The 54,766-nt window shown below is 59.0% G+C and carries 61 protein-coding genes and 6 pseudogenes (1 of these 67 cut by a window edge); 46 read left to right on the top strand and 21 right to left on the bottom strand.

Annotated elements, in window-relative coordinates:
- From J2X71_RS35760 to J2X71_RS35730, 7 genes are all read left to right on the top strand, one after another.
- A protein-coding gene (locus tag J2X71_RS35760) for an aldo/keto reductase (protein ID WP_310389999.1) crosses the window boundary here: on the top strand, nt 1-479 show its 3' portion. Its footprint begins 577 nt before the window's first position; the window shows 479 of its 1,056 coding nt (coding positions 578-1,056); the start codon falls outside the window, past its left edge; it ends in the stop codon at nt 477-479.
- 35 nt (nt 480-514) lie between these two features.
- Nucleotides 515-1,594 (top strand): zinc-binding dehydrogenase, encoded by a 1,080-nt coding sequence (locus J2X71_RS35755; RefSeq protein ID WP_310389997.1) that lies wholly within the window; start codon nt 515-517, stop codon nt 1,592-1,594.
- Nucleotides 1,595-1,642: 48 nt separating this feature from the next.
- Nucleotides 1,643-2,011 carry a hypothetical protein gene (locus J2X71_RS35750; RefSeq protein ID WP_310389993.1) on the top strand — a complete coding sequence of 123 codons (369 nt, stop codon included), beginning with the start codon at nt 1,643-1,645 and terminating at the stop codon, nt 2,009-2,011.
- Nucleotides 2,012-2,075: 64 nt separating this feature from the next.
- The gene (locus J2X71_RS35745; protein WP_310389991.1) at nt 2,076-2,654 is read left to right on the top strand and encodes a TetR/AcrR family transcriptional regulator; all 579 of its coding nucleotides are present in this window, start codon (nt 2,076-2,078) and stop codon (nt 2,652-2,654) included.
- A 73-nt stretch (nt 2,655-2,727) separates the two neighbouring features.
- On the top strand, nt 2,728-3,696 hold the full coding sequence (locus tag J2X71_RS35740; protein ID WP_310390146.1) for a quinone oxidoreductase: 969 nt from the start codon (nt 2,728-2,730) through the stop codon (nt 3,694-3,696).
- A 181-nt stretch (nt 3,697-3,877) separates the two neighbouring features.
- Nucleotides 3,878-4,453: an antitoxin Xre-like helix-turn-helix domain-containing protein gene (locus tag J2X71_RS35735; protein ID WP_310389989.1), complete on the top strand. Its 576-nt coding sequence runs from the start codon at nt 3,878-3,880 to the stop codon at nt 4,451-4,453.
- The gene (locus J2X71_RS35730; protein ID WP_113325648.1) at nt 4,453-4,935 is read left to right on the top strand and encodes an RES family NAD+ phosphorylase; all 483 of its coding nucleotides are present in this window, start codon (nt 4,453-4,455) and stop codon (nt 4,933-4,935) included. Before J2X71_RS35735 ends, J2X71_RS35730 begins: the two co-directional genes overlap by 1 nt.
- A gap of 677 nt (nt 4,936-5,612) precedes the next feature.
- Here the strand turns inward: J2X71_RS35730 and J2X71_RS35720 are convergent.
- Nucleotides 5,613-6,080, bottom strand: a pseudogene (locus J2X71_RS35720) (transcriptional regulator); the annotation flags it as partial.
- On the opposite strand from J2X71_RS35720, the gene J2X71_RS38215 reads away from it, so the two are divergent.
- From J2X71_RS38215 to J2X71_RS35710, 3 genes are all read left to right on the top strand, one after another.
- Nucleotides 6,034-6,210, top strand: coding sequence for a DUF982 domain-containing protein (locus tag J2X71_RS38215; protein WP_405049792.1), 177 nt, complete (start codon nt 6,034-6,036; stop codon nt 6,208-6,210). The pseudogene J2X71_RS35720 and the gene J2X71_RS38215 sit on opposite strands and share 47 nt — an antisense overlap.
- A gap of 122 nt (nt 6,211-6,332) precedes the next feature.
- Complete coding sequence (locus J2X71_RS35715) at nt 6,333-6,686, top strand: cupin domain-containing protein (RefSeq protein ID WP_405049791.1); 354 nt, start codon at nt 6,333-6,335, stop codon at nt 6,684-6,686.
- A gap of 67 nt (nt 6,687-6,753) precedes the next feature.
- Complete coding sequence (locus tag J2X71_RS35710; RefSeq protein ID WP_310389986.1) at nt 6,754-7,731, top strand: magnesium transporter CorA family protein; 978 nt, start codon at nt 6,754-6,756, stop codon at nt 7,729-7,731.
- Between the two features lie 77 nt (nt 7,732-7,808).
- Here the strand turns inward: J2X71_RS35710 and J2X71_RS38210 are convergent, their stop codons facing one another.
- Both J2X71_RS38210 and J2X71_RS35705 read right to left on the bottom strand, forming a co-directional pair.
- Nucleotides 7,809-8,096: a helix-turn-helix domain-containing protein gene (locus J2X71_RS38210; protein WP_405049790.1), complete on the bottom strand. Its 288-nt coding sequence runs from the start codon at nt 8,094-8,096 to the stop codon at nt 7,809-7,811.
- Between the two features lie 32 nt (nt 8,097-8,128).
- Nucleotides 8,129-9,103 (bottom strand): LysR family transcriptional regulator, encoded by a 975-nt coding sequence (locus tag J2X71_RS35705; RefSeq protein WP_310389984.1) that lies wholly within the window; start codon nt 9,101-9,103, stop codon nt 8,129-8,131.
- Here J2X71_RS35705 and J2X71_RS35700 point away from each other — a divergent pair.
- From J2X71_RS35700 to J2X71_RS35685, 5 genes and pseudogenes are all read left to right on the top strand, one after another.
- Complete coding sequence (locus J2X71_RS35700; protein ID WP_310389982.1) at nt 9,102-9,236, top strand: hypothetical protein; 135 nt, start codon at nt 9,102-9,104, stop codon at nt 9,234-9,236. The two genes, J2X71_RS35705 and J2X71_RS35700, sit on opposite strands and share 2 nt — an antisense overlap.
- A gap of 18 nt (nt 9,237-9,254) precedes the next feature.
- Nucleotides 9,255-9,473, top strand: a pseudogene (locus tag J2X71_RS38205) (Gfo/Idh/MocA family protein); the annotation flags it as partial.
- A gap of 6 nt (nt 9,474-9,479) precedes the next feature.
- On the top strand, nt 9,480-10,220 hold the full coding sequence (locus tag J2X71_RS35695) for a Gfo/Idh/MocA family oxidoreductase (protein ID WP_405049793.1): 741 nt from the start codon (nt 9,480-9,482) through the stop codon (nt 10,218-10,220).
- Between the two features lie 68 nt (nt 10,221-10,288).
- Nucleotides 10,289-10,684: a hypothetical protein gene (locus tag J2X71_RS35690; RefSeq protein WP_310389978.1), complete on the top strand. Its 396-nt coding sequence runs from the start codon at nt 10,289-10,291 to the stop codon at nt 10,682-10,684.
- A 49-nt stretch (nt 10,685-10,733) separates the two neighbouring features.
- Nucleotides 10,734-10,883: pseudogene (locus J2X71_RS35685) on the top strand (oxidoreductase); the annotation flags it as partial.
- A gap of 38 nt (nt 10,884-10,921) precedes the next feature.
- Here J2X71_RS35685 and J2X71_RS35680 read toward each other — a convergent pair.
- A pseudogene (locus J2X71_RS35680) lies at nt 10,922-11,152 on the bottom strand (dihydrodipicolinate synthase family protein); the annotation flags it as partial.
- Between J2X71_RS35680 and J2X71_RS35675 the strand changes: the two are divergent.
- On the top strand, nt 11,105-11,893 hold the full coding sequence (locus J2X71_RS35675; protein WP_310389976.1) for an ATP-binding cassette domain-containing protein: 789 nt from the start codon (nt 11,105-11,107) through the stop codon (nt 11,891-11,893). The pseudogene J2X71_RS35680 and the gene J2X71_RS35675 overlap by 48 nt on opposite strands.
- Before the next feature lie 124 nt (nt 11,894-12,017).
- Here the strand turns inward: J2X71_RS35675 and J2X71_RS35670 are convergent, their stop codons facing one another.
- From J2X71_RS35670 to J2X71_RS35660, 3 genes are all read right to left on the bottom strand, one after another.
- Nucleotides 12,018-12,482 (bottom strand): transposase, encoded by a 465-nt coding sequence (locus J2X71_RS35670; protein ID WP_310389974.1) that lies wholly within the window; start codon nt 12,480-12,482, stop codon nt 12,018-12,020.
- 154 nt (nt 12,483-12,636) lie between these two features.
- Entirely contained in the window at nt 12,637-13,020 is a 384-nt protein-coding gene (locus J2X71_RS35665; protein ID WP_310389972.1) for a type II toxin-antitoxin system VapC family toxin, read from the bottom strand.
- Nucleotides 13,017-13,217 carry a type II toxin-antitoxin system VapB family antitoxin gene (locus J2X71_RS35660; RefSeq protein ID WP_016736583.1) on the bottom strand — a complete coding sequence of 67 codons (201 nt, stop codon included), beginning with the start codon at nt 13,215-13,217 and terminating at the stop codon, nt 13,017-13,019. Before J2X71_RS35660 ends, J2X71_RS35665 begins: the two co-directional genes overlap by 4 nt.
- A 285-nt stretch (nt 13,218-13,502) precedes the next feature.
- Between J2X71_RS35660 and J2X71_RS35655 the strand changes: the two genes are divergently transcribed.
- On the top strand, nt 13,503-13,691 hold the full coding sequence (locus tag J2X71_RS35655) for a hypothetical protein (RefSeq protein ID WP_310389957.1): 189 nt from the start codon (nt 13,503-13,505) through the stop codon (nt 13,689-13,691).
- 38 nt (nt 13,692-13,729) lie between these two features.
- A complete protein-coding gene (locus tag J2X71_RS35650) occupies nt 13,730-14,068 on the top strand; it encodes a hypothetical protein (RefSeq protein WP_310390142.1) in 339 nt (112 codons plus the stop codon).
- Nucleotides 14,069-14,548: 480 nt separating this feature from the next.
- Here J2X71_RS35650 and J2X71_RS35645 read toward each other — a convergent pair whose 3' ends face one another.
- Entirely contained in the window at nt 14,549-15,457 is a 909-nt protein-coding gene (locus J2X71_RS35645; RefSeq protein ID WP_310389956.1) for a LysR family transcriptional regulator, read from the bottom strand.
- A gap of 1 nt (nt 15,458) precedes the next feature.
- Between J2X71_RS35645 and J2X71_RS35640 the strand changes: the two genes are divergently transcribed.
- Together J2X71_RS35640 and J2X71_RS35635 are read left to right on the top strand one after the other, a co-directional pair.
- A complete protein-coding gene (locus J2X71_RS35640) occupies nt 15,459-16,331 on the top strand; it encodes a 3-oxoacyl-ACP reductase family protein (protein WP_310389953.1) in 873 nt (290 codons plus the stop codon).
- Nucleotides 16,332-16,397: 66 nt separating this feature from the next.
- Entirely contained in the window at nt 16,398-17,234 is an 837-nt protein-coding gene (locus J2X71_RS35635) for an alpha/beta hydrolase (RefSeq protein ID WP_310389951.1), read from the top strand.
- Between the two features lie 244 nt (nt 17,235-17,478).
- Here the strand turns inward: J2X71_RS35635 and J2X71_RS35630 are convergent, their stop codons facing one another.
- Complete coding sequence (locus tag J2X71_RS35630) at nt 17,479-18,489, bottom strand: LacI family DNA-binding transcriptional regulator (protein WP_310389949.1); 1,011 nt, start codon at nt 18,487-18,489, stop codon at nt 17,479-17,481.
- A gap of 132 nt (nt 18,490-18,621) precedes the next feature.
- Between J2X71_RS35630 and J2X71_RS35625 the strand changes: the two genes are divergently transcribed.
- The 4 genes and pseudogenes from J2X71_RS35625 to J2X71_RS35610 all read left to right on the top strand — a co-directional run bounded on the left by J2X71_RS35625 (nt 18,622) and on the right by J2X71_RS35610 (nt 21,962).
- Nucleotides 18,622-19,545 (top strand): TIM barrel protein, encoded by a 924-nt coding sequence (locus J2X71_RS35625; RefSeq protein ID WP_310389947.1) that lies wholly within the window; start codon nt 18,622-18,624, stop codon nt 19,543-19,545.
- A gap of 19 nt (nt 19,546-19,564) precedes the next feature.
- Nucleotides 19,565-20,737 (top strand): Gfo/Idh/MocA family oxidoreductase, encoded by a 1,173-nt coding sequence (locus J2X71_RS35620; RefSeq protein WP_310389945.1) that lies wholly within the window; start codon nt 19,565-19,567, stop codon nt 20,735-20,737.
- A 108-nt stretch (nt 20,738-20,845) separates the two neighbouring features.
- Nucleotides 20,846-20,956 (top strand): annotated as a pseudogene (locus J2X71_RS35615) (rhizopine-binding protein); the annotation flags it as partial.
- Between the two features lie 103 nt (nt 20,957-21,059).
- Entirely contained in the window at nt 21,060-21,962 is a 903-nt protein-coding gene (locus tag J2X71_RS35610) for a sugar phosphate isomerase/epimerase family protein (RefSeq protein ID WP_113319459.1), read from the top strand.
- Nucleotides 21,963-22,169: 207 nt separating this feature from the next.
- On the opposite strand, the gene J2X71_RS35605 is transcribed toward J2X71_RS35610, so the two are convergent.
- Complete coding sequence (locus J2X71_RS35605) at nt 22,170-23,051, bottom strand: LysR family transcriptional regulator (protein WP_113319460.1); 882 nt, start codon at nt 23,049-23,051, stop codon at nt 22,170-22,172.
- 180 nt (nt 23,052-23,231) lie between these two features.
- On the opposite strand from J2X71_RS35605, the gene J2X71_RS35600 reads away from it, so the two are divergent.
- The 8 genes from J2X71_RS35600 to J2X71_RS35565 all read left to right on the top strand — a co-directional run bounded on the left by J2X71_RS35600 (nt 23,232) and on the right by J2X71_RS35565 (nt 31,465).
- A complete protein-coding gene (locus J2X71_RS35600) occupies nt 23,232-24,224 on the top strand; it encodes a hydroxyacid dehydrogenase (RefSeq protein ID WP_310389941.1) in 993 nt (330 codons plus the stop codon).
- A gap of 34 nt (nt 24,225-24,258) precedes the next feature.
- The gene (locus J2X71_RS35595) at nt 24,259-24,942 is read left to right on the top strand and encodes an RraA family protein (protein WP_310389939.1); all 684 of its coding nucleotides are present in this window, start codon (nt 24,259-24,261) and stop codon (nt 24,940-24,942) included.
- 87 nt (nt 24,943-25,029) lie between these two features.
- Nucleotides 25,030-25,986 carry a tripartite tricarboxylate transporter substrate binding protein gene (locus tag J2X71_RS35590; protein ID WP_310389938.1) on the top strand — a complete coding sequence of 319 codons (957 nt, stop codon included), beginning with the start codon at nt 25,030-25,032 and terminating at the stop codon, nt 25,984-25,986.
- Nucleotides 25,986-26,450, top strand: coding sequence for a tripartite tricarboxylate transporter TctB family protein (locus J2X71_RS35585; protein WP_310389936.1), 465 nt, complete (start codon nt 25,986-25,988; stop codon nt 26,448-26,450). The genes J2X71_RS35590 and J2X71_RS35585 overlap by 1 nt, the downstream gene beginning before the upstream one ends.
- Nucleotides 26,451-26,462: 12 nt before the next feature.
- Entirely contained in the window at nt 26,463-27,971 is a 1,509-nt protein-coding gene (locus J2X71_RS35580) for a tripartite tricarboxylate transporter permease (protein ID WP_113319464.1), read from the top strand.
- A gap of 70 nt (nt 27,972-28,041) precedes the next feature.
- Nucleotides 28,042-29,022 carry a D-2-hydroxyacid dehydrogenase gene (locus J2X71_RS35575; protein WP_113319465.1) on the top strand — a complete coding sequence of 327 codons (981 nt, stop codon included), beginning with the start codon at nt 28,042-28,044 and terminating at the stop codon, nt 29,020-29,022.
- 2 nt (nt 29,023-29,024) lie between these two features.
- Nucleotides 29,025-30,290, top strand: a complete 1,266-nt coding sequence (locus J2X71_RS35570) for a glycerate kinase (RefSeq protein ID WP_113319466.1) — start codon at nt 29,025-29,027, stop codon at nt 30,288-30,290.
- A 5-nt stretch (nt 30,291-30,295) separates the two neighbouring features.
- Nucleotides 30,296-31,465, top strand: coding sequence for an alpha-hydroxy acid oxidase (locus J2X71_RS35565; protein ID WP_310389933.1), 1,170 nt, complete (start codon nt 30,296-30,298; stop codon nt 31,463-31,465).
- An 82-nt stretch (nt 31,466-31,547) separates the two neighbouring features.
- Here the strand turns inward: J2X71_RS35565 and J2X71_RS35560 are convergent, their stop codons facing one another.
- A complete protein-coding gene (locus J2X71_RS35560; RefSeq protein ID WP_113322639.1) occupies nt 31,548-32,108 on the bottom strand; it encodes a TetR family transcriptional regulator in 561 nt (186 codons plus the stop codon).
- Nucleotides 32,109-32,251: 143 nt separating this feature from the next.
- Here J2X71_RS35560 and J2X71_RS35555 point away from each other — a divergent pair, with 143 nt between their 5' ends.
- The 3 genes from J2X71_RS35555 to J2X71_RS35545 all read left to right on the top strand — a co-directional run bounded on the left by J2X71_RS35555 (nt 32,252) and on the right by J2X71_RS35545 (nt 35,006).
- Nucleotides 32,252-32,947, top strand: a complete 696-nt coding sequence (locus J2X71_RS35555) for a glutathione S-transferase N-terminal domain-containing protein (protein ID WP_310389930.1) — start codon at nt 32,252-32,254, stop codon at nt 32,945-32,947.
- A 107-nt stretch (nt 32,948-33,054) separates the two neighbouring features.
- The gene (locus tag J2X71_RS35550; protein ID WP_113322637.1) at nt 33,055-33,432 is read left to right on the top strand and encodes a tautomerase family protein; all 378 of its coding nucleotides are present in this window, start codon (nt 33,055-33,057) and stop codon (nt 33,430-33,432) included.
- Nucleotides 33,433-33,539: 107 nt separating this feature from the next.
- Nucleotides 33,540-35,006 (top strand): NAD-dependent succinate-semialdehyde dehydrogenase, encoded by a 1,467-nt coding sequence (locus J2X71_RS35545; RefSeq protein ID WP_405049789.1) that lies wholly within the window; start codon nt 33,540-33,542, stop codon nt 35,004-35,006.
- A gap of 478 nt (nt 35,007-35,484) precedes the next feature.
- On the opposite strand, the gene J2X71_RS35540 is transcribed toward J2X71_RS35545, so the two are convergent.
- Together J2X71_RS35540 and J2X71_RS35535 are read right to left on the bottom strand one after the other, a co-directional pair.
- Nucleotides 35,485-36,516: an IS110 family transposase gene (locus tag J2X71_RS35540; RefSeq protein WP_310389927.1), complete on the bottom strand. Its 1,032-nt coding sequence runs from the start codon at nt 36,514-36,516 to the stop codon at nt 35,485-35,487.
- Between the two features lie 315 nt (nt 36,517-36,831).
- Entirely contained in the window at nt 36,832-37,722 is an 891-nt protein-coding gene (locus tag J2X71_RS35535) for a LysR family transcriptional regulator (protein WP_310389925.1), read from the bottom strand.
- Nucleotides 37,723-37,955: 233 nt separating this feature from the next.
- Here J2X71_RS35535 and J2X71_RS35530 point away from each other — a divergent pair, with 233 nt between their 5' ends.
- The 4 genes from J2X71_RS35530 (at nt 37,956) to J2X71_RS35515 (ending at nt 40,275) form a co-directional block, all read left to right on the top strand.
- Entirely contained in the window at nt 37,956-38,510 is a 555-nt protein-coding gene (locus J2X71_RS35530) for a nuclear transport factor 2 family protein (protein ID WP_310389923.1), read from the top strand.
- Nucleotides 38,511-38,612: 102 nt separating this feature from the next.
- Nucleotides 38,613-38,942, top strand: coding sequence for an Atu4866 domain-containing protein (locus tag J2X71_RS35525; protein WP_113322633.1), 330 nt, complete (start codon nt 38,613-38,615; stop codon nt 38,940-38,942).
- Between the two features lie 80 nt (nt 38,943-39,022).
- On the top strand, nt 39,023-39,730 hold the full coding sequence (locus J2X71_RS35520) for an SDR family NAD(P)-dependent oxidoreductase (protein WP_310389920.1): 708 nt from the start codon (nt 39,023-39,025) through the stop codon (nt 39,728-39,730).
- Between the two features lie 50 nt (nt 39,731-39,780).
- Nucleotides 39,781-40,275 carry a lipocalin-like domain-containing protein gene (locus J2X71_RS35515; RefSeq protein ID WP_310389918.1) on the top strand — a complete coding sequence of 165 codons (495 nt, stop codon included), beginning with the start codon at nt 39,781-39,783 and terminating at the stop codon, nt 40,273-40,275.
- Nucleotides 40,276-40,500: 225 nt separating this feature from the next.
- On the opposite strand, the gene J2X71_RS35510 is transcribed toward J2X71_RS35515, so the two are convergent.
- Complete coding sequence (locus tag J2X71_RS35510; RefSeq protein WP_310389916.1) at nt 40,501-41,412, bottom strand: NmrA/HSCARG family protein; 912 nt, start codon at nt 41,410-41,412, stop codon at nt 40,501-40,503.
- A 100-nt stretch (nt 41,413-41,512) separates the two neighbouring features.
- Between J2X71_RS35510 and J2X71_RS35505 the strand changes: the two genes are divergently transcribed.
- The gene (locus J2X71_RS35505; RefSeq protein ID WP_374108228.1) at nt 41,513-41,950 is read left to right on the top strand and encodes a winged helix-turn-helix transcriptional regulator; all 438 of its coding nucleotides are present in this window, start codon (nt 41,513-41,515) and stop codon (nt 41,948-41,950) included.
- A gap of 40 nt (nt 41,951-41,990) precedes the next feature.
- Here the strand turns inward: J2X71_RS35505 and J2X71_RS35500 are convergent, their stop codons facing one another.
- The gene (locus J2X71_RS35500; protein WP_310389914.1) at nt 41,991-42,911 is read right to left on the bottom strand and encodes a LysR family transcriptional regulator; all 921 of its coding nucleotides are present in this window, start codon (nt 42,909-42,911) and stop codon (nt 41,991-41,993) included.
- A gap of 167 nt (nt 42,912-43,078) precedes the next feature.
- On the opposite strand from J2X71_RS35500, the gene J2X71_RS35495 reads away from it, so the two are divergent.
- From J2X71_RS35495 to J2X71_RS35485, 3 genes and pseudogenes are all read left to right on the top strand, one after another.
- Entirely contained in the window at nt 43,079-44,071 is a 993-nt protein-coding gene (locus tag J2X71_RS35495) for an MBL fold metallo-hydrolase (RefSeq protein WP_310390136.1), read from the top strand.
- A gap of 25 nt (nt 44,072-44,096) precedes the next feature.
- A pseudogene (locus J2X71_RS35490) lies at nt 44,097-45,179 on the top strand (aldo/keto reductase).
- A gap of 54 nt (nt 45,180-45,233) precedes the next feature.
- Entirely contained in the window at nt 45,234-45,818 is a 585-nt protein-coding gene (locus tag J2X71_RS35485) for an intradiol ring-cleavage dioxygenase (RefSeq protein ID WP_310389910.1), read from the top strand.
- Nucleotides 45,819-45,915: 97 nt separating this feature from the next.
- Here J2X71_RS35485 and J2X71_RS35480 read toward each other — a convergent pair whose 3' ends face one another.
- Nucleotides 45,916-46,656, bottom strand: a complete 741-nt coding sequence (locus J2X71_RS35480) for an SDR family oxidoreductase (protein WP_310390134.1) — start codon at nt 46,654-46,656, stop codon at nt 45,916-45,918.
- 79 nt (nt 46,657-46,735) lie between these two features.
- Between J2X71_RS35480 and J2X71_RS35475 the strand changes: the two genes are divergently transcribed.
- Nucleotides 46,736-47,416, top strand: a complete 681-nt coding sequence (locus J2X71_RS35475; RefSeq protein ID WP_310389908.1) for a TetR/AcrR family transcriptional regulator — start codon at nt 46,736-46,738, stop codon at nt 47,414-47,416.
- A 107-nt stretch (nt 47,417-47,523) separates the two neighbouring features.
- Here the strand turns inward: J2X71_RS35475 and J2X71_RS35470 are convergent, their stop codons facing one another.
- From J2X71_RS35470 to J2X71_RS35450, 5 genes are all read right to left on the bottom strand, one after another.
- Nucleotides 47,524-48,162, bottom strand: a complete 639-nt coding sequence (locus J2X71_RS35470) for a methyltransferase domain-containing protein (protein ID WP_310389907.1) — start codon at nt 48,160-48,162, stop codon at nt 47,524-47,526.
- Nucleotides 48,159-48,797, bottom strand: a complete 639-nt coding sequence (locus tag J2X71_RS35465; RefSeq protein ID WP_310389905.1) for a VTT domain-containing protein — start codon at nt 48,795-48,797, stop codon at nt 48,159-48,161. The genes J2X71_RS35470 and J2X71_RS35465 overlap by 4 nt, the downstream gene beginning before the upstream one ends.
- Nucleotides 48,798-48,800: 3 nt before the next feature.
- A complete protein-coding gene (locus tag J2X71_RS35460) occupies nt 48,801-49,784 on the bottom strand; it encodes an oxidoreductase (RefSeq protein WP_310389903.1) in 984 nt (327 codons plus the stop codon).
- 255 nt (nt 49,785-50,039) lie between these two features.
- Nucleotides 50,040-50,891 (bottom strand): SDR family oxidoreductase, encoded by an 852-nt coding sequence (locus tag J2X71_RS35455; protein ID WP_310389901.1) that lies wholly within the window; start codon nt 50,889-50,891, stop codon nt 50,040-50,042.
- 53 nt (nt 50,892-50,944) lie between these two features.
- Nucleotides 50,945-52,258 carry an MFS transporter gene (locus tag J2X71_RS35450; RefSeq protein ID WP_310389899.1) on the bottom strand — a complete coding sequence of 438 codons (1,314 nt, stop codon included), beginning with the start codon at nt 52,256-52,258 and terminating at the stop codon, nt 50,945-50,947.
- A 163-nt stretch (nt 52,259-52,421) separates the two neighbouring features.
- Between J2X71_RS35450 and J2X71_RS35445 the strand changes: the two genes are divergently transcribed.
- On the top strand, nt 52,422-53,396 hold the full coding sequence (locus J2X71_RS35445) for an AraC family transcriptional regulator (RefSeq protein ID WP_310390132.1): 975 nt from the start codon (nt 52,422-52,424) through the stop codon (nt 53,394-53,396).
- 80 nt (nt 53,397-53,476) lie between these two features.
- Complete coding sequence (locus J2X71_RS35440) at nt 53,477-54,571, top strand: GSU2403 family nucleotidyltransferase fold protein (protein ID WP_310389897.1); 1,095 nt, start codon at nt 53,477-53,479, stop codon at nt 54,569-54,571.
- Nucleotides 54,572-54,766 lie beyond the last annotated feature (195 nt).

Here is a 54,766-nt window from a genome sequence, read left to right as displayed (position 1 = left end):
GTGAACTCGTTCCTGCGGTGACTGATCAGGGGCTTGGATTGCTATGCTGGAGCCCGCTTGCAGGCGGGTTGCTCTCGGGTAAATTCGACCGCAGCGGCACTGAAGACAAGGATTCGCGCCGCGCCAAGCTTCAGTTCCCGCCTGTAGACACCGAGCGGGCGTTTGAAATCGTAGATGTTCTTCGCGACCTTGCTCCCAAGCATGCCGCGACGCCTGCGCAGATCGCGCTGGCCTGGCTGTTGTCCCGCAAAGTGGTGACAAGCGTCATCGTCGGCGTCAAGCGCCTTGACCAGCTCGAAGACAATCTCGGAGCGACTGGCGTCTCTCTCGACGCGGACGACCTGCAACGGCTCGAAGGGGCCAGCCGAATGACGCCGTCCTATCCGGGATGGATACAGACCTATCGTGCGAATTCGCGCGTCCCGCAAGGCCATCCGTTCGCCGGTCCGAGCTGGGGACCGGGCGACGAGCCTGTCTGATTTCTCAACAATACGAACACATCAAGGAGATGATCATGAAAGCCTGGCAGATCGACGGGTTCGGTACCCCGTTTCAACTTCGCGAAGTTCCCATGCCGGAAGTGCGGCCGGGCAGCGTCCTGGTCAAGATCAAGACGTCCTCGCTGATGTCGTATCTGAAGGAGTATGTCGAGGGCAAGCTGCCCACCTACCGGCCGCCCCACGGCGCATTCACGCCCGGCGGCAACGGGTTTGGCACCATTGAGGCGATCGGTCGTGACGTCTGGCACCTGAAGCCCGGCCAGCGGGTTGTGCTTTCCTCTCACCTCGTCACCAGCGAGAATGTAGCCGACAAGACGCAGATTCTGATCGGTGTGACCAACTTCGGCGGCGCTGGCGAAGCCCAGATGGCTGACTGGCCCGACGGCACCCTAGCAGAATATGCGCTGTGGCCTGTCTCGGCCGTGACGCCTGTAGACGGCCTTGATCACATTCCAGCAGAAGAATTCTCGATCTTCAGCCGTTGCGTGGTTCCCTACGGCGGGCTCATTCGCGGCCGCTTGGCTGCAGGTGAGACAGTCATCATCAACGGCATCACCGGCGCTTACGGTACCGCCGCCGCACTTGTTGCGCTTGCCATGGGCGCGGGTAAGATCATCGGCGCTGGACGCAACAAATCGAAGCTCGACGCAATCACGAAAGCAACCGGTGGACGGGTAACAACGGTGGCGATGAGCGGTGATGTCAAAGCTGATGGCGAAGCTCTCCGGGCCGCTTCCGGCGGCGGCGCGGAACTCGCTTTTGATATGGTTGGCCAGGCAAGCGATCCCAGCACGACGCTCTCGGCGTTGGGGAGCCTCCGGCGAAACGGTCGGCTTATCCTCATGGGCAGCATGACGGTGCCGGTACCAGTTAACTACATGCAGATGATGGGCAACAACCTCGAGATCATCGGTCACTTCATGTACGAGGCCGATGCACACCTGAAGCTCCTCAATCTTCTGAGGATCGGCCGTCTCGACATGAGCCCGATCAAGGCGAAGGTCTATCCGATGACTGACCTGCCTAACGCAATGGAAGTCGCCCGATCGGCCGACAGCCTCGAATGTGTAGTCGTTCGAAACGATCTTGGCTGATCTCGGCCGTAAACAGTATCAATTACCCAAATCTGAAAGGAGAACGCGATGAAGGTCGCTGACATGGTCTTTCGTCTTTACGTGGAGACGGACAAGCTTGAAAGCACGATCGCATTCTACGAGACGGCCCAGGCAACCGCCTGCGAGCTGAAATTCGAAAATACCGAAAAGCGCATCAAGGGCGCCAAGATCGGAAAGGTTCTGATCCTCGCCGGCGCCAAGGAGGATCTCGCAGCAGTCAACGATATCTCTGCGATTTTCTATGTCGACTCGCTCGACGCGTTCATTCCCTGGCTGAAGGATAATGGGGCGGTGATCTTGCATGCTCCGGTGACCATCCCCTTCGGCCGGAACATGACTGTCCGTAATCCCGATGGCCTTGTCGTCGAATATTTCGAAGCAAAGGCTGCGCCGTGATCAAGCCGAACTGAAGCGTCAGATTTTATTTGACTGATCGTTCAAGAATTCATAACGTTCCGGTATGGCAAGACCAAAAGTTTTTGATCCCGACGTTGCCCTCGATGTAGCGATCGAGATTTTCTCTCAACATGGATATGAGGGAACCTCTGCAGCGGCGCTGACAGCAGGGATGGGCGTCGGTCGGCAGAGCCTCTATGATACATTTGGCGACAAATGGCAGCTCTATCTCATGGCGTTGCGCCGATACGTCGACAGAAGTGTTGCGAAACAGGTCAAGGAGCTCCGGGCAGCACCCAATGCTCTTGATGGTATCGCAGCCCACTTTTCTGTTCTTATCGATGAAGCCTGCGCATCGATCCGGCCGGCGTGCTTGGGCGTGGGCGCGATTTGCGAATTCGGCCGCGAGAAGCCGGAGGTCACGGAAATCACCGACGCGTCGAACCGGGTTCTGACACAGGCGCTTACAGCACGCATCATGGAGGCCCAGGCGGCAGGCGAGATTGACGCTGAGTTGGATCCAGAAAGCGCGGCAGCGTTCCTGGCCGCTAACCTTGTTGCGATCAAAATGGCGGCCAGGGCAGGGGCTGGACGTCAGAAACTTCAGTCAATTGCAGCGATGGCTGTTCGAAGTCTGCGGTAATTTTTTTGGCTTATTCTGGAATGATCGTTCAATTACGTCGGATGGTCCGCTGCCTAGAAGGAGAATGAATGTGATGAAGGCAATTGTGTTAAGACAGCGCGGAGCTGCCGAAACGCTCGTCCTGGAAGACATCGAAGCACCGGTTGCTCGCGCCAACGAAGCGGTGGTCGACGTCTCTGCGTCCGGCGTCAATTTCATGGATATCGGGGTTCGCAATGGACTACTCTGGAAGGACAAGGCTCTTCCGCTTGTTCCCGGGGTAGAGGGGGCGGGTACCGTCGCCGCAGTCGGCTCTGGCGTCACTGATCTTCGACCCGGGCAAAGAGTTGCCTGGGTTTACGGCCCCGGTAGCTATTCTAAGCAGATCGCACTTCCGGCCGCATCCCTCGTTCCTCTGCCTGACGACATTACGGATGAGACGGCGGCTGCCCTGATGATGCAAGGGATCACGGCAAGCCACTTCGCAACACGGTTCTACGAGACAAAGCCGGGTGACGTGGCGCTTGTGCATGCGGCAGCGGGCGGCGTCGGTTCCCTTGTCAGTCAGATCGTCAAGCTTAGGGGAGGAACCGTGATCGGCCGCGTCTCAAGCGAGGAAAAGATCGGTGCCGCCCGCGCAGCGGGCGCTGACCACATGATCGTCGATAGGGAGGGGAAATTCGCGCAGCAGGTTTTGGATCTGACTGACGGGAGAGGAGCCGATGTCGTCTTCGATGGTTCCGGTGCATCAACGTTTCAGGATTCAATGGGATCTCTGGCGAGACACGGCGTTCTCGCCTACTACGGCCCAGTACTCGGTGCTCCTCCACCGATCAACGTCGCCACATTGCCGCGTAGCATAAAGATCGGCTTCCCAACCTTTGCCGACCATGTTCCTGATCGTGATGCGTTGCTGGAGCAAACCGCGATTTTGTTTGAATGGATCCGAAGTGGCGAGCTCAAGATCGAGGTCGGAAGCCGTTACGCGCTGTCGGACGCGGCTCTGGCTCACGCCGATTTGGAATCGCGCCGCACGACGGGTAAGCTCCTGCTAATTCCCTAATGTCGACCTCTCCCGTAACTGTTTGAAGAAATTCACTTTCACGGGTCGGTGGTTCCAGTCCCTTCAACCCAGCCAGTTGCCAGACCGAACAGTCAGGCGGCGGCAATGGCCCTTGAATATCTAATCATTTGAGTTATATTAATGCTCAAAGGAGCACGGCAAGCGATGTCGTGATATTCATATGGAACCTGCAACAGCAAGAGTTACATCGAAGCGCGAAGTCAAGTCTGATCTCGATCCGATGACCCCGGAGGAAAAGCTTCTGCGGGCGATTTTCGGCGAGCCATCGGAACCCGAGCGTCGCGGTAAGCGGAAGAAGACTGTTTCTGTTTCCGACTTCGAGGAAATCTTTCGAGCACCGGCTTGGCAGCGGATTGAGATGATTCGAGAAGGGATTAGCGCACGAGATGTGAAGCATCTGCAGGAGCGGCTTGGCATACCTCAGAGTGTGCTTCTAGAAAGCCTCAGGATGTCAATCGCCACGTTGAATCGAAAGGTGAGTAGGCAGGAAAACCTATCCCCGGAGGATAGCGAGCGTGTGTTGGGCGTTTCCAAGCTCGTGGGCCAAGTTACCGAAATGGTAAAGCAGTCTGGCGATACAAAAGGATTTGACGCTGCAAGCTGGCTGGCCGGCTGGCTACAGCAATCCGTGCCGGCTCTTGGCGGTGCCCGTCCACTCGATTTCATTGATACGCTCGAAGGGCAGGCAATGGTGTCGCAATTACTCGCCCGGATGCAAAGCGGGGCCTACTCCTGATGCCCGCAGCGTGGCGGATCGCGGCGGACACTCCAGATTACGAAGCGGATGACCTCACAGGAACGGGTGCGAAAGTTACCGGAGGGCGATGGAATGCGCCGGGCTTCGCTTTGCTTTACTGCGCGGAAAACATCTCCCTCGCGGCGATGGAGACGCTCGTGCATTTTGCTGCATCTAGCTTACCTTTAAACCGCTACCTCGTCAGAATCGACATCCCTCAAGCCCTATGGGAGGCAAGCGAGCGGCTGGATGCCAAAACGGCGCCGGTAGGATGGGATGCGCTACCAGCGGGGCGCGCCAGCTTGGCCTATGGCTCGACCTGGCTGGCTGAACGTCGGTCTGCCTGTTTGTTCGTTCCTTCGGTCATTGTACCCGACGAGTTGAACGTGCTCGTCAACCCGCTGCACCCAGACGCTGGTAAAATTTCAGCCATGAAGGTCCGCAGGTGGCTCTACGATTCGCGCCTGAAGTCGAAGGCCTAAATCACCTGCAGCCAACCAAGATCAGGCTTCGCCCCGGCGAGCCAGCACCGAACGGCTTCGCGCCGATGAGGCGCGCTCGCGCCCATCGCCGCGTTGACCGTGCGGCTTACGCTCGGAACCGCCAGAATGGCTTGTAGAACCTGACGTCGGACCCTTCGGTCGAAGTACGCAGTTGCGGATCGCAATGAGACCAGACCTCCGCTTGCATGCCGGCGACATTTTCGCCGAGGTTGCCAGATGCTCCAGTCGCGCGGCGGGATTCACGAACTCTTCGTACACGACTGTTTCGGTCTCTTTGTCATCGAAAAGATGTCGTAGCGGATCGTGCCCGTGTCTTTTTCGCGTGCCAGCCTGATGCTGTCTGCAGCGATGCGCTTGAATTCCTCCAGGCTGCCGACTTGGACGCTTCGAAGGCTAGAGCCATTACGGAAACTGCGCTCCAGCAGAACCCCGATCTCTGTGGCATCATCGACGTCGCGGGATGGACAGGGCATCGGAACCGGTGCTGCGATCAAGCGGGCCTGCAAGCAGGATCAGATTCATTACCTCGGGGGCGGCGCGCAGAGCAGGTGTGATGGTCTGTTGTACGGCACCTATTCGATGGTCATCAACTACGACGTCCCGGGCATGGGCCGCGACGCCTCGTGACGGCAATGTCGCGCTCGGACGCCGCGCCGTCACTCACGGCTCAACGCCGAGCCGATCAGCGATGTGATCTTCTCCGTATCCGCTGGAGTCGCCGGATTGTAGACACACATGCTGAGATCCGTCCGGCCGTCGACCGAGAAGGTCGAATATTCAAAGGCGAGCGGGCCGAGAACCGGATGGCGGATGCGCTTAATGGCCTCGCCATGAATCTCGCGAACATCGTTGTTACGCCACATAGCCCTGAACTCGGGACTGAGTCGGCAGAGCTCATCGACGAGAGGCTCGACCTCCGCCGCGGCCCCGGCACGCGCGGCCTCAACACGGAATGCACCCACGATGTGGCGTGCCACGCTCTCCCAGTCATACTGTAAGGCGCGGGAACGCGGAGCGAGGAAGACTATGCGCAGCACATTGCGCTGGTGCGGCGGCAGCGAGCCATAGTCGCCCAGCATGACGGTGGCGGCCCGGTTCCAGGCGAGCACGTTCCAGATCGCCGTCCCGGCTCAGTTTAGCAAGGCAATGAGTTCCTGCATGGATGCCATGTCGCTACAACAAGACGGCGACAAAGCTCGCGGAGCTTTCGTTGATGCTGCCCACACCGCGGGGATCCGGGTTTTACCCGATTGATTTCGTGGGCCTGGTTTGTCTCTGCGCTCCAACACCACCGCTCAACCATGGACATCTCCTGCAGCTCAGTTGGCGACCGTTGCATCTGCGCTATCTCCAATTGGAAACATGGGAGTCGACAGATGAAGGTCCAAAAATTCAGTGTATCTGACGCAAAGCTAGTCAAGTCGCCTGGACAGAATGCCAATATCTATGTCGGAAATCTGATCGACGAGAAAAACGGCGGCCCTGTCACTATCGGTTACGGCAAATACGCTCCTGGTCAGACGCTCACCGAAAAAATGGCCGTCGATGACACGATGATAGTCTTGGAAGGCCGGCTATCCGTTTCCACGCGCGATGGCACCGTCACGGCAGGTCCAGGCGACATCGTCTACATGCCCAAAGGGGAGGCGGTGACTATCTCGACGGAGGGGGAGGGCGCGCTCACTGCTTTCGTTACGTATCCGCACTGGGCGGAAGCCCATAAGGGATGAGACGTCATAGTTACACAGCTTGGCATTGCCCAAGCATCCGTCCGTCTGGAGTCTCCAGGAGACGCGCTTGCTAAAAATTTACCGCGATACCGATGGCACCGTCATGTCGGGCGGGGCCGATGAAGATTTGCCGAGCCATGTGATCTGGATGGACCTACTCAATCCCGATGAAGAGGAGATCGACTTCGTCAGACGCCGGGCGAAGGTGAGAGTGCCGACGCGCGAGGCTCTGAGCGAGATCGAGGCGTCAAGCAGGCTGTCGAAGGAGGGTAATCGGATTTATCTCAGTGCGCCGGTCGTCGCACACGCGACGCTCGAGCACGCAGAGCTTTCCCCGGCAGGTTTTATCGTCGGCCCCGATTTTCTTATAACGGTTCGTTACGAGAGCCAGCCCGCTTTCGATGCTGTTGCTGAAAGGCTGGCGCAGGACGAAACCCTGGCCAGCGGCATGGGGGTCTTCGTGGCGCTACTCGAGGCGATCGTGGACCGCGGTGCAGACGTTCTGGAACATTTGGCGACTGCCGTCGACGAGGTGTCCAAGACGGTCTTTAAGGGAGACCTCAGGGGCTCGGCATCTCCTCGCAGCGCCAATTTCACACTCCGTCGAGCGTTGTCCAAGGTAGGCGCTCTCGGAGACCGATCCTCAAAGGCCCGAGATGTGCTCCTTGGCGTCGGTAGAATGGCCTCGTTCACGCTGGATGTATGTCACGACATGCTGTCGGATGAATTCCGAGATCAACTCCACGCGGTGGCGAAGGATGTTGCTTCGCTGAGCGACTACGAGACACACCTTTCCGATAAGACGCAGTTCCTCCTGGACGCCGTCCTGGGCTTCATCACCATCGAACAGAACGACATCTTCAAGGTGCTGACAATCGCGTCTGTCGTTGGCGTGCCGCCCACTTTGATGGCCGGAATATGGGGAATGAACTTCAAGTTCATGCCAGAGCTGAATTGGCCTTGGGGATATCCCTTCGCGTGGGCCATCATCATCCTAAGCGCCGTCGCACCATTGCTTTGGTTCTGGCGCAAAGGGTGGTTTTGAGATTGCAGAAATTCGAAAGCCCACGGAGATTGGCTCCACCAGGCACTCTCGGATCCCGGCCTTAATCTGTTGAGACGTCATCCGCTGGAGAGATTTCTACGTCGGGCGTCAGAGGAAACCGATCGGATCAAACTTACAACGCCTTCCTTCCGAACGGCCGTGCTCTTCACGTGCGCGAGGTCGCCCGAGGGAAGGGGGCGTCGGGAACTCTCGAGCTTGGGATTGACTGCTTCCGCGCCCTTGAAGAAGTCGTCCATTGAGATTGACAGCGCTTGTGCGATCTCGAACAGAACGCTGGCACTAACGCGGTTGGTGCCCTTTTCGTATTTCTGAACTCGCTGAAACGTCTCGTCACGGTTTTCCAACGGAGGCTATCCGCACGTGCGAAGAGGAAAGACTATTGGGTCGCCAGGTCCGGATATTCAGCAACAGCGGCCACCACGAAGTCCATGACCGCACGGACCGCAGGAGTTTTGTGAAGGTCACGGTGAACCAAGAGCCATATGTCGCGTGCGAAGTGTGGTACACGCTCGTTGATCCGAACTAGATCGCGATCGCGGTCGCCAATAAAGCAAGGCAAACCTGCCACGCCCACTCCTGCCCGCACGGCGATTAGGTGTTCGCTTGAGTAAGTCAGTTCACAGACGATCGGACGTCGGCCGGCTATGCCGACCAGCCACGATTGTGCCGGCGTATCGGCAAAAGTCTGGTCCCACCCTATGAACTCCCAGCGGTCGGGGGCGGCCAGATGAGCATAGGAACGGTGTGCATAGAGCCCAAAGGCCAATGTCCCGATCTTCCGTGTCACGCTGCTGATCTCCTCCGGCCTGATGAACCGTACAGCGACATCAGCCTCTCGACGGCTCAGCGAAACCCGCTGCGGTTGCGAGGAGAGCGATAGCCGGATGTCGGGATGCTTCTCCCTGAAACGCGTCAACTGGTCGGTTAGAAGATGCGTTACGAGCACGGGTGGAGCGCTCAGCGTGATCCGGCCAAAAAGCGGGGCGTGAGCGGCTTTCGCCAGACGAGCGATGCCATCAGCCGCAGTCTCCATTTCCACGGCCCGGTCGAAAACCTGACTGCCCACGCTGGTGAGACGGCAGGACCGCGGCAGGCGATCCACCAGTTTCACGTCAAGGTCGGCCTCCAGGGCGGCAAGCCGCCTGCTTACAGTCGCGTGATCGACCTTGAGGCTGCGGGCAGCGCCAGACAGCGTGCCGCTCTGAGCAGCTGCGAGGAAATGCCGAACGTCTTCCCAGTCAATCATCTGTGCAGAATCTCCAGGCTTACCGGCATAAATACCGAATTTTCGCAGGGATGCCATCCATGTACTTTGGGCGTCAGAATTTATCATACGGAAGGCGAACATCATGACCGGACAACGCTTCAAGATCGGCATCGTTGGCGTGCAGCCTGGAAGGAGCTGGGCCGCGCGCGCCCATATTCCGGCTTTGCGCTCTCTCTCCGGCACCTTCGAGATCGTCGGGATTGCCAACACCACCTAGGTCAGTGCCCAAGCGGCCGCAGCCGAAATGGGGATATCAAAAGCCTTCGCCGGCGTTGCCGAGTTGATCACATCCCCTGAGGTCGACATTGTCACTGTCGCGGTGAAGGTACCCCCACATTTCGAAATCGTGAAGGCCGCGATCGAAGCGGGCAAACATGTCTATTGCGAATGGCCGCTCGGAAATGGATTGGCGGAAGCCAGCGAGATGGCTGCGCTGGCCAAGGCACGAGGCGTCCTTGGCGTGGTGGGAACCCAAGCGCGTTTCGCGCCGGAGATCGAGTACCTGAGAAATTTGATCCTCGACGGCTTTATCGGCGAGGTGCTGTCGACGACCTTGGTAGCGCGAGGCGGGACTGCACTCGGCGGCGGCACTATTCCTGACGCGAAGACCTACGGATATTTGCTGGACCGCGCCAATGGTGCAAATATGCTGACGATCCCAGTGGGGCATACGCTGGCGGCGCTGAGGCATGTGTTAGGCGACATCGTGGAAGTTTCTGCTGTAGTAACGACACGGAGACCCATGGTGACAGCAATCGATACCGGTGAAACGTTACCTGTATCGGCACCCGACCAGGTGCTTGTGAGCGGGGTTTTGACCAGCGGCGCACCCATTTCTATCCATTACCGCGGCGGCGCGCCGCGGGACGGCGATGGGTTGTTTTGGGAGATTCATGGGAGCGAGGGCGACATCCGGGTCTCTGGTTTGTCGGGCCACGTGCAAATGGTGCCTCTTTCACTGACGGGTGCCCGCGGCAGGGAGACAGCATTCCGTGCGCTTGAGATTCCCGCCACGTACCGGGCTGGTTGGCCGGAGGATGTCGAGCCAGGGAATGTCGCACGCCTCTATGCAAACATGGCCCAGGATTTACGGGAAGGCACTCATACTGCGCCGAGCTTCGAGGACGCAGTCGCAGTGCATCGAGTGATTGACGCGATAGAGAGAGCGGCCGAAAGCGGACATCGCGTTGTGCTATCGTGAGGGATTACGTTTTATGCCGTGTGGCTAACACCGAACGTCTACCGCTTCGTCGGCGCTGCCCGCTTGCCATGAAGCTGGCGCTGGAGATCGCACGTATCCTCGATGTGTCATCAACCGGAGCCGACCACCAGAAACGCAGGATCAGCTTCCGTGTTGGTTTTGGCCGCACTGTTCAAGACGGCGGACGTTCAATCCGGACGCGGCTACGAAAATCAAAACGGAAGCCCGCGTTGCGGCACGGAGACGGTGTCGCCTCGGAAGACATTAAAATCGGCATCGCCATTGCGCCGCTCATGGCTGCCAAGCCTATGAGCACGAACTTCAAAAAGCCGCTCATGACAGCTCCTCCAATCGAACTTCAACCTCAAGCGCTGCGCTTTGTTCCTTTCTCCAATCGGATCGTACGCGGGTATGATGTCCCTATACCCGCGACTGATTTCAGCCACACAACTCGGACGGCATAGTCCCGCCAATCGAAGCGGTGCCAATTATTAGTGCTTAATGGAGGGAATTATGGTTCAAGATCACTTGCCGCTCGCCGGAAAGGTCGCCTTGGTCACGGGTGGTTCGCGCTGCATGGGAGCGGCGATCGTCAGACGGTTGACCAGGGATAGCGCGCACGTTGCCTGCAGTTACTCGTCGTCCAAGGACAGCGCTCTTGCGGCTCGATGGCGTTGCTGACGGCGTCGATGCGCGCAAACCTAGTGAAATAGATCGGGGAGCTCAGACATTGCAATTCTTCGCAATCTCTCGGCTTCCGAAGCATCGATCGATCGGTAGGGAAACCGCAGACGAGTTGCCACGGGTCCCCAATTGCCGATCGCACTCAGCAATTTGTCGAGGGCAGCGTTCGAAAAACCCATGTTTTGGCGGAAAGGGACGATATGATTGTCCATGAATGCGCAGATGCGTCGCTCGAGATCGAGTGCGGCACGCTTCTTGGCCAATATCCGAGCCTGGCTGCCAAGAAGAACAGACGTGCATCGGCCCTATCGGGCGGCGAGCGGCAGCTGCTCTCGCTGGCTCGCGCGCTGATTTCGGAACCGTCGATCCTCTTGCTCGACGAACCCTCGGCCGGCCTTTTCACGCCGGCAAACCTGATGAAAATGTCGGACGAGATCCCCGGCACGGTCGGCCTGCTTCCGGATGTGGCATTCGACGTGATCGGATTCGCCTGCACGTCCGGCTCCCTCGTCATCGGCGAGGAGCGCATCACCGAGCGTGTCCACGAGGTTCTGCCGGGCGTGAAGGTGACCAATCCGGTCACCGCCGCCCGCGCTGCGATGGAAGCGCTTGGCGCCCGGCGCATAGCCCTGCTCACCCCCTATATGCCGGAAATCAACCACTCCCTGCGTGCCTCGCTGATGGCGAGGGGCATGGATATTCCGGTCATGGGCTCGTTTCATGAGCCAGACGACAATCGTGTGGCGCGGATCACACCGGCTTCGATCGAGCGCGCCATTCTCGAGCTGGGAAGCTCGGATGAATGCGATGCTTTGTTTGTCTCCTGCACCAGCATGCGCGTTACGCGCATCGTAGCGCAGGTCGAGGCGAAGCTCCGCAAGCCGGTGACATCCAGCAACCATGCGCTCGCCTGGCATATGCTGCGGCTTGCGGGATATGACCAGCCAATGCGAGGTCTTGGTCGGTTGTTCTCATCGCCAGCGGCCTGACTCGTAAAACAAGCATCGGACCGGGATACTGCAAAATTAGTTGGGTCAGGGGTTCGTATCTATTCAAGGCGACCAACGCTAACACCGTGGCCGCATGAGCAGTTCGTGCGGTTCGAAAAGTTCCTCATATCCTGTGATTAGCATTCGGAAGCGCCAACGTCGTCATCAAACCCGATCGGGCACAACTTTCGACCACCAGATGGACCGGACCTGATGTTTTGGTTCGGAACTTTGTCGACGGCAACGCCAGCCCTTTGCTCCGGCGTGAAAGGGTGGAGAAGTCAGGCACGGCAATATCAAACTCCATCAGCGCCGCGACACTGCGCATCAGACCTTTGGTCTGGCGCAGCGCCAGCCCGTAGACGACGCGCAGGGTCAAGCACAGCGTAATCGCCAGATCCGAGTATTTCGGCTGGCTGCCCCGAGATATCCGGCGCGACGCAGACCACAAGCAAAGCGCCTCATCACTCACCCACACGGTCACATCACCACATTGACGCAGGCTTTCATTATACTGCGCCCAATTCGTCACCTGAAATTTCTGCTTGGCTATCTTGCACCGCCGGTCGGCATTGAACTTATGCGGCATCAAAGGCACCCCGGGAACAAAACGGCCGCCTGATATCAGCAAATCCAGGATCGATGCAACAAAGTCCGTCTTAGGCTAGGAAGATCGCATAATATATCGATAAAACTCTGCGGTCAGGCGGCTCTCGACCAGCATGAGCGCTTCGATAGAGCATTTAGTTTCGCGCATTGGCAGGGGTGTAAAGTGACGCCCCCGCTTTTTCGGCCGCTGCCCGCAGACGCTTGTCTCTGGTCCATAAGGCCGCTCGCTGATCGAGGAGAACCGAGGCCATCAAGTGTGCATCGGTGTAGCCAATGCCCATACTGAAAATGGCGTGGCGATCAATCATCATCATGACTTCGTCGTGCGTCGCGACGAGCGCTTCGCGCTGGGCCGTCAGGAAAGCTATCACGCTGCTGCGATCCCGAAGACTGCCAAGTGCAAGCTCTCCGATTACGGCTGGATGGCATAAAAGACGGTCGTCCTCAATAATCTTACGCAGCTCTGAATCGGCATGCCGGAAATGATCGATCCAGATGGAAGTGTCGGCAAGTATCACTTGGCGGCTGCGCTCCGGCGGCGTGGGGCTGCCTCCGCGTCCGGCATAGTTCCGCCGAGAGCGATGAGGCGTTTTCCCGACTCCACACGGACAAGCGTCTCCAACGCTTGGCGGACCAGAGTGGCGGTTTCTTTCGTGCCGGTTAGGGACCTAGCCCTTTCCATGAGCGTGTCGTCGAGATTGATAGTCGATCGCATTGTTGGTTTCCTGATTATGGTGTTATAGATAGCACCATTTGGTGATGAAATCTACGCCTGATCTCTATTCCAATACGTCCGCAGTCGGATATTCAAATCCACCAATGTAAAATTTCGCGCGGTCGCGGGCGCTCCGAGCTTAAGGCAAGTACGGCCTCGCCAGCGATATACGTCGAGTCGTACCCATAAAATCTAAAAAGCCGCAGGCGCGCCGGTTCGTATCCGTCGACTGCACGACTTCCGCATCGTTTCTCGGCTTTGACCCGGGGCGGTTCTCTGGCAACCGTGCTTGAAGGGATCGATGCTGCGCAGGATGCGGGGCTGGCGATCAAGATCAATGCGGTTGCGCTGCGTGGGAGCACGGAAGACGAGATCTACGACCTGATCTCCTTCGCTCACACGCGCGGCATGAGCCTGACGCTGATTGAGACCATGCCTCTTGGAGAAACGGGTGAGGATCGGCTCGATCAGTAACTGCCGCTGGACCGCTTGCGTCGCCAGATAGAGGCTCGCTGGTCGCTGACCGATATCGGCCTGCGTACCGGGGACCGGCGCGCTATGCAAGGGTCGACGAAACCGGAGGCGTCATCGGTTTCATCACGCCGATGACGCATAATTTCTGCGAGAACTGTAATCGTGTGCGTGTGACTACCGCCGGCGTGCTTCATACCTGTCTCGGCCAGAACGATGCGGCGGATCTGAAGGAGGCCATACGCGCATCTGATAACAACAATGTGTTGCTCGAGACGATCGCACATGCTCTCAAGCACAAGCCGAAGGGGCACGACTTCGTATTGGATCGGGCGCCGGTTCCACAGATTTCGCGCCATATGTCAGCGACCGGTGGCTGACCTTATACGAAAGCTGGAACATGCTCGCGCATCGTCACCCTCGACAGCGCACAGAGTTGGTGAACGCTTAGCGTAATGTGTTCTATGAATTTGGCCAGGTTGTTCCCCCGGAACCACTCATGTCACAAGTAGAGAAACTATCATCGAAGCCGCTGCAGTAGGCCTACCAGAGCGTATCCAGGAAGAGAGCAGCGACCTCTTTACCCGAACAGTGGAAAAGACGTTGTCGACTGATTAAAGAGCAAGTGATTGGCTGGTTTATCGCGGCAAAGTGAGATTGCGCCGCCCTCTTCAGACAATCCCGGGAACCAGCTTCTCGCCCGTGACCTCCACTTCATCAAGCTGGTCGTGGAGGATCGTGAGGTGTGGGCGGTCGTCGGCCCGACGGTCCTTGATTTGCTGCATCAGGCTCTTCTGCTGAGAATATTTGCGCCTTGCACGCCGGCTCGGCGTTGTTTGAACCTTCGTGTTGTCCCCTGCTCATCCCGAAGCCGCCCGTCGCGAGCCGTCCGTATTCGTCATGCACTCAGCCCGGATGAGGTCAGCCACCGTCGCCACCCGCTCGATCCGATCTTGCCGATTGGTGACATGCAGGAACGTCAGGTCGCGCGAGATCGCTTTTGTCCCGGGAAGATTGCAGCGCATGAGTTCGCCGCTTTCCAGCTGGGGCGCGAGGACCCGGAGCGACTCCAGAGCCACGCCGAATCCGGACAGGACTGCGGGTATGATCTGGGACGCCCGATTGAATCTGAGCCAGTTAACATTGACTGTCGCAATCCCGTTAAGTTGCAGCCAGTCTTTCCATGTGACGGCGTTTGTCTCGTTGACGATCAGCGCACAGTCGGCCAGATCGCTTACATTCTCCAGGCGTCCCTTCAGGCTTGGGGCGCAGACGGGGGTAAAAACATCGGGCCCCAATGGCTCAAGATCGTGAATTTTCGCCGCTGGCTCGCCATAGACGATCGCGACATCGAAGTCCCGAAAGCGTTTGAAGTCGGGTGCCTCGTCCGCAACGATCCTGATGTCGCGGATCTTGGAAGCTAGAAGCGATTGCACGACGACGGCTAGGAGTTGGCTTGCAAGGCCTGGCGGGCTGGAGATGGAAATGGGCGTGTCGCGCGCTTCCGTAAGCGTCCGCAACCCGAGACGCATTTCATCGAACCCCTTCGCCACGTGCTTCAGCAGGTTCTCCCCTTCCAGCGTCAGTTGCAGCCTGTTTCCGACACGCAGAAACAATTGGCAAGCCAGGCGCTCTTCCAGTTTTCGAATGGCCTGGCTCACCGCGCTTGTCGAGAGAGCCAAGTGTTCAGCGGCAACGCGGAACGAGCACGTCTGGCCCGCCTCAGCAAAAATCTCAAGGGCGCTCAAGGGTGCGCTCAGACGTGTCATCGTGAAGCTCCGCTTAACGGTTGAGAAACCAGAAGTCGTTTGCTCGCCGTCGATCTCGATCCTAATCATAGTCTCTGAGGAGACAGGGGCTGGTGATGTTATCGCCGCCGGAGGAAGCATGCAACGAGAACTGAACGGCCGCGTCGCGCTGGTAACTGGTGCTGCACGAGGCATAGGCTTTGCCATCGCCGAGCGGCTTGCGCAGCAGGGTGCCCATGTCGTTGTTTCGGACATCGACCTTGCCGCTGCAGAGTTTGGTGTCGCGCGCATCATGCGGAACGGCGGCTCGTCAAGTTTCGTTGCGGTCGATCTCGGTCAGCCAGGCGACGTCCTGCGTATGGCCGAGGAGGTCAGGCAGCGGCATTCGAGCATCGACATTCTGGTGAATAATGCCGGTATCGCGTCGACGGGCCCGATCGAGAACGTGGAATTGGAAGAGTTCCAGCGTCTCATGACCATCGATCTCACTGCAGTTTTCCTTCTCACAAAAGCCTTTCTACCCGCCATGGCCGTTTCCGGTTGGGGGCGCATCATCAATATAGCATCCGTCGCCGGGCAACAGGGCGGCGGCTTGTTTGGTAACAGCTGCTACGCCGCGGCGAAGGGCGCTGTCATTGCATTCAGCAAGGGGATAGCGCGAGAGGCTGGCCGTTCGGGCGTCACATGCAACGCCATCTGCCCCGGTCTAACCGACACGGCGCTGACCTCCAAACTGAGTGTGGCGCAGAGAGAGCAGATCATCTCGACCATACCGGTCGGACGCCCTGGAGAACCGCGGGACATTGCCGGGGCAGTCAGTTTCCTGGCCTCGGACTCGGCCAGCTTTATTACGGGCGTCACATTGAACGTTGATGGTGGCTTCATGCGCTATTGAAGGATGGACAAACAATCGGCAGGTCAGGGAGGCCGGCTGCAAAGTATAAAAAAGGGAGGAGTATACATGCAGAAGAATTTTACAACAACCGACGGCGCAGTCCTGACTTACACGGACGAGGGCCAAGGCCCCGCGCTGATCATGCTACCGGGCTGGTCGCAATCGGCCGCCATGTTCCGGCACCAGATCGGACATTTCTCGCCAACGAACCGTGTGCTGGCCGTCGACTTTCGCGGGCACGGGAAATCGCCGGACGCTGCGCGCGGTTTCCGCATCTTCCGCTTTGCGGCTGACATCATGGAACTGATGAAGCACGAGAAGATCGAAAAGGCCACGTTGCTCGGCTGGTCGATGGGCGCCTCGGTTATCTGGGCGATGATAGACATCTTCGGCACAGTCTTCATCGACAAGCTGATTCTCATAGACGAGCCAGCAACCGTCATGCGGCAGGCCGGCATGAGCAATGAGGATGTCTTGAATTCCGGTGCACTGTTTGACGCAGCCACCATGATCGCCATCGCAGATCAGATCAAGGGCGCCGAAGGCGCCACGGCGCGCGGCGCTTTCCTGGACGGCATGATCACGAAGGGCATTCCGGCAGATCTGAAAGCCTGGCTGCTTCAGGAGAACCTTCGCGTCAACGCCGTTCATATCGCAAATCTCTTCGTCGACCATTGTTCGATCGACTGGCGCGATATCTTCAGTCGCATCGACCGCCCGACACTGGTCATCGGTGGGCGCGTAAGCCACGTCAATCCACGCTCGCAGGAATGGATCCATGGGCAGATCAAGGGGTCTCGCCTTGTGATCTTCGAAGAAGCGGAAGGCGGAGCGCATTTCGCCTTCATCGAGGCACCTGAGCGATTCAACGAGGTTGTCTCAGACTTCCTTGCTGGGCAATAGGCGAGCCTGTCCTTGAGCAGATCGGAAGCAGACGGTTCCCGATACCAGATGCAAGGTTCGAACCACACCGTACCCTGCCTGCAATTCAGCGGGACTTGGAGGCCCAGAACGAAAGGCTTCGCCGCTTAGGTTCTGATACGGCAGCACCTTGCTGATAGTTTCGCTGACAATCCTTTCAAGAGCCTCACAGGGGGCGAACCTGATGCCGAGCCCACCGGAGTTCGTTCGCCTTGTGTCTCAAACGCTACGCATTTTCGGCGAGAAAGATCTGAATATCGGTTGCGATAGAGACTGCTTCTCCCGGCAGTCGGCCGAGAAGTTTTGCAACAGTTTCCACTGCTAGCCGAGCCTCCAGAAGTGGCCGTTGATCGATAACCGCGTTGATCTTTCGGGACTTTAGCAGCATACGCCGGTTAGGAGTGAGTTCGTGGGTAATGACCGCCGTATCTTCGATCCGACCAAGGCGTTGAAGTGTGCTCACGATCGGCACCGCACCGGCGGATAGGTGATATATGCCGCGCAGACCGGGGTCATCCCGGAAAGCAATCTCCACCACTCTCCCTGCTTCCTCTTGGTTTTCCCCCGTCTCAAGAACCGCAGCAAGGCTACACTCCGGATAGCGTTCGGTCAGGACTGCGCGAAAGCCCTCCTCTCTGTCCCGGTGGCCGGCGATGTCGCGCGACCCGGCGATCACGATCACCCGCCCGCCCTCCCGCAGGAAAAGCCCCATCAGGTCTCCGGCTACGCGGCCCGCTTGCCGATCGTCTGGTCCGACATAGGCAGCGCGTCCGCAGTCCGTGAGGTCAGTCGCCAAGGTCACTACAGGTATCTTGTGGGACAGCACCGCTACGGCTTCCCTAACACGAATATCGTCTGGGCTCGTGATGACGAGACCGTCGTATGAGCGACAATCGCGGACGGCTGCGGCAATAGCCGCGGGCTTCCCGGGATCAATGTGGTGGACGAAGAATTGCAGATTCAGCGCTGTGTACATTCTCCCAGCTAGATCAATGCCTTCTCTCAACGCTGCATGAAATGGATTAACCGGAGGCTGCATGAGGACCGCGACGCGCAGGGCACGAGAGGGCGTGCGGTCTAACGCCCGATCAATACCAAGCGCACGCGCCGTGGCCAGTACGAGGTCCTCTTTATCAGCGCGCACCCCTCCGCGATTGTTCAAAACCCTATCGACTGTGGCAGTCGAGACACCGGCTGCTTTCGCGACATCCGTAATGCTCACCTTTCGCGCAACCATCTGCCTCTCCATGCTCATTCTGATGGAATCCCATCAAAATCAAACTTTGTAAACCGTATATCTCAAGCTACATCTCTGCGTCGAGGAGGGTCGCCCACAGAGCGAGCGGCACTAGGGAAGGACCAGAACATCATGAGTATTACAGTGACCACGGCACCGTGCTGCTGGGGCGTCGATGACGTGCGCAATCCGGACCTGCCTCCATGGGAGCTCGTGTTCGATGAGGTCAAGGCGGCCGGGTACGGCGGAATGGAGCTTGGCCCTTATGGCTACGTGCCTTTGGACATCGACCTGGTTTCTTCGGCCCTAACGAGCCGAGGGCTCTATATCGTGGCCGGAACGATCTTCAACGACCTTGTCGCTTTGCAAAACCGCGAGAGCCTTCTGCAACAGACCGACGAGATTTGTTCGTTGATCACCCGCCTGCCAAGGCCGCCCAAATCCGCAGGCCAGCGCTTCTCCGCGCCCTATCTGACCGTGATGGAGTGGGGACACGACGAGCGGGATTATGCGGCGGGTCATTCCGACAGAGCGCCGCGGCTTGATGACGCCGCGTGGGCCGGCATGATGGACAATATACGTGCGATCTCCGATCTTGCCCGCGACAAATATGGCGTTCGCGCCACCATTCACCCGCATGCCGGCGGCTATATTGAATTCGAGGACGAGATTGCCCGTCTCGCCGCCGACATCCCCCAGGACGTCGCCGGCTTCTGCCTCGACACGGGCCACACCTGGTATGCCGGCATGGACCCTGTCGAGACCCTGCGCAAGTACGCCGATCGGGTCGACTACATCCATTTCAAGGACATCGACAAGGCCGTCTTCGACCGCGTGATGGGCGAACACATCCGTTTCTTCGAAGCTTGCGGGCAAGGCGTGATGTGCCCGATTGGAAACGGCTGCATCGATTATCCCGCCATCCGCGCGCTTCTCGATGAGCTTGGCTATGAAGGCTTCGTCACAGTGGAACAAGAGCGTGACCCGCGCAACGCCGGCGGCAGCCTCGCCGATGTGAAACTCAGCCGCGACTATCTCAAGTCGGCCGGCTTCTAATAATCCGGACGGAAAGCTCATGATTTACGGAACTCGTCAGACGAAACGACCGCTACGCTGGGCAATGGTTGGTGGCGGCCGGGGCAGTCAGATCGGCTATATTCACCGCAGTGCCGCGCTTCGCGATCGCTACTTCGATCTCGTCGCGGGCGCCTTCGATATCGATGCAGAACGCGGCCGCGCCTTCGGCATCGAGCTGGGTCTTGAGGCCTCGCGATGCTACGCCGATTGGCGAATGCTCTTCGCGGAGGAAGCAAAGCGTCCGGATGGCATCGAGGCAGTGTCGATCGCCACACCCAACAACACCCATTACGAGATCACGAAGGCAGCGCTCGAAAGCGGGCTGCATGTGGTGTGCGAAAAGCCGCTATGCTTCACGGTGGCCGAGGCCGAGGATCTTCAGCGTATTGCCGCAGAGCGTGGCCGTATTGTCGGTGTGACTTACGGTTACAGCGGCCACCAAGTGATCGAGCACGCCCGCGAACTCGTTGCAGCCGGCGAACTGGGTGAAATCCGTCTGGTAAACCTGCAATTTGCTCATGGCTTTCATAATGAGGCTGTCGAGCTTCAAAATCCGGCGACTCGCTGGCGCGTCGATCCCAAATTCGCCGGCCCAAGTTATGTCCTCGGCGATATTGGTACGCATCCGCTTTATATCTCCGAGGTCATCCTGCCTGATCTTCATATCAAGCGGCTTCTCTGCGCCCGCCAGAGCTTCGTAAAGACACGCGCACCGCTGGAAGACAACGCCATGACCCTGATGGAATATGACAACGGCGCCTTCGGCACCGTGTGGTCGAGCGCCATCAACGCGGGTTCCATGCACGGACAAAAGGTGCGCATCGTCGGGTCGAAGGCATCGATCGAGTGGTGGGACGAGCAGCCGAACCAGCTTCGCTTGGAGGTGCAGGGCGAGCCGGTGCGTATCCTGGAGCGTGGCATGGGCTACTTGCATGCAAGGGCGCTTGCCGACGATCGTATCGGTGCAGGCCATCCGGAAGGCCTTTTCGAGGCTTGGGCCAACCTTTACGACCGCTTCGCCATTGCCATGGAAGCGCGCAACGAAAACGATGCAGGCCGTTTGGCGAGCATCCGTTATCCGGGCATCGAGGCAGGTGTGGAAGGGGTGCGCTGGGTAGAGAATTGCGTGCGGTCTGCCGACCTCGGCGGACTCTGGGTCGACTATCGGTGATTGGGTAACAGGGTACGACGGTCGCACCCTCCCTCAGGTAGAGCTGTTAATCAGGGAGGAGGGCAGCAGGGAATCCAAATTGACTATGACAGCCTATTGGGAGGCCTGATGGCGGGAACCCCACATGCCAAGAACATCGGTGCGTCGATGGCCTTGTTCGACGACAACTTTCTGACCGTTCTATGCAACGGCATGATCGACTACTCCAAGGAGCTTACGCGAAGTAGACGGCCTCTGGTTGCGGGCCACACCTTCCTGGCCCGCAACCGCTAAGACCGCGCCAGAAAGCGCAACCTCGACATATATTCGCCCGGAGGCAGAAATGCGTATCGCAATAGACCCGTTCATGCATCGTCACTTGAGCCTTGAGGAACTGCCGAGCAAGGTGCGCGAGCTTGGCTACGACTGGATCGAGATGAGCCCGCGCGCCGATTTTCTCGAATGGTTCAAGGCGCCGCGAGTGTTCCCGCAGCGCATTAAGGAGTTCAAGAAAGCGCTGGCGGCCGAGAACGTCAAGATCGCTTCGCTTCTCCCAATGTATCGTTGGGCTTCGAATGATGAGACGGAGCGCCAGGCGGCGGTGAAGCACTGGAAGCGTGCTATCGAAATTGCCGTCGAGATGGAAATAGACACGATGAACTCCGAGTTCGGCCGTGGACCGCATCCCGACAAGGGAAGCTGCTATTGCTGCCACACGGGATCGATGATCGAGGCCTGCGAGGACGCCTGGTGGCGCTCGATCGAGGAGCTGGTGCCGGTGTTTGAACGTGAAAACATCCAGCTCAATATCGAGCCGCATCCTGAAGACTGGTGCGAGACACTGCAGCCAGCTCTAGACATCATCCGGACTGTCAACTCGAAGAATGTGAAGTTCCTCTATTGCGCGCCACACACGTTCTACTTCGGCGATGATACCAAGGCGATGCTGCGCGAGGCAAAGGATGTTCTCGCTCACGTGCATGTCGGCGACACGTTCAATCACAAGGCAAGCTCCGGCCTGCGCTACATCCTGAACCCGCCCGGCACGCAGGCTCGTGTGCATCAGCACCTCAATATCGGCCAAGGCGAGGTTCCATGGGACGACTTCTTTGGAACGCTGGCGGAGATCGGTTTTAATGGGATCATGACCGCCTGTGTTTTTGCTTGGGAAGATAAGGCTGATCACTCGGGCAAGCTCATGCTGTCGGAGATGAACCGCTACATCGAAAAATACTGGCCGAAATAATTCTGGATGCGCTTGAGGCGCATCCCAACCGAAGCGGAAGCAGGATCGGTCGACGGAGGTGACCTTTTCGCCCGACAGAAAGCTGGCTATAGAAACCGTCCACCGCTGTGCGGACTTTACGGAGAACCAAATGAAAAGTCTCTCGATCTGATCACAGTCGGACGTTCTTCGGTTAGCCGAATCCAGTCATGGGCGCAAAAGCCTTAATCAACGCGCTACGCCGTATGGCGCGCTGAGCCTACTCAAGTGCTGATGCAGCCGATCGATGATGGCAGTGCGCGTACCAGATCGCCTTTCCAGCAGCCCGATCGGCCGCAATATCTGCGGTTCGCCAAAGGGTACCGAGACGATCGGAGCTGCAATGTCTCTCAACGCGATCCAGGGAACCACGGACACGCCGAGACCGTGAATAACGCAAGAGACCACCGACGCAATCGTGTCGATCTCGGCGATCAAGTTTGGCTCGACGCCGGTTTTTGCAAGCTCGGTCTCGATAATCTGGGCGAGCCTGAATTTACTGTTGAACCTGACATAAGGCAGCGTCGAAAGCATATCGAGGCCAGACATGGGTGGAGTGCCGTCAGGACCGATGACCAGAAGAGGTTCATTGATAAACGGGTGCCACCTTAAGGCTGAAGGAATTCCGGAATATTCGGCGACCATCGCGCAATCCAGACGGCCTGACATGACATCGTTCATCAATTCATCCGTATTGGCGACCTGGAGCTTGATCCTGAGATCAGGATAGTCGGCCTTGAGGGCGACGATTGAGAGAGGCAGGAGCGAAAGAGCACTTGAGCGAACGGAGCCAATCGTGAACGTGCCGCTCACGGCTCTGCCGGAGATAGCGTCAATGATGTTGTCTGCACCACGAACCAGAGTACGTGCTGCTTCGAGCATCTGTAGACCATGGCCGTTAAGCGTGATGGGCCTGGTCGAGCGATCGAACAGCTCTCCGCTGACCTCCAATTCCAGTGCTTGCATCTGCTGACTGACTGCGGATGGAGTTAAACCTACGGCCTCGGCAGCCTTTGCAAAAGTGCCGTGCTCAGCTATCGCGATGAAGGTTTTGAGTTGCCGCGTATCCAAACCGACCTCCCACGTATTAAGTTTTCCTGTCCATGTTGGCCAGAATTATTCGCTTTAATCAAGGCTCTCTTATGTTACGTTCTCTTCAGGAGACGCCAGGAGGAACTTTGGCGTATGGGAGGATGATGAAACGGTGCGAAAGCAGCGCCGCGTCCTCGCGCATTCCAGTTCGAGGTACGCATGGGAAGCCGAAACATCCTGGTCACTGGACCAGCCATCAATGAACAAGCCGTGAGCCTGATTGCCAGCAAGGGCTACCAGGTGTCTTACGTCCCCCCTTACACGAGCGAAGACGATCTGGTCCGCATCGTGACGGAACTTGATCCCGTGGGCGTCGTGGTGCGCATGGGACGGTTCGGTTCTGCGGCGATCGAGGCTGCGCCTTCGCTCCGTGTCCTTTCGAAGCACGGTGTCGGCGTCGACAATATCGATGTGGACGCCGCGTCGCGCCGCGATATACCCGTTGTCGTCGCTGCCGGCGCGAATGCCCTTTCGGTCGCTGAACATGCGATTGCACTGCTCTTTGCCGTGGTAAAGCGGATCGTGCCACTCGACAGCAGCCTGCGCGCCGGACGCTGGGAGAAGCCGGGCTTCTCTGGGAGGGAACTCGCCGGCATGACCATCGGCCTTGTCGGCTTCGGAGCAATCGCTCGCCATACCGCATTCTTTGCCAAGGGGTTAGGCTTAACGGTGCAGGCGTTCGACCCATTTACCGACGAAGCGGCGTTTGCCGAGGCAGGAGTCGCCCGAGCAGCCGATGTCGACGACCTTATCGCGTCCTCCGATATTGTCAGCCTCCATTGCCCCCTTACTCCCGAGACCCGTAACCTGCTGAATGATCACCGCCTTGGTATGATGAAGTCGGGCTCATTTGTCATCAACACCGCTCGGGGCGGCCTGATCGACGAGGAAGCGCTCCTTCGCGCCGTCGAGAGCGGACAGATCGCCGGGGCCGGGCTGGACACGTTCCAGACGGAGCCGCCCGCGGACAACCATCCATTCTGGCAGAACCAGCGGATCGTCGTCACACCGCATATCGGCGGCGTAACCCAAGAGGCCAACGTTCGCGTGGGGGTGGACGCGGTGGAAGGCATCTTCGCCATTGTGGAAGGACGTCCCCTTGGTCGCGAGAGGATCGTTAACCACCGGGCACTGGCCAAGACGCCCGCCTGATACGTCACAAATTCAACAGCATAAGGAGACGACGTTGACCATAGGATTCAGGGTTCGAAATAGGGACAGGGTCATCGATCAGGAATGGATCGACAAGTTCAAGGAGCTTCCAGTCGCTAACATCAGCGACAGCATGCACCGCATGTACGCGGGCGGGGCCCAGCTTCGCCCGATGCACCGCGATGGCAAACTTGTCGGCCGCGCACTGACCGTCAAAGCTCCTCCGGGCGACAACCTCATGCTGCACAAGGCGATGGACATGGCCGTGGACGGCGACGTCATTGTCATGGATGCCGGGGGCGACGTGACACACGCCCTGATGGGCGAGATGATGCTCGACTACGCTCATCGCCGTGGCGTCGTCGGTTTCGTTCTTAACGGTGCGATCCGTGATGCGGACGCCTTCCTCGAGATGAACATCCCCTCGTTCGCAGTAGGCGTCACCCATCGAGGTCCCTACAAAAACGGACCGGGCGAGATCAACACGCCGATCGCCATTGGCGGAATGGTGATCATGCCGGGGGACCTGATCGTTGGCGACGCGGACGGCGTTGTCGTTGTCCCGATCGACGACGCCGCAGAGGTCTACGAAAGGACGGTCGCCAAGCACGCCGCCGAGCAAAAGCAGATCGAGAATATCAAAGCGGGCACGCACAATCCGACATGGTTCAACGACGCCCTCGTCAAGGCCGGATGCGAGCTACCGTCGACGAACTGAACGATGCTGGCCGACGCTCCGGAGGGGAAACGTCGGCCAGTCATGAAGGCACTGGAACATCAATCAACACTATCCTGGGAGGATAAGATGAAGCATCTGATCAGAAACACCGCTTTGGCGATGACGCTGCTCTTCGGCGCTGGCGTAGCACATGCCGACTGGCCTGCCGACCGTCCAATCGAGTTCATCGTGGCGTTCGCTCCGGGCGGTGGCACCGATGTGATGAACCGGACGCTTGCCCCTTTCGTCGAGAAAGAGTTGGGCGGCAAAATCACCATTCTGAACCGCCCGGGTGCCTCCGGTGAGATCGCCTACACTGCGATGACCCAGGCTCGCCCCGATGGCTACACGGTTTCCTCGCTCAACACCCCGGGCTATCTGACGATGCAGATGGATCGCAAGGTCCGTTTCGATCCGAAGAAGCTCTGCGTCGTCGCGCGGATCGTCGAAGACCCCGGCTCCTTCATCGTGCAGGCCAATTCCAAGTTCAACACGCTGAAAGACCTCGTCGCCTATGCGAAGGAGAACCCCGGGGCCGTGACTGTCGGCACGACCGGCCTGGGAACCGATGAGCATCTTGCCATGCTCCAGTTGGAGAAGTCCGCAGGCATCGACCTGACGGCCGTTACGTTCAACGGCGCGAACGAAGCCCGCACTGCTCTTCTTGGTGGCCACGTCGATACGATCGGCATCAACGTCGGGGAGTTCGTGGGCAGCGACCACTCCGCGTTCAAGAATCTCGGTCAGTTCGCGGAAGAGCGGGCCTCCATCGCGCCCGACCTTCCAACCGCAAAAGAACAGGGGTTCGAAGTCCTGATGAGTTCTGAGCGCGGTATCGCGATGGGTTGTGACGTGCCGGAAGAAATCCGGACGAAGTTCTCGGCCGCAGTGAAGAAGGCTCTCGACAATCCAGAATTCCAGGCAAAGGCGAAGCAGATGTCGCTTGCCCTTTCCTACCGCTCATCCGAGGAGTGGAACAAGGAGCTTCCCGTCAGAGCTGAACGTCTGGGCGCGATCTGGAAACTGGCCAAGGAACAGAAGTGATGGCCGCTCCCCGCAAGGCTGGAGGAACCGGTGACCGGCCGGACCTCTTCACCGCCGCGCTCTTCATCGGATTTGGTGCGCTCGGCCTCTGGGCCGGGCGCGACCTGACCATGGGTACGGCATCCGTCATGGGGCCAGGCTACCTTCCGAGAATAGTCTGCTGGCTTTTGATCATCATCGGTGTTGCGATTGGCGGGTTCGGCGCGGTCCGGGCACGGGTCGACATCGATAAACCGAGACTGTGGCCGCTGGTGATCATCCTGGCCGCCGTGGTGGGATTCGCATTTGTCGCTGAGTTCTTGGGTTTCGTCGCGGCTTCCGTCTGGTTGCTTTTGGTCGGCAGCATGGCTGATCGCGATTCAAGGTTCCGCGAAGTCATCTTGCTCACTGCCGGGCTGACAGCGTTTGGCGCTTTGGTCTTCATCGTCGGCCTCGGGGTCCAGATGCCCATCTGGCCGTTCTGAGGGAGGTAAGACATGAACTTCGTCGATCTTCTCATGTTGGGCTTCAGCGAGGCCCTGACGCCGACAAACCTTGGCTTCTGTCTGCTCGGCGCTCTGCTAGGCACGCTGATCGGGGTGCTGCCGGGTATCGGGCCGACGGCGACGATCGCCGTCCTGCTGCCGATCACGTTCTACCTTCCGCCTCTGGCGGGGCTCATTATGCTCGCCGGCATCTATTACGGCGCTCAGTATGGCGGATCAACCACGGCGATCCTTGTCAACCTTCCAGGCGAAGCGTCCTCCGTGGTTACCGCTGTCGACGGCTACAAGATGGCTCAACAAGGAAGAGCTGGCTCGGCGCTTGCTGTCGCAGCACTCGGGTCCTTCTTCGCCGGGACCGTCGCGACATTCGGCATAGCTATTGCCGGACCTACTCTGTCGTCATTCGCGCTCTCATTCGGCCCCGCAGAATACGTGTCACTGATGCTGTTCGGCCTTCTCGCCGCGACAATTCTCGCGCGCGGACCAGTCCTGAAGGCGATCGGCATGATCCTTCTCGGCTTGCTACTCGGCATGGTCGGTATTGACGCCAGCTCCGGCGAGGAGCGCCTCACGTTCACTGCGGTCGAACTCTTCGACGGTATCGACTTTGTGGTCATTGCCATCGGGCTGTTCGGCTTTTCGGAGATCATCGAGAACCTTGAAAATGTCGAAGCTCGTGGCGTGCTGGTCAGCAAGCTGAGCCGCCTTTGGCCGACCCGAGAAGACTTCCGGCGCGCATGGCCTGCCGTGCTGCGGGGAACCGCCGTCGGCACGCTTCTCGGCGTCTTGCCAGGTGGCGGTGCAACGCTCGCATCGTTCTGCGCATACTCCGTGGAAAAGAAGGTGTCCAAGCGTCCTCACGAGTTCGGCGAAGGTGCAGTCGAGGGTGTCGCTGGACCGGAAGCTGCCAACAATGCGGGCGCGCAGTCGTCGTTCATCCCGCTTCTGACCCTCGGCATTCCGTCGAACAATATGATGGCGATGATGCTGAGCGCCTTCATCATCCACGGTATCACGCCGGGGCCGACGGTCCTGGCAACCCAGCCGGAAATCTTCTGGGGTCTTGTTGCCAGCATGTGGATCGGCAACCTGATGCTTGTCGTGATCAACCTGCCGCTGATCGGGGTCTGGGTGAAGCTCCTGACGGTCCCGTATCGTCTGCTGTATCCAGCGATCCTTCTCTTCTGCTGTGTCGGTGTCTACAGCATCAACAACCGCATATTCGACGTGGCACTGGCTGCTGGGTTCGGCCTGCTGGGTTATGCCTTCCGTAAGGCAAAGTGCGAGCCGGGTCCGCTGCTTCTGGGGTTTGTCCTTGGGCCACTGCTGGAAACCAACATCCGTAGGGCTCTGACAATCTCCCACGGCAATCCCAGCGTGTTCGTGGAGCGGCCGATCAGCCTCGTCCTGCTGATCGCGACAGCCGGCGTGCTTCTCCTGATGATCCTGCCGTCGTTCCGCAAAACCCGCGAAGAAGCCTTCCAGGAAGAAGAAGCCTGAGGTTGATCTTAAAAGTGAGCGGCCGCTTCAAAGCGGCCGCTGTTCTCCCTCTGAACTTGGTGTCCTCCCAATGCCTGATGCTACCCGCAATCCTCTTCGCATTGTTCTCCTAGATCGCAAGACCTTGCCCGACGACATTCACTTCCGTGCCTTCTCCTTCGCTCATGAACTCGTTCAGTTCGACCAGACGGCTCCCGACGAGGTGCCGGAGCGCATGAAGGATGCCGACATCGTCATCACGAACAAGGCGCCCGTACGAGGCCCGGCAATCGCCTCCGCCCCGAACCTCAAGCTGGTGGCCGTGGCGGCCACGGGCACCGACGTCGTTGACGTGGCCACTTGCGCGCAGCGTGGAGTAACGGTCTCCAACATTCGCAACTACGCAGTCAACACCGTTCCCGAACACACCTTCGCTCTGATCCTTGCGCTTCGCCGCAGCCTCCTGGCCTATCGCAACTCGGTACAGGCCGGGCGCTGGCAGGAAGCAAACCAGTTCTGCTACTTCGACTTCCCGATCAACGATCTCGCCGGTTCGACGCTCGGCATCATCGGTGACGGTGCTCTTGGGCGCTCGGTGGCCGACATTGGCCGGGCCTTCGGGATGAAGGTACTGTTTTCCGACTACAAGGGAACAAAAGGAATGGGGCCGCTCTATACGCCCTTCGAGAAGGTCCTCGAGGTTAGCGACATCATCACCTTGCACTCCCCATTGATGCCATCGACCCGCAACATGATCTCTACTGCGGAGTTCGCACAGATGGCCAGGCGGCCGCTCCTGATCAACACCGCGCGCGGCGGTCTCGTCGACGAGGCCGCGCTGGAGCACGCGTTGAGAAGCGGCCAAATCAGTGGCGCCGGCTTCGACGTCGTCACCGCAGAGCCGCCTGCAGACGATCATCCGCTGATGCGTCTCCTCGATCTGCCGAACTTCATCCTGACGCCGCACGTGGCGTGGGCTAGCCGCGAGGCGGTCCAGTCGCTGGTCGATCAGCTAATCGACAACGTCGAGGCGTTCGAGCGGGGCACACCGACGAACATCGTGGCCGCTTGATCATGGCGGCCGTATCGGACACCAGAGCTTTTTTGTCCGACCTGTTTCGCGCTGCAGTCGCTGCTGCCGATCCTTACGAAGCGATCAAGGCAAACCTTCCGCAGCAGCCGAAAGGGCGGACCGTCGTCGTGGGAGCAGGCAAGGCATCGGTGGAAATGGCGCGTGCGTTCGACGACCTGTGGAAAGGCTCTCTCGAGGGTGTCGTCGTGACGAAACACGGGACACGGGCGTCCTGCGGTCGGATGGAGGTCATTGAGGCGTCTCATCCGGTTCCAGACGAGGCAAGCCTGAAGGCTTCGAGGCGATTGCTGCATTCCGTTTCCGATCTCACCCAAGACGATCTCGTGGTGGCATTGATCTCTGGAGGCGGATCGTCCTTGCTGGCTTTTCCGTCGGATGGTCTGACGCTGGATGATGAGATCGCAGTTGCAAGGACGCTTCTCTCGTCGGGTGCGCCCATCTCCGCAATGAACACCGTTCGGACACAAGTTTCGAAGATCAAGGGAGGACGCCTGTCGATCGCCGCCTATCCCGCCAAGGTCGTGACGCTGATCGTATCCGACATCCCGGGAGACGATCCCGAGCTGGTTGCCAGCGGCCCGACCGTCCTCTCGCGCTCGACCCCGCAAGATGCCCTTCGCGTCATTGAGCGATATGGCATGGCGTTGCCGGGGCGTGTCATCCGGCATATTCACGAGGAGTCAGCTGGAATCGACCCGGACCACCCATGCTTTGGAAGTAGCGAGATCAAAGTCATCGGATCTGCCCGGACTTCACTGGAAGCTGCCGCAGTACTTGCGCGGCGGCAAGGCATTCCGGCAGTCGTTTTAAGCGACGCCATCGAAGGCGAAGCGAGCGAAATCGCAAAGGTTCATGCCGCGATCGCAAAGGAGGTCGCGCGCAATGACCAGCCGTTTCGGAAACCCGTGGTGATCCTGTCGGGAGGGGAAAGTACGGTCACGCTTCGCGGCAACGGAAAAGGTGGAAGAAACACCGAGTTCCTCCTCTCGCTGGCGATCGAGATCGCCGAACATGGAGACATCACCGCTCTCGCAGCAGACACCGATGGCATAGACGGCTCCGAAGACAATGCCGGAGCCTTTGTCGATGCTGGATCGGTGGCCAGACTTCGAGCTGCGGGCCTCGATCCTTATGACCTGCTCGTCTCGAACGACGCCTGGACAGGGTTCAACGCCACAGGCGATCTGTTCGTGACCGGGCCGACCGGAACCAACGTCAACGATTTCCGGGCGATCCTGATCGGATAAACAAAATGCAGGCAAACACGCGGGCCCTCGACAAATATCTTTGCCTTGATGACTTCGAAAAAGCTGCCAAACGCCATCTGCCGCGACCGCTTTTCGGTTACGTCGCAGGTGCTAGCGAGACCGGGGCATCGCTGCGCTACAACAGGGAAGACCTCGCCAACTATGCGTTCCTGCCTCGCGTGTTGAGGGATGTTTCTCAACGGAGCACAGAGACGACAATTTTTGGCGAGAGCTACAGCGCGCCATTTGGTATCGCACCGATGGGCATCAGTGCCCTCATGGCCTACCGTGGTGATCTTGTTCTCGCCCAAGGGGCCGGCCAAGCGGGAATTCCCATGATCATGAGCGGGTCGTCCCTGATCAGGCTTGAGGACGTGGTTGCCAGTGCGCCGGGCACCTGGTTTCAGGCGTATCTTCCCGCAGAACCCGAACGGATCGACGCCTTGGTGGATCGGGTGGCCGAGGCTGGATTCAAGACACTCGTACTCACCGTCGATACCGCGGCATTGGCAAACCGGGAAAGCAACATCAGGGCAGGCTTTTCTACGCCGCTCAGGCCAAGCCTCGCTCTTGCATGGGAGGGGATCACTCATCCCCGGTGGACAGTTGGCACGTTCCTGCGGACCCTACTCCAGCATGGCATCCCGCATTTCGAGAACTCGTTCGCTACGCGCGGTGCACCGATCGTCTCCTCTCACGTCATGCGAGATTTTGGACGCAAGGACCATCTGAACTGGACACATCTCGAGCGCATCCGCAACCGGTGGACCGGGAAGCTGGTGGTGAAGGGTATCCTGCATCCTGACGATGCTGCCAGATCTCAGGCTGTGGGCGCCGAAGGAGTGATCGCCTCGAACCACGGCGGACGGCAGCTCGATGGCGCCATGTCGCCTCTAGCCGCTCTTCCGGGCATAGTAGATCGTGTGGGCGACCAGATGGCGGTAATGGTGGACGGCGGATTCCGTCGCGGTACCGACATTATGAAAGCACTTGCCCTCGGCGCGCGCTTTGTTTTCGTCGGCCGCCCCTTCATCTACGCCGCGTCGGTTGCCGGGCCGCTTGGTGTGATGAAAGCGGCAGAGATTCTTCATGCGGAACTGCATCGGAACATGGCGCTCCTCGGTATCTCGACAATCGACGAACTCACAAGCGAGTATGTCGCACAATCAGCATGAAATAAGATCATACCTGATGACATAAACTTCGCGCCAAGTGCGTTTGCTTCCGCATGCGAAAAAACCGTAAGCGTGATCGAATTTACGGAATGAGGCCATTGGCGCGATAGGTCGCGATGATCTCCTCGTAAAGGGAAACATCGTTGCGGGTGTGGGCGATCAACTGTGCGCCCTGAACGGCGGCATAGATGGCGCGAGCCTGACGCTCATTCTCCTTGACCCCGCCGGGGTTGCGCAAAGCCAACACACGGGCCAGCCAGCGTTCGTTCATTATCCCGTATTTGACAACCTCGGCCTGGACTTCTTCAGGCAGCTGATTGCGCTCGGCTCCCAACATTCCGGCAAGGCACAGGCGGTTGTCGGCGCGCAGCGTCTCGGCGAAGACGTCGGTGTAGCGCGCCATGCACGTCTCGACGTCAAGACCCTGCGTTAGCAGTTCGTCGAGAACAGCGCCATAATGGGCTGTATAGCGATTGGCGAGAGCCGCACCCAACTCGCCCTTGGTCGCGAAGTAATAGTGAATGCTGGCACTCTTGATGCCGACATCCTTGGCGAGCTCGCGAAAGCTAAGACCGCCATAGCCGAGGTCCTGCAAGGTCAGCGTTGCCGCCTCCATGATCCTATCCTTTGTATCCGCAGTCACTGTCGCTTCCTTTTATCGCATCGATATTTTTATCTACCTGACGACAGATAGTCGTTGACAGAGAAAAAAGCAAGGCGTAGGTGTAGCTCACTAACTACCTGACGACAGGTAGAAAGTCGAACCAACCAAAAGGGAACATCACTATGTCAGACAAACTTCGCCTCTTCACATCGCCCTCCGCTTTCCCAAACCCGCAGCGCCTTCGCCTCTTCATGCACGAGAAGGGCATCGCCTCTCACTTCGAGGAGCAGGTCTACGACATGAGCCCGGTCGGCGAGCAGCGCCAATGGCGGCATGTCAAGATGAACCCGTGGGGCGAAACGCCCACTTTGAAGCTGGCCGACGGCACCTACATCGCCGAGACCGACGCCATCGCCCGTTACCTCGATCAGTCCATGCCGGGTCGTAAGATCATGGGCGAGACGGCACTGGAGCAGGGGCTGGACAATATGTGGGGCAACCGCATCTGGGTGCACATCCTCTACCGCATCGTCACCGCCTTCCACGTTCTCCATCAGGGCCTTGGCCCTAAGCTCGAACTCACCACCAATCACGCCTGGGGCGAACATTGCCGCAAGGAAGCCCTGGCGCATGCCAGCCTGGTCAACCAGCACCTGGCCGACGGACGCGAATGGATGCTGGGCGGCGACGCGCCGACCTTCTCGGACATGACGATGGCCGTTGCCATCGCCTTCTCGAAGCTCCCTATAAACGCAACACCGCTGGATGAACGCTTCGAGCACATTGATGCTTACTGGAAGCGCTGGCAGGCCCGGCCGTCCTTCCAGGCCGCCTATGCCGACCGCAATAGCGGCGTGCCCGAAATCGACGAACGCTAGTCGTCACAGAAAATCGGCAGAGCCAGATTTGCCGATCCCCGAAAACCTTTAACTCAACCCCGTCCAACCCAACCCTGGCACTTCAACCTCAATCAAAGGAGACCATCATGCCCTTCGCCCGTATCGACCTCATCAAGGGAAAGTCCACTGAGTACCGCACCGCCGTCGCTGACATCGTCTACCGGGGCATCGTCGATGTCCTGAAAGCTCCGGATGGCGATCGCTTCATCGTCGTCAGTGAACACACCGCAGAGAACCTGATCTATGATCGCAAGTTCCTCGGCTTCGACCGCTCGCCGGACTTCCTGCTCATCCAGGTCACTAGCACCGTCGGCAACGACAAGCCTTCCAAGCTTGCCTTCTTCCGCTTCATCGCCGACGAATTGAAGGAGAAGCTTTCTGTCCGCCCCGACGATATCATGATCAACATGGTCTATGTCGATCGTTCCGACTGGTCGTTCGGCAACGGCGAACCCTGGAACTGACGGCGCCTTCGTGACACGGTCGCCAAAAGGGCGACCGCCACCAGAAAAACATCCCCGCGTAAATGCTCGACGCAGATCAGTCCAATAGACTTCGGAAAGGCAATTCAATGACAATGTCAATCGAACAACTCAAAGCCGATGGCTGGTTGAAAGAAGCCAACTATATCGCCGGTGAATGGGTCGGCGCCGACGACGGCAAGACATACGCGGTGGTAAATCCAGCGACGGAAGCCCGGATCGGCGATATCCCTTGGACTGGCGCGACCGAAACCCGCAGAGCCATCGACGCAGCTCACTCCGCGTTCGTCAGCTGGTCGAGAACAACGGCGGCCGAGCGCGCCGCGCGGCTGCACCACATGGCGCAGATCGTCCACGACAACCTCGACACGTTTGCCGCCATGCTCACTCTGGAGCAGGGGAAGCCACTGCCCGAAGCCCGCGCGGAAATGAAGCTGGGTGCGGACTATATCCAGTGGTTTGCCGAAGAAGCGCGGCGCATCAACGGCGAGATCGTGCCGTCGCCATGGAAGGATCGTCAGATCTTGGTAACGCGGGAGCCGGTCGGTGTCGTCGGCGCGATCTCGCCGTGGAATTTCCCGTTCTCGATGCTTTCTCGCAAGGTGGCGCCGGCGCTGGCTGCCGGTTGCACCATCGTCATCAAGCCTTCCGAGTTCACGCCGTTCTGCGGCTTGCTCTATGGAATCCTGGCAGAAAAGGCCGGCGTGCCGGCCGGTGTGGTCAATGTCGTGACGGGCGATGGCGCAGCGGTCGGCGGTGAACTCACCAGCAACGCAAAGGTGCGCAAGATCACCTTCACCGGTTCCACGCGCGTCGGCAAGCTGCTCTATAAGCAATCTGCAGACACCATGAAAAAGCTATCCATGGAATTAGGCGGCAATGCGCCGACCATTGTCTTCGACGATGCGGATCTTGATCTTGCCATCGAACAGGCCATCGCCGGCAAGTTCCGGAACAGTGGCCAAACCTGCGTCTGCACCAACCGTTTCTATGTGCAGGACGGTATCTATGACGAATTTGCGCGGCGGCTCACCGAGCGCGTTAAGCTGTTGAAGGTCGGCAACGGCTTCGAGGCCGGTGTCGAGCAAGGGCCGCTGATCAATCAGGCGGCGGTCAATAAAGTCGAAGCGCATGTCGAGGACGCCAAGGCCAAGGGCGGGCGCGTGTTAACGGGCGGCCAGCGGCACGCGCTGGGTGCGACGTTTTTCGAACCGACGGTCATCGCCGACGCCACCCCCGACATGCTCATTGCCCACGAGGAGACATTCGGTCCTGTCGCGGCGCTGTTCCGATTTAAGGACGAACAGGATGGTATAGATGCCGCCAACGACACGGAGTTCGGTTTGGCTGCCTACTTCTTTACCCGCGATCTGGCACGCACCTTCCGCGTCGCTCGTGCGATCGAAAGCGGCATGATCGGCATCAATGCCGGGGTGATCACGACACCGGAAGCCCCATTTGGCGGGGTTAAGGACAGTGGTATCGGTCGTGAAGGCTCCTCCCATGGGATCGAGGACTATCTCAACATCAAATATATGAGCCTCGGTGGGCTCTGATGTCTTCGGTCCGTTTTGGGGCGCAATCGGCACTCAAAACGGACCGTTTAAACCACGCCTTCTACAGTGTATTGCTGCAGAACGTCATAGGCGTATGACTTCGCGTCGAGAGGCAAAGCGGTGATTGCTATCAACGGGCCCATGGTTCGATTCCGTTGTCTAATCGCCTGCATCGGGTCAAGCGGATTTTAAACGAGGTATTTCGTTGCCGTGTTGCTAGCGCGAGATCTTTTTCACATTTCCTTTCGACATCTTGTTATTCCTGCAAATTCGTCCGGTGCTGGGAGCACGGTTGTCTCCGCGGTCGACATGCAGTCGCCGCATGATGGGTTTTCGCAGGGCAGGTCTTCCTATGTTCAAGACGCAGTCTCAACGAGCTGCGACGGAATCGACGGAATGACCCAACCCACGTCCACAGCAGAGACGCCCAGCATCTCAGTCGGATTGAGGTGCTGAGGCAGGTAGGCCGGCGCTTCGGTTAAGCCGCTGCGCCGGCCAATGGATTGAATGCTTCCCCGGTCTTGAGCATCCTATGCATGATGACGGCAAGTTTTCGCGCAACGGCAACCGCGGCACGTTTGAAGCCCAGCCGCTCACGCAGCTTCAGCCCCCAGGTCTTGAGACGGCATTCGGTCCTGGCGGAGGTTCTCGTTAAGAGAACGGTTGCCGCCTCGTAGAGTAATCCCCGCAGCCGACCGTCACCGCGTCGCGAGATATGGCCATCATAATCGATTTCGCCGGACTGATAGCGCCGCGTCGTCAGCCCTAGCCAAGCGCCAACTGAGCGCGAGGTGGGGAAGTTTTCAGGATCTTCGATCGCGGCAATGTACGAGACGGCCGTGACGGCACCAACGCCTGGAATCGTCATCAGGAGCTTCGTAGCCCGGCTCTGTCTGGAAGCTACGAGCAATTGGTGATCAAGATTGGATGCGCGCTTACGTATATCGCGCCATGCCTCGAGCAGGGGCAATATCACAGCTGCCAGGCCGCTATTTCCATTCAGCAGCGCTCTCACATTGGCATCAAATACCCCGCCTTCCCCTTTGGGCACGATGAGACCAAACGTTTTCAGAAGACCACGTATTTGGTTGCTGAGCTGCTTGGAAATGCTTACGAGCTGGCTACGCTCTGCCACCAGTGTGCGCGTCACCATGTTGTCGAAAGTCTTTACTCGCACGACTTTGTAAAATCCGGCTTCAGCCAACTGCGCTAGGCCATCCGCATCATTGGCATCAGTCTTATTGAGGGTTTCATTCAGAACCTTTTGCGCATGACGTGCTTCAATGCAGATCGCGGGAATTCTTTCGGCTTTCAGCGCATGATAGAACCATGTCGACAGTGGACCTGTCTCGAAGACGACTAGCTTTGCGTGCGGAGCATGCTTGCGGATGATTTGCGACAGAACTTTCGGATCAGAAGGGCATTTCCCTCGCCAGATACGCTTCCTATTCTCTCGGATCGAAACCGCAGTATCTTTCAGCGAAACATCAAGCCCGATATATTGGTCCATGGTTGCCTCCCATTTGATGCTGGGCCCGGTTCCAATCGTGAGCCCGTATTTCCATCTTACCGGGGGCAACCACCCATGTCAGATATTGCTGAGGCAATGCCTTTGGGGAAACCGTCCGCGATTACCCCATGTTCAAGGCGTGCGAACGCTTTTTCTCGAAGACAGGTTCGTGGGAGCCGGCGCTCCTGGACAAGCGGGCAATCCAGGCCGTCATCCGCGATGCCGCAACGGCGCTAAGGTAACCATGAGCTTCGGAGCGTTCCGCATCGACCTGCCCGGTAGTGCCTATCACGACAGCGATTTCATGGGCAGGCGCTATCGCCACCGCTTGACATGGTCGACGAGCGCTCGAAGCTTGGGAGCGAGATTGCGCCGGCTGGGGTAATAAAGAAAAAAGCCGGCAAACGGAGGGCGATACTCCTGAAGGAGAGGGACCAACTGACCCGAGTCGACATAGGGTTTGAACGTGTCTTCCATGCCGAAGGTAATGCCGCCGCCGGCACATGCTGTTCGGATCATAAGCCACATGTCATTGGTGGTGATCTGGGGATCGACAGCCACATCGAACTCGCGTCCATGCTGGCCGAACTCCCAACGATAGGGCGCGCTTTGTGGCGCCGGGCGCCAGCCAATACAACGATGCGCGGCGAGCTCCGAAGGATGCTCAGGCTTGCCGAAGCGTTCGATGTAGGATGGGGCGGCGAAGGCGCCCTGACGCTGATCGCCCGAGACCGGAACAGCGATCATGTCCCGATCGATGACTTCGCCCAAACGTACACCCGCATCATAGCCTTCCGCGACAATGTCGAATTCCTCGTCCGTGACAGTCACGTCGACCTGAACAGCGGGAAAGGTGTCCGCAAATCGCGCCAGCAGCGGCCCGGAGATGAACTGCTCGGCGATGGATGACACCGCCAGCCTCAACACTCCGCACGGTGCGCTGTCGCGGTCCGCCGTCGCGTCGAGCGCCAGTCCGACTTCGGAAATGGCCGGCGCCACTCGCTGATACAGTTGTTCGCCGGCCTCCGTGAGACTGACGCTGCGTGTCGTGCGCTGCACGAGCGCCACACCAAGCCGATCTTCGAGACGCCGGATCGTCTGGCTGACCGCTGGCCGCGTGACGCCCAGATTCTCCGCGGCCACGCGAAAGCTCCGCGCTTCGGCGACTGCCAGGAAAACAGAGATGCCATTCAGATCGATCGCCATTGGTTAGAATTAGTTACCATAGTGGTCAACATTGGGCAAATTGTTCGCTCTCCTTGGCGCGTCTATCTTGGATCTCGCAATCAGGAGACAGCGATATGACGCTTGATCAATATAAACTTCTTGGACGCTCGGGCTTGCGAGTTTCCCCGTTGAGGCCTGTCGACGGTGCGCTCAGCTTCAGTGTCGGTCGACAGGTCCCATCAAGCCCTCAGCAACAGGAAAGGACCGATACCATGACCATTCTCCCGACATACAACCGGATTGCCGGCGCAAGCCGAACGGCTCTGATCACACTGGCATTGCTGTCGCCCGCCCTGCCGGGCCCAGCCATTGCCAACACCGCAGCAACGCAGATGCAGGCTCCGCACAGTGCCGCAATGGAGCAACGGAACAAGGCTATCGTCGAAGCCGCCTTCGAAAAATGGCGCGGGGGTACCTATGTCTTCGCGGAACTTCTCGCTCCCGACGTCGTCTGGACGATCCACGGCTCCGGACCGGTTGCCGGCACCTATCGCAACCAGAAGGATTTTATCGAACAGGCATCGCGCCCTCTGACAAGTCGCCTTGCGTCGCCGGTCGTGCCCGAGGTGCACGACATCTTTGCCGACGGCGACATCATCATTATCCGCTTCGACGGGACGGCGACCACGACGTCGGGCGCACCTTATCGCAACCAGTTTGTCTGGATCTTCAAGATGAAGGATGGCCTCGTCGTCAATGCGGAAGCCTTCCTGGACCTCGTTGCCTATCAGCAGGTCGTCGACAACAACGCCCCACGTTCCCAATGACCGACGCCTGCGGTTTCGGCAGAACTGAGTGTCTGCCGAACCGACACCGCGCACCCACGCGCGATCCAAACTGAGAACGGTAACGCTTAACGGAGCCCGACCATGCGACAGCCATTTGCAGCACTCATCACAGCGGCCACACTTTCGTTTCAACCCGCAGAAGCACAGGAGACAAATTTGCAGCCGAACCACCCCTACGTTGGCATGTGGGTCACCGACGACAACCGTGTTCGCCATGAACTTCTGCCAAGCGGACGCTATGTCGAGGCCCGCGGTCAGCGTGAGCGAGCCTATGAGGGCCGCTATGAAGTCGAGGGAACGCATATCGAGTACTGGGATGACACGGGCTTCACTGCCGACGGCGATTTCGTCGATGCCAACACGTTGCACCATGGCGGCATGATCTTGCGGCGCAAGCCATCGACGCCCTGACATACCAGGCGAGCATCCGCAATGCGAAAGGGCTAAAAGCGATGGGTGCCGCGGGTCTACCACATCATCTGAGGGGGCGGATGCCATTTACCGTCGTCCCCTCATCGTGTTCTGTCCACCTCTCGCAAGAGGTCGATGAAGGCCCGAAGCGGGGATGGGACGTGCCGGCTACGCGGGTAATAGAGGGCCAGACCAGGCGTCGGCGGGCACCAGTCATCAAGTACCGTCACCAGCTGACCGGACCCGAAGAGATCGACCGGCACATAGCCACCAACCTTGCTGGATCCATCCATCTGATCCGCGCAGCACTTCCCTTTCTTCGAAGGCAAGGCGGCGGGCGGATCGTCCAGGTCTCGTCCGAAGGAGGGCAGATCGCCTATCCGGGCTTCAGCCTCTATCATGCAACCAAGTGGGGCATCGAGGACTTTGTCGAGGCCGTGGCACAGGAAGCGGCGCCTTTCGGTATCGACTTCATTATCGCCGAGCCGGGACCGACCGGCACGAATTTCGGAGCCAATCTCGTCCGCGCAACACCGATGGATGCCTACAATGAGACCCCTGCCGGCGCCGTTCGCCGGGCGATCGCTGAGGGCAGCTTCGAGATCAGGGGAGATGCGGCGCGCACCGTAGCCGCAATCCTGTCGGCCGCCGAGAGCGAAACACCGCCACTGCGGCTGGCGCTGGGTAGCACGGCTTATTCCTCTATTTCACAGGCGCTTTCCGCGCGCTTGCATGCTCTTGAGGCACAGCGAGAAGCGGCGAATTCCGCCGACCGACAGGGCCTGTGAACCGCAGCAGCGGCACGGGGACACCGACCTCGAACACGAAAGGAAACAAAATGTCCGTTCGATCAGCTATATTGGTTCTCGCCTTAATCATTTCGTCCTCTGCCTTCGCGCAGACCGCTACAGAAAACCAGGTCGTAGGCACCTGGCGCATGATGTCGGCGACGATCGATCCCGGCGGGCAAAATATCGCCGCCTATGGAGAAAACCCCAACGGTCTTCTCGTCTTCACTCCCGACATGCACTTCGTCGAAGTCCTTACCGACGCTGACGTCCCGCGGTTTGTTTCCAATGCTCGCGGTGAGGGGACAGATGATGAAAATCGCATGGCGATGTCACGCAGTATCGGTTTTTTCGGAACCTACACCGTTGATGAGAGGGGAGAATTCAGCGGCAACCGTGTCGAAGGGGCGACGTTTCCGAACTGGGTTGGCAGCGTGCGAACACGCAATGATCTAAGGCTGATTGTTGAAGATGATCGTATGACGGAGCAATTCCGCAGGCCGGAAGGCACTGAAATCAGAATCGAATGGCAGCGCGTCAAATGAGGTACCGGAGGCCGGGCCTCAAGCAAAGTCCCGATCTTGTGAGCGTAGCCCTTCCAACCGCCTGAGGGCGAAGTCGATCCTGAGCAGGAATGTCATGCTCTTCCATCGTCGTTCCATGTCCAAGGCAGGGGCCGCCGTAACTGCGCTGGTTCTTTCAACGCCTCAAATCATGACATGCGCAGCTTTCGCTGCCGGAGGGATCGATCCCTCCGGCTGTTTCATGCGTCATCGCAGTCCGATACTTGACGGTTCCGCGCTGAGTGCGTTTTCAAACAACGTTTTTCCTGGACCGGCAAGCCACTGTTCCAATCTCAACATGGGTCCGAACTCGCGTTCGAGGGCAGCGATGTCTGCGATCCCCGCGACCACGCCGTTGTCTACGAGAGCAGTCAGCCGTTTCAGAAAGTCGTTCTCGCTCAACAATTCCTCGGAAAACCGCTGGTAGCGAGTAGGACGTCCTGCGGCATGCGAGAATGCGTCTTGTAGATCCTTTCCTGTGATGTCTTGTCCAGATAGCTCGATGACCTGGCCGGCATAAATATCAGGTTCGCACAGTATCTGCGCGTTGATGCGACCAAGGTCATGGAGTGCTATCATCTGCATCGACTGATCCGGCCGCATGAAGTAGGTAAAAACGCCGGTGTTCAAACCCATTCCCGGGAGCATCATCATCTCCATGAAGCTGGCGGGGCGGGTGATCGTCGTGGCGATTGGCAAGCTGCGAACGTAGTCCTCGATGCGAGACTTGCTGTCGAAATGACCCATACCGGTGTGGCCCTTCCCGGCAGCTCCGGTCGAGGAGTAAACAAGATGAGCAACGCCATTGGACACCGCGCTGTCAGCGACAGACTTGCCCTGCTCGACTTCCTGTTCATCCGTAAGCAATCCCGACGGGGAGCTCGTCTGCACGCTGAAAACGCCACGGATTCCTTTCATCGCGAGGTCGATCGATGCGCGATCGAACAAGTCACCCACCGCTAGGCTGACACCGTCCGCGGCAAGAGACTTGGCCTTTTCGCTGTATGGGTCGCGAACGAAGGCGCGAACTCCGCGGCCTGCTTCGAGCAGTGCCCGAGTCACCGCTCCCCCTTGCTGGCCTGTCGCTCCGAACACGAGAAACTCCGGCGTATTTGACATGTTAGTTCTCCTTGGTAACTTACGTAGTTACCATGTGGAACAATTGGAAAATGCGCGCAAGACGGCACAATTTTGGTCCTCGGGCACACGAAGATAACCAATGGAAATGTCTGACGGAGGTTTAATGCCACGCGAGATAAACGGCCGACCTGTGATCGAAACGCCGCAAGGGCCGGTTCTGACCCCTTGCGCCCCCGGCAGCGTGCTGGCTCGCCTGGGAGACAAATGGACGATTCTTGTCGTATCGATGCTATCGCTTTCCCCCGATGCGCCCATGCGGTTCGGCGCCCTTCGACGCGGCATTCCCGATATCTCGCAGCGTATGCTGACGCTCACTCTTCGCAATCTTGAGAGGGATGGGCTGGTCGCGCGGCATTATTACACCGAACTGCCGCCGCGAGTGGAATACGAGTTGACCGATCGCGGAAAATCGATGCTCAAGCCGCTCGCCGGATTCACCGACTGGATCCGCGACACATGGCAAGACATCGAAGCCGCCCGTAGAGAGTTCGATGCGGCCGAACAACGCCGGATTTAGAAGAAGCTCCGATTTTGTCTCTACGCAAGCTGCGGCCAAATCACCACGGGGCGAGGGCGTCCTTCGCCTTCCAGTCGTAGCTCCTCATGTAGTCGAGAAATGCACGCATGGCTGCGCTCGGGAGGCGGCGGCTGGGGTAGTATAAGAACCAGTGTGGCAAGGTGGGACTCCAGTCGGACAGAAGCTCCACCAGCCGGCCGCTCTGGATATACGGTTTGGCGTAGTCGTCGAAGACATGGGCGATGCCTCTGCCCGCAAGTGCCGCTTGCAGTTCATTGTGCGCAGAGCTGACCGTCAGGCGGCCCGTCGGCGTAACTTCGATATCTTCGCCGCCCTCGTTGAACCGCCAGGTGACGAGCGTGCCACCCGGGAAACGACGCCGTACACAATCGTGGGCGCCGAGTTCATGCGGCGTCTGCGGCCGTCCGCACCTCGCGATATAGTCAGGTGAAGCGACGATTGCATAACGAAGCGCGGGTCCAAGCGGCAGCGCAATCATGTCCTGCGCCAGCTGCTTACCGAACCTGACACCGGCGTCGAATCCCTGTTCCACGATATCGATGACGGCCGCATCGCTGATGATCTCGATCCTCACCTCGCGATAGGCATCCATGAAGTCCAATACGAGCGGGCAGAGAAAATGATCGACGGCCGGTGCGGGAGCGTTGATCCTGAGAGTCCCGGACGGACTGTCCCGTAAATCGTCGACCTCCGCTATGGCGAGCCTGATGTCGCTCAACGCAGGTGCCAGACGCTCAAGAAGGCGCTGTCCTGCCTCCGTCGGGAACACGCTCCTCGTCGTTCGATTGAGGAGCCGGATACCAAGAGCCTCTTCCAGGGCGTTCATCGTTTGGCTCAAGGCCGATGACGAGACCCCTCGCTCGAGTGCTGCGGCGCGGAACCCGCCACAGCGCACGATGGCGACGAAGACGTCGAAACTGTCTAGACGAATAGGGTCCATTGAGAAGTATTTCTAATCAAGCTGATAAACTTAACGCAGGTTATCAGATCAATCGTCCCATGTCATGGTTGTGCGGATTAAGTTCGCGTTCTGGCAAATTCCTTTTGCCGGTCATGTCCGATCCAGGAAAACGAAGCGGAGCGCACCCAATGAAGAAGGGGAAACCGATGAATGCCTTCACTCTCAACCGACGAGCCATCATGCTGTCCGCCGTCGCAGGCGCATCAAGCGTGCTCATCCCAAGCCTGGGTGGCTCTGGCAGGGCCAACGCGCAGGCCGCGTCTTCGGTGAGCAGCAATGCTGGTCACTACCGTTTCCGCGTTGGCGACATCAGCGCGACTGTTTTGAGCGATGGTGTGATTGGTGGCCCGCCCCGCGTCTATGCAAGCAACGCGCCGGAAGCCGAGCTTCAGGAGGTCCTGCGGCAAGCATTTCTGCCGACCGACCACATGACGCTCAATCTCAACACGCTGCTGATCGAGACCGGCGGCCGGCGGATTCTGATCGAGGCTGGCGCGGGCAAGACCATGGGCCCGAATGGCGGGCGCATCTTCGATAACCTCGCGGCGATCGGCCTCAGTCCTTCGGACGTTGACGCGATCGTCATCTCCCACACCCATCCCGACCATGTCGGCAATCTGAGAACCGCAGACGGCAGCAAGGCCTTTCCCCGCGCCACTGTATTCGTTCCGAAGGCAGACTGGGACTTCTTCGTCCGAACCGATCCGGACCTCTCCTACATGCCGGTCCCGGAAGAATTCCGCCTGCGCTTCGCAGCGAACATCAAGAACAGCCTCCAGCCGTTCATGGACGATGTCGAGCTCTATGAAGCCGGCGCCGAGATCGTGCCGGGTCTGACGACGATCGCCGCCTTCGGGCATACGCCGGGCATGGCGACCTTCCTCGTCCATTCAGGGAGCGACCAGTTGCTGCTGACGGCAGACCTTGCCTATCACCCTGTCGTCAATGTCGACAATCCCTGGCTTCCCGGCCCGGACCGCGACAAGGAGACGGCTCTTTCCTCCCGTCGGCGCATCTTCGACAGGGCGGCTGCCGAGCGCATGCCCGTGCTTGGCTTCCACTATCCATTCCCTGGTCTTGGCCGGATGCTGAAGACCGATGGCGGCTACGCCTGGGTTCCCGCCAACTGGCAGTTCTGACGGTTAACGAAACAGGAGAGATCCCATGGACCAGTCGAATATCAATAGGCGCGGCTTCCTCGGCACGATGGGTGCGGCTGCAACAGGGCTGGCACTCGCCGCTCACGCCACGGCGCAAGCCCAGGAAACGAATGTTGCGTCGCCGACCACGGGATCAAACCCGGACGTGCTGACCCGCACCTTGCCGCGTACCGGCGAGCGTGTCACGGCCCTCGGCCTCGGCACCTTCCTGACCTTCGACCTCTAGCCCGGGGATCGCCGCGAGGCTCTTCGGCAGGTCTTCGAACGGTACGTCGCCGCGGGCGGTCGCGTGGTCGACACATCGCCGCTCTACGGCTCGGCCGAAGTCAGCGTCGGCCAGTTTATGGGAGAGTTTGAAGGCTCAGACGAGATGTTCCTCGCCAACAAGGTCTGGTCGACAGGGGAATATCTCGGCGACGAAAGCCACGCCGTCGAAAGCTTTCGGCAATCGCGCATGCGGACCTGGCGCGCCGCGATCAATCTCATGCAATGCCATAGCATCACCAATGCGCCAGTCGTCATCCCGCTGATGAAGGCCTGGAAGAAGGAGGGCCTCATCCGCCATGTCGGCGTGACCCATCACGAGTCGGTGGCACAGGACCAGTTATTGGCGATTGTCCAGCGCGACGAGGTCGACTTCATTCAGACGAACTACTCGATCTTCAACCGCGATGCCGAGCGCCGCCTGCTCCCGGCCGCCGCCGACAAGGGCGTTGGCGTCCTGATCAATCTGCCGCTCGAAAAGGCCCGCCTGATGAAGGTGGTCGAGGGGCAGCCGCTCCCCGGCTTTGCGCAGGAGTTCGGGGCGACCAGCTGGGCGCAGTTCTTCCTGAAGTGGGTCATGGCGCATCCCGCGGTCAGCACCGTGCTGTGCGGCACGTCCAACCCCGACCACATGAGCGACAATGTCCAGGCGATGACGGGACCGCTACCTGACGAGCGCATGCGCGCCCGCATGGTCGCACATATGGAAACGATTCCCGGCTTCGGCTCCATCGCCACGATGCCGTGGTATCCCGGCAAGGAGAATATGTATTCCGGCCTGATCCGTGAGGCGCAGGCGAATGCCGCGCAACGCCTACGGTAAGGCCGCCTGGACCAATTCGCCATCATCCTAGAACAAATCACTTGGAGGCCAGCCTTGCCTTCCACCAGACGTTCGCTTCTGACTGCCTTTCTGACGCTCCCTCTTATTGACGTAGCGAGAATGGACGCGTTTGCGCAGGCCCCTCCCGAACTGCCGCTCACCCCTGCATGTGACAATGAAGACGAGCTGACGCTCGAACGGGAAGCCGGTCCCTTCTTCAAGCCGAACTCACCGGTCAATCGGGATCTCTATCCGGATGCGCCCGGAGGGGAGCGAATAACCGTCGCGGGTTTCGTGCTCGACAATCGCTGCCGGCCGCTCGGCGGCAGTCTCGTCGAAATCTGGCACGCGGACGAAAACGGCGACTATGACAGCGTGGGTTTCCGTCTGCGCGGACACCAGTTCACCGATTCCCAAGGGCGCTGGTGGTTCAACACTATCGTGCCCGCGCTTTATCCCGGCCGTACGCGGCATTTCCATTTCAAGGTTCAACGCCCCGGTGGGCGCGTCCTCACCACTCAACTCTATTTTCCCGGAGAGGCCAGAAATGCGGGAGATAGGCTGTTTGACGAAGCGCTGCTCCTCGAAATCAAGCAAACCGGTGACGGAAGCTTCGGGCGGTATGACTTCGTGACCTGACAGAAGACAGCCGCCGGAGAGGATAGGGTTCAGTTGCGATACGAGCTGAAAGCCGGATGCCGTAAGACACGACGTCCGGACAACGCGAGGCCCAAGATCAGGCGTTGAAGCCTGCATCTACACTGAGAACTGCACCCGTAATCAGATTTGCACCTGGACCTGCCAGAAACGCGACGGCGCTGGCGACTTCGCGGGGCTCGCCAAACCGGCCGAGCGATGTGAGGCTCCGCTGATAATCGGCATTCTCGCCATTGGCCGGGTTCATGTCCGTGTCCGTTGAACCGGGGAGAACAAGATTGACGGTGATGCCGTGAGGCCCGAGTTCGCGCGAAAGGCCTCGCGTGAAGGACAGTAGCGCCGACTTCGACATGGCATAGGTCGTCACGCCCGGGAAAGGCACGCGCTCCGCCAGAGAGGAGCCGATCGAGATGATCCGGCCTCCGGATGACAAATGTGGGATCGCCGCCTGAGCGAAGAGGACGGGCGCGCGAACGTTGACGTCAAGCATGGCCTGCAGGTCGGCGAGTGCCAGATCCGCGGTCATGCCGCCGGTTCCGATGCCGGCACTGTTGACGAGAATATCGAGCCCTCCAAGGGTGTCCACCGTCTCGCTCACGGCGCGACGGATGGCGTCCGGGTCGGCGCTGTCGGCCTGAATGGCAAGCCCGCGCCGGCCTTTTTCCACGATCGTCTGAGCCACTGATGCAGCCCTGTCTGCCGAGCGTTGATAGGTGAACGCGACATCTGCGCCCTTCTCGGCGAGCGCAATCGCGATCGCGGCACCTATACCCCGGGAACCACCATTCACCAGGGCACGCTTTCCAAGCAATTCCATCATCATTTCCTTTATGCAGTGATCGATGCATAAATAGGTAGCGGCATTGCAAATGGTCGTCAACTGATTTATGCAGTGGTCGATGCACAATGATGTTTCAATCTACCCCAACCGCTCAGAGCCGACCCGCCGCTCACGCGGGCGCCCGCGGGAATTCGACCGCCAAGCCGCGCTTGCAGCGGCGACACGGCTGTTCTGGATCAAGGGTTATGAGGCGACCTCGATTGCGGACCTGACGGAAACAATGGGGATCGGGACCAAGAGCCTTTATGCGGCCTTCGGCTCGAAGGATGCGCTCTATGCGGAGGCGCTCAAATATTACTACACAACGTACGAAGGGTTGGTCTGGACCCGCTTCAGGGCTGCTTCGACAGCGAGGCAGGCCGCACTGCTCTTTCTCCAGGATTCGGCGATCGCCATGACCGGTGGAGATCTCGATCTACCCCATGGGTGCATGGCGACGCTCGCGACCGTGGGCAGCGAAGGACATGCCGAACTGGACGAACTCATGCGCGCGACCCGCGCCGGCGGCTTCGACCTCCTCAAGGCCCGCTTCGACAGGGCGAAGAGCGACGGTGACCTCAAGGCCACGGCAGACACGACCAAACTGGCGAGATTCGTGCAAACGGTGCAAAGTGGGATGGCGATCCGCGCCCGCGACGGAGCGGATCGCGATGAACTCCATGCTGTGGCGGAAATTGCGCTTTCTGGCTGGGACCATATCACCGGCACCATCGATCACCGGATGCAGGGCAAGGCGTAATCCCATTGACTGAGTGCTGAAGGAATGCTTCAGGCTGTACTGGAATGTCCGGTGCTCGCCGGATTCAGCCGGAACAGGAATAGCAATGCAGGTGGAGCTGCTGCTCGCTAGGATGGAGCTTTCTGGCCATCGAACATTAGATCCTGATGCGCCGGTTCGAATGTCCTCCGCGGTCGTCTTCGGCTAATACGATAGACGGCGGCGGGTGGAATATTGGCGAGGGTGCAGCCGACATACGTCGCCTTCAGGCCGAGACGGTCGAGCAAAGGTCTGGCGATCGGGCATTTCGGCCCGTAAGTGAATTGGTAGAATGCTCCACCCGGGCGAAGATGCGAAAATGCCCCCTCCAGGATAGCATGCACTTTGCGCAATGGCATCGATAGAAGAGGAAGTCCGCTGACGACAGCACCCACAGGGGCAAAGGCATGAAGCGGCAACTTGCGCAACTGTGTAGCATCCATCTGGACGGTTTTTGCGGTTGGGAAGCGATCGCTAAGTTGGTTGGCAAACTCAGCACCATACTCGACCAGCACGAGATTTTCTTCAGCGACACCTCGATTCAGCAATGCTTCCGTAAAAACGCCTGTTCCCGGACCCAGCTCAATGACTGTGCCTGTGTCCGCAGAAATTTCGGTCGTCATGAGTGAAGACAACGCGCGTCCTGATGGCGTAACCGAGGCGACGCGAAGGGGAGCGGAAAGCCACGCCCGAAAAAACAAAAAGGCATCAGCAGTCCCGTTCGTCATCGCTCGCTGGCTCCCGGAGTAACGCGCACCGCATATCGTCGCTGAAGCCGCCATACCAAGGCCACAAGTCCCTCTGCGACAACAAGCAGGATCAGTATCTTCAGTGCGAGCGCGGATGAATTGATACCCGGAATGACCAAAACAGCCAGATAACCTGCGGCGATGAACAAGCCGTTCCACAAGACTATGCCGACTGCTACGCCAGCGACAAACCGCAGCGTACTTGTGCCCAAAAGCCCCGCCGCGACCGGCGCGATCAGCCGCACAGTGGGAATGAGTTGCAACAGGATCGTCAGCGCTTGTTCCCGGTCGCGCAGGGAGGACAATGTCCAATTGATACGCGGCCGCGACATACCCATCCATCCGCTCACCGAGTAAAGAAGCGCTTTAGACCGCTTTTGGCCGACTGCTCGTACGAGAAGATAGAGACCGAGCGCTCCAATGGAACTTCCGACCGTCGTCCCGATGACGGCAGTTTGAAGCGACCAGACCTCGTCGTCGGCCGCGATACCGATGGCGACGAGAACGCCATAGGAGGGCAGGGCAGGCAAGAAACGCTCCGCCAGACCGATCGCGAAGAGACCGAATATGCCGTATATCGCAATCCAGTCGACAAGATTTCCGAGCGGGTCCATCTCTTACCCCTCCCGCGCGATCGTTGTCGCGCCTGGGCCAGAGAGCTCTGGAGTGGGAGCCTGGGCATTGAACGAAATGCCCGTGAGTTTTTCCGAGATTTCCCACAGCTTTTGCGCCACATGCTTTTCCATCGCCTGGCGCGGAATTTGTGCTTCCGTTGGATGTCCACGGGTCTCGCTGAGCCTGTCGGGACCGTAATAGCCGCCGCCTCGGGCCTCTGGGGATGTGGCTGCAAACAACGTCGGCAGCGCACCCTGTGCAACGGGCTGGAATAAAAACCACAAGAACGTCCTGAGGAGGCCTTGAGCACTGTGGCGCCCAGGGGCATTGTGAAGCAGATCGGTGCGCGACACGCCTGGGTGGGCAGCGATACTGGTGACACCCCAGCCTGCCTCTTCACTTCGCCGTTGCAATTCGAAAGCAAACATCAAGCAAGCCAGCTTCGACTGACCGTAGGCAAGCATCGGCTTATAGTGCCGCTCCCATTGCAGATCGTCGAAGTTGATTGCGGCGCTTGCGCTTCTAACAGCAACGCTGGAAAGCGTGACGACGCGTGGGGCTTGTCCAAGCTTGAGCAGCGGCAGCAGGTGGCCCGTCAGGGCAAAGTGGCCGAGATAGTTGGTGCCGAATTGCAGTTCGAAACCATCCTTCGTCGTCTGACGCGTCGGCGGCGTCATCACGCCGGCGTTGTTGATGAGCACATCGATGTGGTCGCGGGTTTCTTTCAGCCTCCTCGCAAGCGCCTCGATCGAAGCGAGGTTGCCGAGATCAACAATCTCCAGAGTGACCGATGCTTGGGGCGCCTGTTCCTTGATGCGACGGATCGCCTCGGCACCCTTCGTCGGATTGCGTCCTGCGATGATAACGTCGGCGCCAGATCGAGCCAGCGCAAGCGCGTCTTCGAAGCCCAGACCTCCGGTGCCGGTGATCAGGATCGTCCGGCCCTTTTGAGACGGCATATCGTCAAGTGTCCACGGCTGTGACATCAGCAAATCCTTCTGTTTCTGGTGGGACAAGATCGCCCGCCGAAGACGCATTGTTCAGGCGCGCGTCTTCGGCGGACAGGAGGCCGCCATGGGGTGAGGCGACCTTTCGCGCATCCGGACCGGGACGGTTCCGGGTCCGAGCCTATTCGATCGCGTTATAGGCTTGCCGCGACCTCACCCGTTCGCTGCATCCACGGCGAATATTCGGGTGCGATCCTGCTGGCTGCGAGGCAAGTTCGCCGCAGCGGTCATCCGTCATGCGATACCGCCGTTTGCAAAGACGTTTTGGCCATCGATCCACGCCCCGTCCTGCGAGCAGAGGAGCCCTATGACATTGGCGATATCTTCGGGCTGGCCCAGCCGACGAAGCGGCGTTGCTTCGGGTATGCCGCGAAGCGCTTCCTCCCCGTGCTGGCGCAGGAGTTGGGTATCGACAGCGCCTGGTGATATTGCATTGACCGAGATGTTACGGCCGCCCAGTTCCTTGGCGAGAACGTTTGAGTAGATCTCCTGCGCCGCCTTGGTTGCGGCATAAGCTGCCGTTCCGGGAGGGCTCATTTTGATGATGCTTGAGCTCAGGCTGATGATCCGGCCACCATCGCGAACCCGTCGCGACGCCTCGCGCAGGACATTGAAGCTTCCCTTGACGTTGGTGGCCATCATCCGGTCAAAGGCCGCGTCGGTCATTTCAGCGAACGGACCGACATTCATGATGCCGGCATTGTTGACCACCACGTCCACGCCGCCGAACGCCTCGTCATTGGCGTCGAATAGCGCCTTGACCGCGGCCGGGTCTGCAACGTCCCCCTGACGAACGATGGCACGACCGCCAGCCGCCTCGATGTCACGAACGACCGCTTCGGCAAGATCCCGGTTCGTCAGATAGTTCACCGTCACAGCATACCCGTCCCGCGCCAAGCGTCGTGCGGTCGCGGCGCCAATGCCGCGGGAAGAGCCAGTGACGATCGCACCACGCTTGTCACTTGGTTGAGCGATAGCGCCAGTATCTGACGATTGGGCCGATGCAATGCCGCTCATGGCGATGGCGGATGGCACGGCCGCCGCCAGCGCGAGGAACGTGCGCCGGGAATTGTCTGTGTTGGCCATTGGAATATCTCCTAAGAAGTTTCGAGTGTTCAGCCGGCAGCGGCGGTTTGCGGTCAGGGTTGGCGAAGGAAGGCGCCAACCCTTTGGTTTGCGATGAGGAGAGTGATGCCTGCCAGCATGGTCGACAAAGGCACGATCAACAAGCCAAGGCCGAGGCCGTTTGAAATATCGGCTGCGCTGGCAGCATCGCTGACAATGCCAACGATCAGAGGGCCAAGTGCAGGCCCGAGGAGGCCGCTTCCGATCATGACGAGGCTGGTCGCCTGCGCCTGACGTCCAGAACCGGCGATCAGATGCGCGGCGCCGAAGCCCCAGGGCAACATGAATGAAAATGACAGCATTCCAGGCACGAAGAGTGCAATGGCCATCCAGCCGGTCGGTGCAAACAGCGCCGCAGTTGTCGTTACGCTGGCGATCAAGAACAGAATTGCCGGCGGGCCGAGCACCTTGCCGGTGCCTGAGCGAACCGCGAAATCAAACCAGCGTCCGCCGCCCAAAGTCCCGATAATGCCCATCAACCCTTGCAACATGCCGAACGAAACGCCGACCTCCGTCGCGGTAAAACCATGGGTGCGGATCAGAAACGGTATGGAGAAGGCATAGAAAGGCGCGCCTGCGAAGCCCAGGAAAATAGTGCCCGCGAACAACCAGCGGAACGCCGGGGATGATAACAGGTCAAGGCTGGTTTGCAGAAAGGGTTCATTGCGAGAGGCGGTTGTCGGAAGTGGAGGGGTGGGGCCGGCAACAACGATGGTCACCAGCCCGATCAGGATTCCAATAGCTCCAGCACCGATCAAAACGACGCGCCAGCCGAAAACATCTGCGATCGCGCCGCCGGCGGCAAAGCCCACCATGGTGCCCAACGGGATGCCCATTGCGAACAGGCCGATTGCCAGACCGCGTCGCTCCGGGCCAATTTTGCGGACGATGAGAGCGTGACCTGCCGGCACTGCGCCAGCCTCCCCGAACGCAACGCCGAAACGTGTGAGGGCGAGGAACATGAAACTGGCGGCAAAACCGCCGAGTGTCGTCATGACACTCCAGATCAGGACGCAGGACACCAATACGAGCCGGGGAGACCCCCGATCTGCCGCTCGGGCGAGCGGCAATGAGAGGAGTGCGTAGCAGACGGCAAACGCAAGGCCGGTGAGCAGGCCCATCTCCGTGTCGGTCAGTTCCAGATCCGCTTTGATCTTTTCCGCCAGGATGAACGGCAATATTCGATCGATCTGGGAGAACGCGTTGATCAGCAAAAGCACAATGCATACGGCGGCCATCCGCAGGCCTGTTACGTATTCCCTGTTGGACGCAATGGGCGGCGCTCGTGTCTCTAAGGGATCTATTGACCGGGCGACGATTTCTGTCATCTTGAGGTTCACTCCTCGCTTGGTTGCACCCTTAAGCTAGATGGAGTGTCCAATGACCAGAATGCCCGAACCTTCAAGAAACTTGCCTATTCCTGCAGGAGAGGCGATGATGCCGGCGAGGACCCACGTCTTACCGTGGCCTCTGAAACAGCCGGAGCCCCGTTTGAATTCTCCATTGCTATCAGCCGTAACGGCCTACATTGAAGACCAAGGTGGCGGGCAGGGCCTGTTTCCGACGGCCATAGAAGGCTTCAATATCGTCCGCTCGTTTCAGTCGATGATGCCCATGCGCAACATCTATCGGCCGTCGCTTTGCGTCGTCGTTGAGGGCGGCAAAGAGCTGCAGCTTGGAGAGAAGCTGCTGCGCTATGGAACGATGGAGTGCCTCGTCGTCAGTGTGGGAGTACCAGCAACCGGTCAGATCGTCGAGGCGAGTGAGGAGACACCATACGTTGGTGTGATGATTGACTTTGATGTGGCGGCCGTAAGGGAACTCCTCGAACAATTAGAAGCGCTCCCTCTGCAGTCGGACGCATCAGGTCCATGCGCCTTCGTCGCGAAGGTCGATCAGCCTTTGGAAGATTGCATCCTTCGTCTCGTTCGGTTGCTGGCGACACCGAAAGCGATTCCTGTTTTGGCACCTTCGATCGTCCGGGAGATCTGCTACTGGTTGTTGAGCGGGCCGCATGGCGGCGAAATCTGCAAGCTGGCCTTGCCGGAGTCGAACATTGAGCGCGTCGTCAGAGCTGTATCAGTCCTGCATACCAATTTTGCAGAAACGCTTCGGGTGGAAGAACTGGCTGAAATTGCGCGGATGAGTCCGTCATCGTTTCATCAACATTTTAAGGCGCTGACAGCTATGACACCTCTCCAGTTTCAGAAACAACTTCGCCTACTGGAGGCGCGCCGACTCATGGCAACCCAAGCTGCGAGTGTCGCCGAGGCCGCCTACAAAGTCGGATATGAGAGCGCTTCTCAGTTCAGTCGAGAATATTCGCGAGCCTTCGGTGTCGCACCCAAACAAGATGCCTTGAAACAACAACAACTCCAGGACCTATATGCTAGCCGTACCGTGCGTTCAGCGGAGTGCATTAGCGGAGCCGCCGATATAGCGGTTCGGGTTGGTTCAAGGCGATAGGGCTAGCATCCTATCTTGCGGCCTATTCTCTCGACCGTTATACTGTTTTTGAAAAACGGTATAACGCCGGAGCCAAGCCTATGAAGCCCATCGACCTCATGTATCAGACGATGCTCGCCGAGCTAGGTCAGCGCTCGCTCGACGCCGCTTGGACGGCCGATTTCCCTCCGGAAGGTCGGTTCACCCCGGCGAACATCAAAGGGCGCAAGTACTGGTACTTCGACATCCCAGATGGACATGGTGGCACGAAACGTCGTTACGTCGGTTCTGCTGATGATCCGGATATCGCGCAGCGCGTAGCTGATCATAAGCGGGACAAGGACGATCTACGCGCTCGCAGGCGCTTGGTAAATACCCTCACCCGCGAAGGCGGGATGATTGCCCCTGACGCCATGTCGGGCGACATCGTCGAGGCTCTTGCCGATGGCGGTCTTTTCCGGCTCCGGGGTGTTCTCATCGGCACGGTAGCCTTTCAGTGCTATTCGGGACTGCTGGGGGTCCGGCTTCCCATGGCTGCAATCCTGACGGGCGATGCGGACATCGCCCAGGACTATGCCATCAGTCGGGAGGTTGAAGACAGCCTACCCCCGATCGTTGAGCTGCTGCAGGGCGTCGACGCCAGCTTCCGGCCAGTTCCGCATCGATCGGGGTCCGCGGCCTCGTCGGCGTTTCAGAATGCGGACGGCTACCGGGTCGAATTCCTGACGTCTAACCGCGGTTCGGATGACTACATCGACCAGCCGGCGAAGATTCCCGCCCTTGGTGGCGCCAGCGCGGATCCATTGCGCTTTCTCGACTTCCTCATAAGGGAACCTGTCAGGACAATGCTGCTCCACCGAAGTGGTGTCCCAGTTGTCGTCCCTGATCCGTCCCGCTATGCGGTCCACAAGCTCATCGTCGCCAGTCGCCGACACACTGACGGGCAGGGGCCGGCAAAGCAAGAGAAGGACATTCGTCAAGCTGCGTTGCTCTTTGAAGCCCTGCAGCAGACAAGGCGATCTGCTGACTTGGCGTTCGTCTACAACGAAGCATGGGAACGCGGGCCCGCGTGGCAAGAAAGTATTCGAACCGGGGCGGGAATGCTGCCGGCACAAGATGCCGAGCGGTTCAGCGCGGTCCTGATCGAGGGCGCAAAAAAAATCCGCGAAGAAATTGAACTTCCGTTTGGGGAATAGTCCGTCCTCGGCTTCGAAAGCCAAGCAGTTGATTTCATTCGAAGTGGAGACAAATCTGGTGCCGAGAGTTCGAGTCCGCTCAAGAGCAGCGATCTGAATATGTCCATACCGAAGACATAGGTAACAGAACGTACCTAACACATGGGTGACAACCTCGTGCCGAGCGGGTTGTCGATGGTTTGCAAAGTCCTCTGT

The sequence above is a fragment of the Rhizobium sp. 1399 genome (assembly GCF_031455475.1).
Taxonomy (GTDB): domain Bacteria; phylum Pseudomonadota; class Alphaproteobacteria; order Rhizobiales; family Rhizobiaceae; genus Rhizobium.
The sequence above is the reverse complement of the archived record's forward strand: the minus strand, read 5'-3'. Positions and strand labels throughout refer to the sequence as shown.

Coding starts and splice junctions, on each gene's coding strand:
- J2X71_RS35755 (WP_310389997.1), top strand. CDS start 515: ATGAAAGCCTGGCAGATCGACGGGTTCGGTACCCCGTTTCAACTTCGC.
- J2X71_RS35750 (WP_310389993.1), top strand. CDS start 1,643: ATGAAGGTCGCTGACATGGTCTTTCGTCTTTACGTGGAGACGGACAAG.
- J2X71_RS35745 (WP_310389991.1), top strand. CDS start 2,076: ATGGCAAGACCAAAAGTTTTTGATCCCGACGTTGCCCTCGATGTAGCG.
- J2X71_RS35740 (WP_310390146.1), top strand. CDS start 2,728: ATGAAGGCAATTGTGTTAAGACAGCGCGGAGCTGCCGAAACGCTCGTC.
- J2X71_RS35735 (WP_310389989.1), top strand. CDS start 3,878: ATGGAACCTGCAACAGCAAGAGTTACATCGAAGCGCGAAGTCAAGTCT.
- J2X71_RS35730 (WP_113325648.1), top strand. CDS start 4,453: ATGCCCGCAGCGTGGCGGATCGCGGCGGACACTCCAGATTACGAAGCG.
- J2X71_RS38215 (WP_405049792.1), top strand. CDS start 6,034: ATGACGGTGGCGGCCCGGTTCCAGGCGAGCACGTTCCAGATCGCCGTC.
- J2X71_RS35715 (WP_405049791.1), top strand. CDS start 6,333: ATGAAGGTCCAAAAATTCAGTGTATCTGACGCAAAGCTAGTCAAGTCG.
- J2X71_RS35700 (WP_310389982.1), top strand. CDS start 9,102: ATGACCGGACAACGCTTCAAGATCGGCATCGTTGGCGTGCAGCCTGGA.
- J2X71_RS35705 (WP_310389984.1), bottom strand. CDS start 9,103: ATGATGTTCGCCTTCCGTATGATAAATTCTGACGCCCAAAGTACATGG.
- J2X71_RS35690 (WP_310389978.1), top strand. CDS start 10,289: ATGAAGCTGGCGCTGGAGATCGCACGTATCCTCGATGTGTCATCAACC.
- J2X71_RS35675 (WP_310389976.1), top strand. CDS start 11,105: ATGATTGTCCATGAATGCGCAGATGCGTCGCTCGAGATCGAGTGCGGC.
- J2X71_RS35670 (WP_310389974.1), bottom strand. CDS start 12,482: ATGCCGCATAAGTTCAATGCCGACCGGCGGTGCAAGATAGCCAAGCAG.
- J2X71_RS35660 (WP_016736583.1), bottom strand. CDS start 13,217: ATGCGATCGACTATCAATCTCGACGACACGCTCATGGAAAGGGCTAGG.
- J2X71_RS35645 (WP_310389956.1), bottom strand. CDS start 15,457: ATGACACGTCTGAGCGCACCCTTGAGCGCCCTTGAGATTTTTGCTGAG.
- J2X71_RS35635 (WP_310389951.1), top strand. CDS start 16,398: ATGCAGAAGAATTTTACAACAACCGACGGCGCAGTCCTGACTTACACG.
- J2X71_RS35630 (WP_310389949.1), bottom strand. CDS start 18,489: ATGGTTGCGCGAAAGGTGAGCATTACGGATGTCGCGAAAGCAGCCGGT.
- J2X71_RS35625 (WP_310389947.1), top strand. CDS start 18,622: ATGAGTATTACAGTGACCACGGCACCGTGCTGCTGGGGCGTCGATGAC.
- J2X71_RS35620 (WP_310389945.1), top strand. CDS start 19,565: ATGATTTACGGAACTCGTCAGACGAAACGACCGCTACGCTGGGCAATG.
- J2X71_RS35610 (WP_113319459.1), top strand. CDS start 21,060: ATGCGTATCGCAATAGACCCGTTCATGCATCGTCACTTGAGCCTTGAG.
- J2X71_RS35600 (WP_310389941.1), top strand. CDS start 23,232: ATGGGAAGCCGAAACATCCTGGTCACTGGACCAGCCATCAATGAACAA.
- J2X71_RS35590 (WP_310389938.1), top strand. CDS start 25,030: ATGAAGCATCTGATCAGAAACACCGCTTTGGCGATGACGCTGCTCTTC.
- J2X71_RS35585 (WP_310389936.1), top strand. CDS start 25,986: ATGGCCGCTCCCCGCAAGGCTGGAGGAACCGGTGACCGGCCGGACCTC.
- J2X71_RS35580 (WP_113319464.1), top strand. CDS start 26,463: ATGAACTTCGTCGATCTTCTCATGTTGGGCTTCAGCGAGGCCCTGACG.
- J2X71_RS35575 (WP_113319465.1), top strand. CDS start 28,042: ATGCCTGATGCTACCCGCAATCCTCTTCGCATTGTTCTCCTAGATCGC.
- J2X71_RS35570 (WP_113319466.1), top strand. CDS start 29,025: ATGGCGGCCGTATCGGACACCAGAGCTTTTTTGTCCGACCTGTTTCGC.
- J2X71_RS35565 (WP_310389933.1), top strand. CDS start 30,296: ATGCAGGCAAACACGCGGGCCCTCGACAAATATCTTTGCCTTGATGAC.
- J2X71_RS35555 (WP_310389930.1), top strand. CDS start 32,252: ATGTCAGACAAACTTCGCCTCTTCACATCGCCCTCCGCTTTCCCAAAC.
- J2X71_RS35550 (WP_113322637.1), top strand. CDS start 33,055: ATGCCCTTCGCCCGTATCGACCTCATCAAGGGAAAGTCCACTGAGTAC.
- J2X71_RS35545 (WP_405049789.1), top strand. CDS start 33,540: ATGACAATGTCAATCGAACAACTCAAAGCCGATGGCTGGTTGAAAGAA.
- J2X71_RS35540 (WP_310389927.1), bottom strand. CDS start 36,516: ATGGACCAATATATCGGGCTTGATGTTTCGCTGAAAGATACTGCGGTT.
- J2X71_RS35535 (WP_310389925.1), bottom strand. CDS start 37,722: ATGGCGATCGATCTGAATGGCATCTCTGTTTTCCTGGCAGTCGCCGAA.
- J2X71_RS35530 (WP_310389923.1), top strand. CDS start 37,956: ATGACCATTCTCCCGACATACAACCGGATTGCCGGCGCAAGCCGAACG.
- J2X71_RS35525 (WP_113322633.1), top strand. CDS start 38,613: ATGCGACAGCCATTTGCAGCACTCATCACAGCGGCCACACTTTCGTTT.
- J2X71_RS35520 (WP_310389920.1), top strand. CDS start 39,023: ATGCCATTTACCGTCGTCCCCTCATCGTGTTCTGTCCACCTCTCGCAA.
- J2X71_RS35515 (WP_310389918.1), top strand. CDS start 39,781: ATGTCCGTTCGATCAGCTATATTGGTTCTCGCCTTAATCATTTCGTCC.
- J2X71_RS35510 (WP_310389916.1), bottom strand. CDS start 41,412: ATGTCAAATACGCCGGAGTTTCTCGTGTTCGGAGCGACAGGCCAGCAA.
- J2X71_RS35505 (WP_374108228.1), top strand. CDS start 41,513: ATGGAAATGTCTGACGGAGGTTTAATGCCACGCGAGATAAACGGCCGA.
- J2X71_RS35500 (WP_310389914.1), bottom strand. CDS start 42,911: ATGGACCCTATTCGTCTAGACAGTTTCGACGTCTTCGTCGCCATCGTG.
- J2X71_RS35495 (WP_310390136.1), top strand. CDS start 43,079: ATGAATGCCTTCACTCTCAACCGACGAGCCATCATGCTGTCCGCCGTC.
- J2X71_RS35480 (WP_310390134.1), bottom strand. CDS start 46,656: ATGATGGAATTGCTTGGAAAGCGTGCCCTGGTGAATGGTGGTTCCCGG.
- J2X71_RS35475 (WP_310389908.1), top strand. CDS start 46,736: ATGCACAATGATGTTTCAATCTACCCCAACCGCTCAGAGCCGACCCGC.
- J2X71_RS35470 (WP_310389907.1), bottom strand. CDS start 48,162: ATGACGAACGGGACTGCTGATGCCTTTTTGTTTTTTCGGGCGTGGCTT.
- J2X71_RS35465 (WP_310389905.1), bottom strand. CDS start 48,797: ATGGACCCGCTCGGAAATCTTGTCGACTGGATTGCGATATACGGCATA.
- J2X71_RS35460 (WP_310389903.1), bottom strand. CDS start 49,784: ATGTCACAGCCGTGGACACTTGACGATATGCCGTCTCAAAAGGGCCGG.
- J2X71_RS35455 (WP_310389901.1), bottom strand. CDS start 50,891: ATGGCCAACACAGACAATTCCCGGCGCACGTTCCTCGCGCTGGCGGCG.
- J2X71_RS35450 (WP_310389899.1), bottom strand. CDS start 52,258: ATGACAGAAATCGTCGCCCGGTCAATAGATCCCTTAGAGACACGAGCG.
- J2X71_RS35440 (WP_310389897.1), top strand. CDS start 53,477: ATGAAGCCCATCGACCTCATGTATCAGACGATGCTCGCCGAGCTAGGT.